Source organism: Paenibacillus sp. FSL M7-0134, from assembly GCF_038007865.1.
Taxonomy (GTDB): domain Bacteria; phylum Bacillota; class Bacilli; order Paenibacillales; family Paenibacillaceae; genus Paenibacillus; species Paenibacillus polymyxa_B.
Genome location: NZ_JBBOXV010000002.1, coordinates 2,421,028 through 2,478,698, shown reverse-complemented (window position 1 = coordinate 2,478,698; position 57,671 = coordinate 2,421,028). Strand labels below are relative to the sequence as shown.

The window sequence follows — 57,671 nt, the reverse complement described above, 5'->3', positions numbered from 1 at the left end:
ACTATATAACTCATTGGACGCAATAAGAAATTCTTACAATGATTGTGAAAGTCTCTTATTGACTGAACGACTAACAAGCACAATAGCTGTAATATTAGAAAAGTATAACGATGAATCTTTATTTGGATGCTCACATGGGGATGCACACCACTTAAATGCAATACAAACAACTCTTGGACAAACTGTGATAATCGATTTTGAAGATGTTGGTTGGCAGTGGAGAATATATGATCTAGCGACTGCAATCTGGGGCACTTTTGGGAGAGGGGGGACCCCTGAAATTTGGAAAGAGCTTATTTCAGGGTACTCCTCTATACGCTTTTTAAACCAGGAGGAGGAAGGCCTAATACGTTTCTTAATTTTTGCCCGTCATTTATGGTGGCTAGGCTTACATGCTAAGAACTGGAATATGTGGGCGCGACAATATTCAAAAAAACATTTTTTCGAGTCAGGGATTAATTTGTTAATAGCCATAAGCAAAGATGTTTGTGGACTTAAGGTGCTGGGTGGTCTCTAACAGTACATTCTCTTAGGTATTCGTTTGCAACGCGACATCATAAGGAAAATAATAATGTACCTAAACCAAGGAAGAGACCAGTTTAATTACTTGGAAGTATTTCGACCTACTGTGACCTCATTTGATAATTACGTAAAATATAATTTTGACGAATATTTATAACTGAAGTATAATAATTTACGGAGGTTATACATATATGGATAAACAAATGAAAATGCATTACATGAATCGAATCGATGAAAAATTGTCTGATCTTCCGTGGTTTATTACGGAATTTATTGATAGTAGAAAACGAAAACTTTCTCCCACAACGCTTCTGAACTATTGCCATGACTATATTATTTTTTTTGATTGGTTAGTTGCAGAAAATTTTACTGAAGATAGCCGTAAAAACATTAAATTAGCTACTTTGGAGAAACTAACGATTCGTGAAGTGGAAAATTTCCTATCTTTTTTGGAGTATCAACTAGGCAATGCCAAGCTAACCATCAACCGTAAATTGTCCTCACTAAAATCCTTATTTGATTACTTACAGAACAAAGCTGAAACAAATGACTTAAAACCATATATCCAGCGCAATGTTATGGCCAAAATGGATTTAAACGTGATTAAAGAAAGCCAAGAAACCATTGCCAATCGTATTGATGGGAAAATTCTTAGAGAAGACGATTTTGAGTCATTTAGGCAGTTTATAGCTCATGATTTCGGAGAAATCAATAAAGAGAATAAACGTATTTTCAATTTCCATCAATTTAACCGTGAACGAGATACAGCTATTGTTTCCCTCATTTTAGGTTCTGGTCTTAGGCTCTCTGAGGTAGCAGGTATTAACATTGAAGATTTAGATATGAACAAAGCTTTGGTGCGTGTTATACGAAAAGGCAATAAAGAACAATACGTGTATTTCAGCAAGCAAGCGTTACTAGATTTAGAAAATTATCTGCAGATTAGAGAATCCAGATATATCCCAGAAAAAAACGAAAGCTTTTTGTTTATTGCAGCTTCCATAGGTCGTAAAGGAAAAAGCCGACGTTTAACGCAGCGATCTATTGAAAAACTAATCGAAAAGTATGCTTCAGCTTTTGGAAAACCAGCATTAACCGTGCATTCTCTAAGACATTCATTTGCAACGCGCTATCATTTAGAGAACAATGATGTGCCTAGATTGAAAAACCAATTAGGACATTCCTCAATACAAACAACCATGATCTATACACATTTAACAGATGAGGAAATGAGGAAGGCAGTCAATAATATGGATAAGTAATGTAGAGCGCGTCAAGTAAGTGACACTAAATTGCCTACCTGACTGGGAGAATGACACAAAGTTACCTACTTGACTGGGTGAGTGACACAAAGTTACCTACTTAGCTTGATAAATAAAAAAAATTACCTCATTCGCTTGAAGAAAAAGAACTAAGTCACTCAAAAGTATGATTTAACTACTAAAGTAGGGAACTTTGTGTCATTTTAGTAGGGGATTTTGTGTCAATGTACATCACTGGACACGAGAGGAAAATCGTGCTGTTATGCGTTTCTCTATATACATATTCACAAAACTCGTATTTTGTACATATGTATATAAATCGGTTTTACCCCTTGTTTTTAAGGTTTTTGCCGTTCTTGTTGATTGACACAAATCTCCCCTCGTTTTTGACACCAAAGCAAGGCAATCGTTGTAGATAGAATACTGAATAAAGTTACCTTTCCTGTACCAAATCTATGCAATAATCTACTTGCAAATAAACTGGATACAACAGTACAAAACGAGACCGTTAACGATATATAACCTGCCATTTCTGTTGCGGCGCCGATATCAAATTTCATAATGGACCATGCACTGCCAAGTAAGGCATCTGGCAGTCCGAGACCTATAAATACGAGGTAAATAACTATAAGTAGTACCGTAACCATCTTCGTTCTCTCCTTAATTTGTGTGGAATCTTTAATTGTGCGTTTTCTGTGTCTTGCCGGAACAATATGTCCGGACCAGTTCGTATTCCTCTGTTAAGCCTCTATTTTATTCTTTCAAGAAAACTACAATATATTTGTTTGAACATTTCTTCCTCTTCATACTCAATTAATTTCAAAAGTCTGATAATTAGTAAATCCCTAAACCAACGATTCAAGATACGATCTTCTCCTTTTTAAACTTCTTATTTTATATTATCGCTACACTTAAATCGAAAAAGAATGAGTTGCCAAGAAAACAGGCTAATCACATATTTTTAGCAGAAAATTACATGCTATTCCTTCAACCCCTCCTCTCTTCGCTTAAACTGTTGTCTAAACTCCGACGGTGGGAGTCCAAACCGAAGTTTGAACACTTTGGAAAAGTGAGCAACGCTTTCGAACCCAGTAGTGAAACAGACATCGGTAGCAGACAGTGACGTCTCTAACAGTAACTTCTTAGCTTTATCCAACCTCCTATTGCGAATCCATTTCAACGGTGAGGTATGATATATTGCCTGAAACTCCCGTTTGAACGTTGACAGGCTTCTACCAGACAAATAAGCCAGATCATTGAGGGATACGGGATTTGTGAAATTTTCTTCCATAATCTTATCGATACTACTGTTCCTATCATGGTTAGATAGTTGCAACAGTTGATATTGAAAATGATCATTTGAGTCTACCAGGTGAAATAGAAGTTCCATTAACTTGATCCGAACGAGTGCATCTCTAACATCGTCTGGGTTGTCGAAATAGGGTTTTAAAGACTCAATGTAAGATAGAGTGAGGTCATTAACCTTAATAATGGATACAGGAACTTCACCGTTCACTGGATAAATCGGTTTTAAACCAGCGAATTGGACAAATTCCTCAACCAATTTCTCATTCAGGAAAAACATCATATAATCAAGCATGTATTCAGAACCGGGTTCCCCTGATTTCTCGTATTCAACCAGCATAGACTTGTTAATAAACACCATTTCATTGCTCCGGACGATATACTCTTGATCTCTAAAACGTACCGTGTAAATGCCCGATTTAACAAACAACAAAAGATGTTCCTTCAGGAAGCATGTTCCTATATCACCTTGTGTATGCAAATAAAATTTAATGACGGATAACCCGTTCTGCTTTAGACTTCCTTTTTTATCTGGTGCACTTTCCAGCTCTTGCGGAGCTTTGATCAACTTGCTAGTTCTCATGGACATTAGGAAGCCCCCTTTTTCTCCTACATCACCTTAAGGATAATTTCGTAATTAGTTAATAGAACTGGAATTGACTTCCCTGAGATTTAGTTGGATTTCCATCCGTAAGGTCTTGCGTTCTAACTTTACCTATAAGATAACAGGAAACAGTAATAGATACTTTACTCCTAGGCTCAGATCATTTGTTCATTTAGCTCAAAATTTAATAAGAGCGCAATACCTCATGTCGTAATCCTAACTCTCTAAATATGTTAGCTGAGCTATAAATGCATTCAAATCAAGTTCTGTTCTTCTCGGATGTCATATCATAATCCTCCTTGGTATGTATTAAAAAGCTATTAATTTCATCGGAACCCTGCTGTTCATTTTGTATTGTGAGATCAACATTTCATCTTTTAAGAATTTCAGTATAATGATTATTTTTTTCGAAAACTTGCATGATTATCCTCAAATGTATATCTAGTCTACATTTGTAGACGATGTGAAAAGGGAGAATACTTAATGAGTACCGCCGGTGTCGTTATTTCAAGCAGCAAGATCGATTTATACAAAATCAAAAGAACTCCGATATTGGTAGCATTAGTTATAGGTGCTTTTATAGCAATTCTTAGTGAAACTTTGTTAAGCAATGCATTGCCTGAACTGATGCAGGAATTTGGAGTGACAGCTTCAACCATTCAATGGCTTACTACCGCTTATATGCTTGTCGTCGGCGTACTAGTTCCAGTACAGCGGTGATGCAGCAATGGATATCAACCAAGCAGTTATTTACAGCAGCAATGGTTACGTTTCTTGCTGGAACCTTGATTGCGGCATTTGCTCCAACATTCAGTTTTCTACTCACAGGTAGGATTGTACAGGCATTTGGTACGGGGCTTATGATGCCTCTGATGATGAATACGATATTGATTATCTTCCCGCCGGAAAAACGCGGTGCTGCAATGGGCCTGATGGGTCTAGTGATCATGTCTGCCCCAGCACTTGGACCTACGCTTTCAGGTGTTATTATCGATTCATTAAACTGGCGCTGGTTATTCTACATCCTCATTCCCTTGGCTATGATTTCTATTTTTGTAGGAGTGAAATACCTGACCAATGTTATGGAAATCACCAAGCCCAAGATTGATATTCTATCCATCATTTTATCTACACTCGGCTTTGGTGGCATTGTTTATAGTTTCAGTAAATCCGGTGATCTTGGATGGTCAAATCCGGAAGTTTACTGGACGCTAAGTGTTGCTTGTTTGTCATTAGCGTGGTTTATCTTCAGACAACTAAGGATCAAAAATCCGATTCTTAATTTGCGCACCTTTAAGTACCCTATATTTGCCTTGATGGTTGTGCTGATGATCACCATGATGATGAGTATGTTCTCCACGATGGCACTACTGCCTATGTATTTGCAGGGAGTATTACTACTTACAGCCTTTAAATCAGGTATTATTATGCTTCCTGGTAGTATTATAAACAGTTTGATGGGACCTATTTCCGGAAAACTGTTTGATATTTTCGGGCCGCGGGTCGTCATTGTTCCATGAGTGGTCATCGTTGCATTTGCAATGTGGATGTTTACAGGAATTGATGCTTCGACTACCACAACGTATATTATCCTAATGCATTCTATATTCTTAGTGGGAGTATCCCTTGTGTTGATGCCAGTGTAAACCCCTGGACTGAACAGTTACCCAAAGAATTATATCCTCACTGTACGCCATTTGCTGCAAATGGCAGGGGCCTTAGGTACCGCTTTGCTTATCAGCAAAATGTTTTCGGCTCAAAGCAAGTGTTTGGCCGATTCTGCAGAGATAGTTGCTTTTTCGGTTGCATGCTTGTAAGGAGTCTATGCACTGGGACTCATACTTTCAGTAATATCCATTATAGTAGAACTCTTCATCATACGTTTTAGGAAGCAAAGTACAATTACTATTCAAGAGAAACTGCACCCCAGTTTCTCTTGAATAGTAATAATCACATAACTTAGTATCATAACCAATTTCACAATTTTGAGTTTAACTTAGTATTTTTTAAGCGCTTCAGAATTAATCTCGAAATTCATTTATTATTTTTGTGGTATATGTTTTAGGAACAGTAACGTCTTTCATTTTCTTTACCGTGTTGTGAAGTAAAGAATAATGGATTTAACTTTACCTTTATTCTAGGAACAATGTGACAATATTTTACCAGACAATATACAAATAAGAAGCTACTGATCTGGGAAATCAGTGGCTTCTTATTCATGTAATAGACTTATTCTGACTTAGCTTGTCGTTAGTTCCTTATACTAGCTCCTTTTTATGAGTATCTCTTATTACATGTGTACTGCTTAGCGTTACAATATGCTGTGGTTCCAGCCCTAGAAGCACTCTTCCGTACAGTTCCATGCAAGTAGAAGCTGTGGTAAACGCATGATTAGCCCCACCACGAATATCGCGGAATATTTGGGATAGTCGGTTCGAATCCAGTATTACACTTCCGCCGCTTTCGACCACTAACATTTCAACGGCTTCCCAACATAACATTGCCGCATATCCAATATCCGTTTGAACCCGCGCGAAGTTTTGTTGATCTAGGAGCTCACAGTTCTTTTCATAAGTCTCTAGAATTTCAACGGATCGATGGATATGAAGATGAGCAGATTCGATCTTCATGGCTGCCAGTCCTACCTTGTACTGGATATGTCCAATTTCTGCCTGGGATTTGTGGATTGTCATGGCTATTCCCTTATGGGGTGCCTTTTCAACAAAGTGTTCCAACGCTCCTCTTGCAAGTCCCAGAATTGTGCTAATTCCTGTTGTGAGACTGGTTATCAAAAATAAATAAGGTTTGAATCTGTCTTCGCCTTTTAGATGCTGCAGCATGCTTTCATCAACTTGCTCTGCATCCTCATAAGCGACAAACTCATCGGAAATAAAAACATCATTCATTTCCAAACTGTTACTTGCCGATCCTTTTAGGCTCATCGTGTGCCAATCATCAATAATTTTAATTTCATCCATGGGAACAACAGCAAGCTGCATTTTGGGATCTTGCTGCATTCCACTCGCATCCTTTAAATTTAACAATGCATGTGTTGCATGCTTAGACCCGGAACCAAAGGCCCAACGACCATACTCAACCAGATAACCTCCCTCAACTTTCCTCACCACTGTTTTGATGGCTTGAAGTACCGAGCAGAATCTCACTTCGTTGACTTGATTGAAGATTTTACTCACCACATTTGAGGGTAGTAGCTGGGATGCACTATAGTTATTTCCATTTAAATTTTGAATCACCCATCCAACAGAACCATTGCCTTTCGCAACTTCAGAGACAATTTCAATCATTGCCCTTATGCTAACTTCAAATCCACCATATTTCTTCGGTGTTCTGAGCTTAAAAAGTCCTGCACTTGAAAGCTTTTCGATAACTTCTTCCGGTATGTGCATGTTTTTATCAATTTCCGTACCATATTCCTTTAAGAATGGAACTAATTCCGTAGCATTCTGAAGAAGTTTTTGCTCTTCATTGGTAAGTGAAATTACTTTACTTAGGTTTGACATTCCAAACACTCTCCTCTTTACACGTATTAGATTTTAATATGGATCATGATATAAAAGACTCTTAAACTATTCTTATATCGATACAATTCAATTTCGGGTTATTCATCCTCGCGCTATATCTCATCATCATGTACCTCAATAAACTTCTAGTTATTTGGAAGACAGTACTTTAAAATAAAAAATATGACGACGAAGAGGATAATCTCGTTGCATTATTTTGATCATCCGTCCTTTAACCTCAACGATTTCAACAGAACCATCTTTGTGTTCCATGTAGAAATCAGGTGTATACACACGTTTTTTTATACTTCTTGCCACAGTGTTCCACAGCCTGCATGATCTCAAAGGTTTTATGAAGCTCTAGCTTATGAAGGTAACCTGCAATAATTAAAGGAACAACCCGCTTATTATAGAAGCGCTCCTCCGCTTGGCTATCAAATGTAAGACGTTGAGTAGGTAAAGGCTCCCGAGGCGGTTCTCGAATTTTCACATGAGGGTTCGATGTAAGGAATTCTATGAGATCGGCTTCAGACATATGCATAGACTCACCTCTTCTTCATTTGCGATGTTCACCCTCCAACAAATGAAATAGAAGAGCGAATAGATAATCGTAAATAATCTATTCGCTCTTACACCTTTTAATAAATCTGTGGTTGAATCAACAATGCTTCTTGAGAAGCATTATGACCAATCGGAGTCTCCTGACCACTTTTGGACTTTCACTCGTCTAACAAATACGCCAAGAACAAGGCCGGCAAGGGCAACAAACATCACGAAGAATAATGCGTTCTGCATACCAGCCGTCAAAGCCAATGTTGCATTAGCCGGGTTTGAAGGATCAGCAACATTGTTCATAAAGTCTCCTACTCCGCTTGTCATGACACTAACCGCCATAGCAATCCCGATCGCTCCTGCAATTTGCTGCAGCGTGTTCATAATAGCCGTACCATCCGGGTACATCTCAGCAGGTAGCTGATTCAGACCATTCGTCTGAGCAGGCATCCACACCATAATAATTCCAACCATCAGACAGGTATGCAAGACGACAATCAAAGCGATTGACGATGCAACCGTAATATCAGAATAGAACCATAGGGTGGCCGCAGTTAGAATTAGACCAGGAACTACCAAAAACTTAGGTCCGAATTTGTCAAAGAGCGACCCAACAACAGGAGAAAGCACAGCTGAAATGATGCTGCCTGGAAGAAGAGTCAATCCAGCTGTCAAAGCACTTAATTCAAGAACACGAATCAAAAACATAGGAAGAACAAACATCGCTGCAAGATCAACACTCATACAAATGAATACTAGCGCCGTACCGATGGCAAACATCGGGTTTTTAAGTGTTCTTACGTTCATAAGAGGTTCTTTCATGTTCAGTTGTCGAATGACAAATAGTATCAATGCAACAACACCGGCGATCAGAGATACAATGACTACAGGGTTACCCCAGCCATGATCTCCTTCTCCAGCAGTACTAATACCGTAAACCAATCCTCCAAAACCAATTGTCGACAAAACCAGAGAGTAAATATCAATACGTGGTTTAGTTATTGGTGCTACATTTTTTATAAATGTAACGCCTATCACCAAAGCAACCACCAGAGTCATTAACGATACCCAGAATATCCAGTGCCAGCTCAGATTATCAATCAATAGACCTGAGGTGGTTGGACCTAAAGCAGGTCCCGCTGTGAACACAAGAGTGACCAGCCCCATCGCTTTTCCGCGTTTCTCGGCTGGGAATATAATGAGAGCAGTATTAAACATCAAAGGAAAGAGCAGGGCTGCTCCAGCAGCTTGAAGTATCCTTCCTAATAGCAATATATCGAAACTTCCCGCCATAGCACCTATTGCTGACCCTACGATTGAAATAATGACTGATGTCAGGAAAAGTTGCCTCGTTGTAAACCACTGTATCAATAATCCTGAAAGGGGAACTAAAATTCCCAGTGTGAGTAAATAACCACTTGATAACCACTGGACCGTGGACTCCGTAATTGCAAACTGATTAATTAAATCGCTGATAGCGATATTAATTGCTGTTTCATTAAACGTACCTATGATACCTGCAAGCATTAATGCGAACATTATGGGTAAAACTTTAACATTTGGGACCTTTTGCTCTTCTGAAATAGTTCCTGATTGCAAAACCTTCACTCCTCTGTGTCTTTCTAATTTTCACTGCATAGCATAAACAAAGCATTACAGAATACCTTTACTTAGAAATAATGTTTACCAGAACCGCGATGACAGGTAGCGCATTGTGTTATGTGTATATGTAAACCTCCTCTTGCATACTTATCTCATTCTCTCTCCAAATCTGTAGAGGAGAACTTTCAACTTTTTGATAATAACACACGCATGTCAAGTCCCCCCTAAACCAAAGGAAAAGTCAACCCCCTTTTTTTTGAATCTCTAAAACAAAAAAAGCCGCGATCTATGCGACTTTCTAAGTGATAATCTATTTTATAGTTATCTACGTTTCCTTTCTCAAAGCCTCAACGATACTCGTTTGATTTAATCGATACATCGGCCAAACTGTAGCAACGAGCGTTGTTGCTATGGCACCTGCACAAGCAAGAACAATGCTGCCCCTAGAATCGTCCAACCTACATCGACAGCACCTTTGAAGAGACGATGTATACCATAGCTCAATACTGTTCCGAGTATACTACCGTATACCGCAGCGTATAGGCCGTAAAATACGCCTTCCAACAGAATCATTTTCTTTACATTACGTTGTGTCATGCCGAGGGCTTTAAGAACTGCAAATTCTTTGGTACGCAGAATGACATTGTGCTGACGGTGTTCAGTATATTCAGGAATGCAATCAGGACAATGACACCAATAAATCCATATAAAAAGATCCTGGCGGTTGTCGCGTCGTTCTTGGCTTGAGCAAGTTGCTCCACTTTATCTGTTTAACTGTACCCCTTCTATAATTTTATTCTAATACACGTTATTAATGGGGAAACGTTCCTACAATTGATTTTCTTTGTCACCTCTCCGTTTACCCGTGTTTCCAAAGTATAAGCTACAAGATAGAAACTTTGCTTAGATAATTATCTAATCCGCAATGACAAAATGTTCTTGTCCCGCGACAAATGTCTACATCACTTTGGGCACACTATTTTACGTAATTACATATGAGAATATAGTTACATTATTTTTGGATCAATCTACTAGTAAGGATTTTATATCATTAGTTATATCAGATGTTAGCAGCTCATAGCCGTACCGTCCCCCGCTGAATCACTACTGAAATATTTAAAGAACGATTTAACAGGCACCCCATATGATTAAAGGGTGCCTGTTTTAAATTCATTATTTTTAGCTGGCTTTGTGTTACACTTTTTAACCAACCGATCCTAGTTCTCACTCCGGAGAGCATCTACGATACTAACTTTATTCAACCTGTACATCGGCCCAATCGTTGCGACGATCGTCGTAATCATCGAACCTGCGAAAGCGATTCCGATACTGTACCACGGGAACACCCAATCTGCATCCAAAGCACTCGCAAAGAGAACTTGTATTCCATAATTCAGCGTCGTCCCTAGGATAATTCCGATCACGGCGGCAAATAGTCCATAAAATACGCCTTCTAAAATAATCATTTTTCTCACTTCCTTCTGGGTCATGCCGATGGCCTTGAGGGTTGCAAATTCTTTCGTACGAAGAATTAGATTCGTACTTACTGTATTTACAATGTTCAAGAAAGCAATTAGAACAATGACACCGATAAAACCGTAAAGCAAGATACTAAAAGTCTTTGCATCGTTTTTAGCTTGAGCGACCTCTGCCACTCGATCATGGTAGTTAAAACCAGCGTTTTTATCAGTTAATGATTTAAGATAGTCCGTTATAGGATGATTTGATATATCGGGATTAGCGAGGATAAATATTCTGGAATAAGTGTCGCTACCCATAATCTTGGAGTATACTTTCGGCGTCGTAATAAATGAAAGATCTTGACCTGTACTATATTTCTTCGATAACAAATCTTGATCGACAATTCCGACCACAGTCACGGTTTGATATTCATTATGATTTCCGTCAATTGTTCGGATTTTGATGTGATCTCCAACCTTAAATTGGGTTTGATCGAGAATTAGTCGTTTGCCTTCTTCTGTCATCATCATTATTTTTTGTAGGACGATAACGCCATTCTCTTGGTTCATTTTCTCTTTGTCAATCTTCCCGGCCGTGAGTTTGGATTGCAGAGCATCCAAGCCATTGTCTCCGTAGGACACAAGGAAATTATTATCTGTTCGATACCCTTCCCCTTCGGAAACGATGTATCGATCCTTATGAAATCCATAATATTTGGGATTGATCTTATCCTTAGGGATGATTGCATCTACTTGATTCCTGTAAAATTTGTAGGCTTGTTGAACAGCATCAAGCTTAGAAACATTCCGATACACAGTATCGTCTATTCGACTTGAAGGACCATCATAGGAAAGCGAATAAGAATACTGCGCACCCGAGAGCTGTGTTATTTGCTGCATGAAATCAACCAAACCACTAAAGACAATAAATAAAATAATACTAATAATCATGGAAAAGGCTGTAATCCGGAAACGTTTCTTGTTCCGTTGCAAGTTTCTGCTTGCGAATTGCCCTACGACGCCAAACAGCTTTTTAACAAACAGAGACTTTTTGACCTTTGTGATATTTTCAACCTTCGAGCTTCCCGCATTTTTCAGCGCTTCAAGAGGATATATGCGAGCTGCTTGTTTTGCTGGTCCAATAGCGGAAAGGTATACGCTCAGCAAGCCCAATAAACCGGCAGAGATTAGAATCGGTAGGGAAATGACCATTCTCATATCATTTAAGAAACCTAACGTTAACAAGCTGATATTGTAAAACAATACCTTCATAAAAAGGGTTCCTGTGAGAATCCCGATGGGTATGCCGATCAAGCTTATCAGGGTTGCTTCTTGCATCACAATTTTGCGAATTTGGGCTGGTGTAGCTCCAATGCATCTTAACATACCGAATTGTGAAATCCGCTCCAGTACAGAAATATGAAAAATATTATAAATCATTGCAATCGTACAAATCATTATAATCGCAATGACAGCAGCGAAAGTTAGGATTAAGCTGTTATTCACACCTTCATAAATGCTTTTGCCATACAATTTAAGCAGTTCATTATTGTACTCAATTCTTACATTTTCAATAAAGTTATCCCTATCCAGTTGCATAGCGGAACCTTGTTCGACATTACTCAGCTGTAAAGAGGACATCAAGGCTTCCGTCTTTTCTTTGATGTTCTTCAAAGATTTCATTTTGACGTAAATAAAGTAATTTTTGTAGTTATCGATACTCTTGTTATCATTGAAAGTAATTGCAGGAAAGATGTATCCGGAAGACCAATTCTCTTTGCTTGACGGCTTCATAAAGCCTACAACAGTATATTCTCTTTGGGATTGAGCTTGGAAGGCTTCGTCAAGATCCCAACCATAATCGCCAAGTCCGTTAATCTTTTTGTCTTCACCAGTTGACGCCACCTTCCGGATTCCAAGGTTTAGCGTAATTGTTTCGCCAAGCTTTGGTTTTTTTAAAAAATAACTCAGACTCGAAGATGAAAGGATAATTTCATTCGAATTTTCCGGGTACCTGCCCGAGTCTAGCTGTGACTGAAGCATGTTCATTGCATTCGCATTATATCCCTTGACATTCAAGTACCGGTAGGGTGCGGCAAACGGATCTTCCTTCTTTTCCTTCTCTTTTGTTTCCCTAAGGACAGCATATCCTTCTCTACTGATGACGCCGGCACTTTTTACGGCTGCATTGTTTTTGACTTTCGGGATTGCTTCTCCTGAAATACCATTGAAAGAGACGTGGTAATCTCCGAAGTCCTGCATGGTTTGTCTGACTGACTTATCCCAATAGCTCATCCCGATTGTTCCAATGGAAGTAAACAGTGTAACCGACAAGATTATACCTAAGATTGTAAGCATCGATCTTTTTTTCTGTCCCTTTAGATATTTTCCAGTAAGATCTGTGTAGCTTTTCAACTTTCACTCACCTCATTTGCCTGTAGAAGGACTCCGTCTTCGATTCTTACGACTCGATCTGCGATTTTAGCAATATTCAAATCGTGCGTGATCATGATTAACGTCTGATTATATTTTTTAACTGAAAACATAAGTAAGTCCATAATATCCCTGCTGTTTTTACTATCCAGATTTCCGGTAGGTTCATCCGCCAAGATAATCGACGGTTTATTAATTAACGCACGGCCAATCGCCGTTCTTTGCTGTTGTCCGCCTGACAATTCGGATGGAAGATGATGTCTCCGCTCGGTCAGACCTAATATACCCATTAATTCCTGAACATAATTTTCATCTACCCTTTTGTTCTCTAATAGCATCGGTAACTTGATATTTTCCTCTGTAGATAGGACCGGGATCAGATTGTATGATTGAAAAATAAATCCAATTTTCCGTCTTCGGAATACAGCGAGCTCCTCTTCACTTCTGGAGTAAAGATCCGTACCATCGATGATGACCTGTCCACTAGCCGGGCGGTCCACTCCACCTAGAAGATGCATTAAGGTACTTTTTCCTGATCCACTGGCTCCTACGATGGCAACAAATTCTCCATGTTGAACAGAGAAATTGACATTTTTTAAAGCTTCAACCTTTGCCTCTGCACTTCCATAGGTTTTACACAAATTAATAGTTTTTAGTATTTCCACCTGTTTACCTCCTGAGCTAATGTTTCACTTTGTATGTTTGTTATTATAAAGATCGAAGCTTACAATAAAGTGAAGAGGAAGCTTACGTTATTGTAAGCTTCCTCCACTATCCCATTTATTAAACGAAACTCTAAATTCTGTTCCTAGCCCTAACTGACTTACAACGGTGATCATACCGCCTTGCTCTTCAATAATGGACTTGGATAAAGACAAGCCAATGCCAAGACTTTGCGGCTTTGTCGTTCTTCTCCCTCTATAGAATCGTTCAAAAATGTGAGGCAAATCTTCTGGGGAAATGCCTTCTCCTTGATCTCGAATGATTACTGTCTGGAATAATGAATTTTTTTCTAAAATAACATCAATTCCTCCCTCTAGTGGCGTATGTTCCAGTGCATTTTTAATCAAGTTAATCAAGGCTTCTGTTAGCCATTCTTCATCCGCCCAAACATACATATCTTCTCCACCATGAATGTGAATCTTCTGCTTCCTTTGCTCGGATAACATTCGCAACGAATGTACAGCATGATCGATCATTTCTCTTACTCGAACGCGTTCTATCAGGAACGTTATTGCTCCGGCTTCGACCCGTGCCAGCTTCAGCAAACTGATAATCAGCCATTCCATTCGCTCTAGTTGTTGACGGCCTCGATCCAGAAATTTCGTTCTCATTTCTTCTTTCATATGAGGATCATTTAGCAAATTTTCATTAAAAACGATGAGGATTGCTAGTGGCGTTTTGAGCTGATGCGAAATATCGGAAAGCAAGTTGCGTAGAAACATTTTCTCTTGTTGGAGTTGCCGAAGACTGTTGTGTAACCTTTCGGCCATCGCGTTAAAGTTTCGTCCTAATGCGCCAAAGTCTCCTTCATCATTCTCCGGAAGCGGTTGATCAAACTGATGTTCAACAACTTGCTCCGCTGCAAAGGTTATGGTTCGAATCTTGTTAAATATTTTGCGGTATTCCCATCCCAATAACAGCAGTAATGGAATACTATAAAGCAAAACCTGAGCCGCCGTTTTCATGGGTAAGGCGTTATCCGAGAGTACAGGTTGATCGTTTACGGGCATATCTTCCTTATATGCATATTGAGCCAGGCTGCGTTTTCCCTCTACGATTTCATTTTCTTGTGCACCCTGAGTGATAAAGTGGATAATTTCATTTTCTAGTTGAGGAGCTTGCTTCAAAACATAACCAATCAATGCAGCATTTTGATTAACCACGGCCTTATTGATCTGACTGACTTGATAACTCATATAAAAGAATATGATTACCGCTAACATAACTTGTAATACGATCGCTTTAACAGTAATAGACTTCCACTCTGGATTACGGACGAATTCATTCATGGTTTATCTCCCTACAATATCTGCATTCCATTTATATCCGACTCCTCGAACGGTAATGATGTATCTCGGTACTGCAGGAACATCCTCGATCTTCTCTCTTAACCTTCTGATATGAACTGAAAGGGTGTTGTTATCAATGAATTCTCCTGACATATCCCACAGACTGTTAAGGATGATACTTCTGCTGCAAATTTGCTTGGGGTGAGTCATTAACATCAATAGCAATCGATATTCCAGCCCCGTCAATAAAAGTTCCTGATTGTTTTTAAGAACAATTCCTTCTAGAACTCGAACTTCAATATCGTCGGATATCCATCTATTCGGTTCATCCTTGGGCTTATGATTGCGCCTTAATACGGCTTTCATTCTAGAGAGAAGTTCTTTGGTACGGAGCGGTTTGGTCATATAATCATCTGCTCCCAAATCAAGACCAGCAACAACATTTGTCTCCTCATCCAAAGCTGTCAAAAAAATGATGGGAACCTGGGATAATGCACGGATTTCCCTACACAGGTCATACCCTGAACCATCAGGTAAATTTATATCCAACAAAATTAAATCGACGTCGTCTGTCTTTAATGCCTTTCTGGCTTCTTCCAAGCTACCCGCAAGAACAACGCCATATCCTTCACTTGTTAAAGTATATTCAATACCGAACACCAAATTATCATCATCTTCAACCAGTAAAATTCGATTCATTGAGCACCTCAGTTTAATTCAAGAAAGTTTTTAAAATGCTTACTTATTATCGTACATAATTCCATTTAATTCCACTTTTCAAATAAATGGCGGCGGTAAAACTACACCGTTTTTCCACTGTATCATGAAAGATATTTTTCACAAAGCTGTTTAGTGGAAAATTTATTAAAGATAACTCTGGTTCACCCATTAAACGTCACAAAAAATCATCAACCAATGTGGAATAATTTTTAAGTTGAGAAAGCCTATTTCTAAGCCACAAAAGACATGTAGGTGTCGGGCCATTTTCTTCACATTCTGTGCAATGGCCGTCATCAACGCCTGCCTTTTATAAGCTCAATGATTGTCATTGTATAATCAGCATAATTTCAAATAGGCATTCCCTGTTATTTAGGGTTTGCAATATAAAAAGTAATCTTGTATCATTTTCAGTGAATGAACGATCACTAACTTAAATAAAAGGAGAAATATCTTATGAATGAAATGGATACAAGCCGTACACTGCGTTTGTTATTCCCTCAATGGCAAGGAGGGAACAACCCTCCTTACGTTCTGGGAGCTCACTTGTTAAACTGGCTTGCTCCCAAGTCTAATGGTCCTTTTGAAGAAGTACCCGTCGATCTGAACCCTAATGTAGAAAAAGAACAAGGTATAATTGCCAAAAGTACCGTATTGCAACAAGCTAGATCAGCCAAAAGTCTAATTCATAAACATAACCCTGAACGTATCGTTGTCCTTGGAGGGGATTGCAGTGTAGAACTTGCTCCTTTTTCTTATTTGAATGAGAAATATGATGGAGATGTTGCTCTGTTATGGGTAGATGCTCACCCTGATGTCTCGATCCCTGAAGACTTTGAAAATCATCATGCTCATGTTCTTGCCAATTTGCTTGGGGTAGGTGATCAGGAATTTGTTGCAGAGGTGCCCCATCTTTTTAAACCTGAACAAATCCTATATGTAGGATTGAACGACATGATCGATGCTCTTCACTCAGAGCCCATGAAAAATATGAAATTAGATATTGTAGGTCCCGATGAAATTAAGCAGGATAGTTCTAAAGTGCTCCAATGGCTAGCTGAGAAAAAACCGTCCAAGATTATTATTCATTTTGATCTGGATGTTCTGGATATGAAAGAATTCCGTTCTCTTCTGGTTGCTTATCCGGGAACATACGAAGAATACACCAAGAGCTTCCCACAAGGATCAAGTATGGAAACCATTATCCGAGTTTTGCAAGATGTAGCCAAATCCTATGATGTAGTCGGTCTAGGGATCACTGAACATTTCCCTTGGGACTCTTATTTCTTGGCGAACATGTTGTCTCGTTTACCTCTGCTTGGAGATATAGATAATAAAGAGCGTCCAGTCTTTAATACACTTTAATCCAAATGCAGACTATGGTAATGTACATGGTATGATGGATGTACATTATTTCGCGAAACAAGGAGGTTGCAGGGATAAGAGCCAAGAAGGTATCCCTGTACATTTGAAGTACAATGAATAACTCTGAACCGCCTAAATCGAAACGAATGAAACAAAAAGACGATAGCAGACGCTTGCTCATCGAGGCTGCTGTTCGATGTTTTTCACGCAATGGATTTCACAAAACAGGCATTGTCGAAATTGCAAAAGAAGCAGGAATGAGTGCAGGGAATCTGTACCGCCACTTTCCAAGTAAAGATGCATTTATTATTGCACTGGTGGAAGAAGAACAGCGCCATGCCTTGGCCAAAATGGAATTTAAAGAAACCGAAAAAGATCCTCTCGGACAGATTCTGACGATTATAACTAGTTGTGTCAGTAATCCCGTATATCCTATGGACCAGAGATTATGGATCGAAATTTTGGCTGAAGCTTCACGCAATAAGGGCGTGCGACATGTCTTCAATCAAAGTGATATCATCATGCGTGAATCATTCAAAAATCTGCTTACAAGTGCTATTCATGAAAAACAAGTAGATCCAGAATATGATGTGGAGACCCTTTCTCTCTGGTTGTATGCGCTGATTGACGGCCTTATTGCACGTACAGCCACTGACGAACATTTCAGTTTTGATCACCATATGAGTCAATTCAATCAACTGATTCGCCAAGCATTAAAACCCAAAGAGCTCCAATAAAAGAAACAGCGGTAGCTATGGACGAGAAAATAAAGTCCTAGACTGCCGCTGTTTTACGATTACTTTAATGGCGCCTCCGTCAGCTGTTTTTTGGCGTACAATAACCATCCTCGCAAACATTGCCTGATTCTTGGTTTAGAGTCGTATCTAACGTCATCAGCGGATGTTCCTCGTCCCATACTTTTTGCAGCGCCTCCAGAAACACTTCACTTGATTGTGCGCCTGAAATCGCATATTTGCGGTTGATGACAAAGAAAGGTACACCTGTAGCTCCAAGGCTGCTTGCTTCACGCCCATCTGCACGAACTTCATCCACATATTGCGTGCTTTCCAGCACGTTGAGCGTTTTCTCGCGATCCATACCGGCTTCCGCCGCTATGTCAGCCAGTGTGCCCGCGTCGCCGATATGCTTGGAATCTGTGAAATATGCTTTATACAGAAGCTCCAACACTTCCGCACTCTTGCCATAGGTACCCGCAAACTTGATCAATCGATGCGCATCGAGCGAATGAGTAGGGATTATTCGGTCAAATTGAAAATCCACTCCATCACCCTTCGCTTGTTGGGCAAATTGTTTATGCATGGCCTTGGCTTCTTCTCTGCTGCCACCATGCTTTGAAACATACAAGTCGTGTACATCGTAAGCTGGGTATTTCTCGGCATAAGGATCTAGCTGGAAGCTCCGGTACTCCACATTCACTTTATCTTTGGATGCAAACAGCCCCAGCCCGTCCTCGAAACGCTGTTTTCCGATATAACAAAATGGGCAGCCAATATCCGACCAAATCTCTACTTTCATTTCGTTCCTCTCCCTTCACTTGATAAACAGATCGAATCCTTTCTCAACTGTTGTATACAATCGGCATTTGATGAATTAAGGATGGCTCGGAAGCTGCATGATACATAAATTTAGCGATATTTTCTCGGGATACCCCCATTTTGGCTGGCTGATCGCCTAGCGAGTAAGCATAATGAACGTTTTCCTTATGCCTTACATTTGGATTAATAATCCGAACTACTGTCCAGTCTAAAGAAGATCGCTTGATGATTTCCTCAAGCTTTTTCATTTCGTAATAACCATTCGGAAACATCACCTTGGCCATAATTCCCGGTACAATTGTGGCAATCGAATTCCGATCCTTATCAGATTTCAAGGTTGGAGTAGCAAGTGTAATGAGTCGTTTCTTATTTAACTTTCTCATCGCATTTACAATAACCTCATGACCATCCGCAACAGGGGTACCTTTTAATTTTCTGGACGTATCAAGTGCGGGTCCCAATGTGCTAATGATGACATCGGCATTCGACAGTGCTTGTTCCACCAAGTCTTGATTAGATAATTGACCCTCGACAACATTTAGCTTCTCATGTTTCTGTCCAATTTTCCCCGCATTTCTAGCATAAAGGGTAACGTTATCCCCGTTTTGAATTGCTACCTCAGTCAAAATTTTTCCAATTGCACCACTACCACCAAAAAGCGTTATGTTCATTAGTCGATCACCTCGATATTTTATTGTTAGATTGCTCTTTTGACCCAATGAACATTTAGGTTACAGCAAAACTTTATCGAACTTTTGTTGAATATATAACGTCCGTTGGTTATTATTATATGGATTATGTTGATTTCTTCAATCGCTAAAAAAGTGATTTTTGTTTTATATTCAACGGATTCGAATAATTTGTTAAATATCTTCTGGAGGCTATACATTATGGGAGTTAAAATCGATCGTAGAATCCTAAAAACAAAGGCAGCCATATTTAATGCATTTATAGGTTTGATCTCGGAGAAGGATTTTGAAGAAATAACTATTAATGAGATTGCGGATCGAGCGAATGTTAACAGGGGAACCATTTATTTTCACTACACCGATAAATACGATCTTCTTAACCAATGCATCGATGAGCATTTGAGCAGAATGATCTCCGTTTGCATCTCAACCGATCCAAATCAGGAAAAGGTTGATTTTATTCATTCTTTGTTACCTGTTTTTCAATACTTTGAGCAGAACCATACGTTTTTCGCTTCCATGCTTTCGAATAAAGGAATCCCTGCATTTCGGGAGCATATGTTAGAGATCGTGACGGGGAACATAAAAGACCAAGTCAATATGGAGGACCTTAATAAGGGGTATGACAAGCTATTGATCACACACTTTATGGCCTTTGCATTCATTGGGGTAATCGAATGGTGGATTATAAATAACATGCCACATTCACCGAAATACATGGCCGAACAGGTATGGGGATTGTTTAAAAGGAATCAGGTGTACCCTTCATAAGCGAGATAACCCGTTCTTTAACTTAAAGATTAGCGAAAACAAGTTATTTGAGAACATCATGTATTACACGATGTTCTCAACGAGTATGAAAAATGAGGTATCACAATTCTGCATAGTTACTAATCGTCCTTCTTCTTAATTAGACCCCCAAAGAATACTTTATTTTCCTTGAACACCTATATGCTTAATGAAATATGTTAGAGGACCCATGCCGAATCCTGAGCTTGGCGACCCTTTTCCTCAAATACTTTTTTGAAAATGGACTATCTTGATGCTTGGCGTTCATTTCTTATCTTTTGTCTATACATCCCTGGAGCCAAACCAAAATGTTTGCGGAATAGTTTAGATAGATGTGCTGTATCCTGATACCCCACATACTCAGCGATCCAGTTGATGGTGTGATCGCTATTTAGCAGCCAGTGTCGTACCTCCTGAAGTCTAATATGTGTAATGTATTCTTTAAACCCACAATCGGTCTTCTGCTTAAACCACTGACTGAAATAGACTGGATTCAAATGGACTTCAGAAGATACCTCCTCCAACGTTAATGATCTTCTAAAGTGACAGTTTATATAATGTAAAACGCGTTGCACCGCAGGTTCCCCAGCTGTATTGATAAGTCTATCCAAAAGATCAGGTATTTCTGTCATACTTAGAAGCCAATCCGTATCCCCATGCAACTGATTCACAGTAATGACTTTAGCTCCTGCGTAATTCTTTGTGATCAGCTCCTTCACTTCCATGAAATCATTCTCGTCTATTTGTATAAGAAGAACACTCATGAGCTCCTTCCCCCTTTTATGCTCGAAGTATACGAATAGATTTTATGGAATAAAACATACCGTGAAACAGTACACATTCCAAACAATACTTGATTTACACCATGAAAATCTAGATTAAGACACTATTAGGATGTTCATTTCCATTGCTATAATAACAATATGTTAAATAAACTAACTCGAGGAGGCTAAACCATAATGGAAAGTATAAAAGAGTTAAATGTATATCCTGAAAAAGGACATAGCATCATGTTTGTGTTCCGAAGAAAACCAGGGATGTCACTTGAAGAGTTTCGCTATCATTATGAATTCACTCATGGACCTCTTGCTACCAAGCTTCCGGGGCTTATTTCTTATCGGCAGCATCCTACTCGAAAACCGGGGAAGGGAGATGGAGCCTACGTCCCCGACGAAGCACCCTATGATGCTGTTTCGTTATACATCTTCGAAAATGCAGCCGTAGCAGAGGCAGCTTGGGTTTCGCCGCAAGGTTTGTTAGTGGATGAAGATACACTAAAATTTATAGATACTGAGACCATGATTAGTTTGCCTGTTATCCCTCGGCAAGTCCTCTAAATTCATGTTCATAACATTAAATTTGAAACAGCCGAAACACCTCCATTCGTTATGGAACATGTTTCGGCTGTTTTACCTCTACTCTGTAATGATTTTTCCATTGGTAGCGATGACTTCTTTGTACCAATTGAAACTCTTCTTTCGTGTTCTCTCAAAAGTTCCCGATAAATCATCGTGACGATCGACATAAATGAAGCCATAACGTTTACGCATCTCTCCGGTGGAGTTGCTTACGATGTCTATGCATCCCCAACTAGTGTATCCCATGACCTCGACTCCATCTTGAATCGCTTCTGCGACTTGCACAAGATGCTCGCGGATATAATCAATCCGATAGGAATCCTCAACAATCCCCTTCTCATTCGGGACATCTATTGCGCCTAGGCCATTCTCGACAATAAACAAAGGTTTTTCATATCTGTCATAGAACTGATTTAACGTGTAGCGCAATCCCTTTGGATCGATTGACCAACCCCACTCGGAAGCTGAAAGGTACGGATTTTTAACCGCGCTCATAATATTGCCTCTGGATTGCTCATTAAGTTCAGGATCTGTCGTTGCACAGTAACTCATGTAATAGCTAAAAGAAATGAAATCGACCGTGTGTTTAAGTGTCTTCAGATCCTCTTCTGTGATATCGAGATCAATATTGGATTCTCTGAAATAACGCAGTATATACCCAGGATATTTACCTTTGACTTGCACATCTGCAAAGAAGAAATTCTCCCTGTCTTTACGCATGGCTTCCAACACATCCTCTGGTTTAGGTGTAAGAGGATACATTGGGCCACCCGCTATCATGCACCCGATCTGAGCATCGGGAATAATTTCATGACAAGCCTTCACTGCTAAAGCACTTGCAACGAATTGGTGATGGATAGCCTGATAAGTTACTTGCTCAGTTGCCTGATCAGGATAAATTCCTCCTGCAATAAAAGGACCATGAAGCATCATATTAATTTCGTTGAATGTCAGCCAATACTTTACTTTGTCCCCATACCGATCGAAAACAACTCTCGAAAAACGTTCAAAAAGAGTAATCACTTCTCGATTAGACCAGCCACCGTACTTATGGACGAGTCCAAGAGGCATTTCATAATGAGAAAGTGTAACTAATGGTTGAATTCCGTATTTGAGCAGTTCATCAAATAACCGATCATAAAATTCCAGACCTGCTTCGTTAGGAATGGCTTCATCTCCATTCGGAAAAATCCGGGTCCACGCTATAGAAGTTCTTAGTGTTCGGAACCCCATTTCTGCGAACAATGCGATATCCTCGGGGTAACGATGGTAAAAATCAATGGCCTGGTGTTTGAGATATTCACCATCAGGCTTATCCAGGATCTGACCGAATATTCCGTCCGACAACACATCTGAGACAGATAATCCCTTACCATCCTCCAGATATGCACCTTCGATCTGATTCGCAGCCACGGCTCCGCCCCAGAGAAAGTCAGGGGGGAATAAATCCCCCGACGTTTTAATTTCATTCACCGATTTTTTTGTAAAATCCATTGTTTTTCACCCTCCAAATTTTCTTTATCCGATTACCTTCATTAAAGGATCTTTTTCATCAATACTTCCGATTGATTCTGCATTAACATCGACATAGTCATTATAATTAGCTACAATAATAGGAGTTACCGTGTCATAGCCAGCTTTTTTAATCTGTTCTATGTCGAACTCAACCAACAGATCGCCAGCCTCAACATGTTGACCTACTTCAACGTGAGTCTCAAAATGTTGACCATTCAGTTTAACGGTATCTATGCCAATATGAATCAATATTTCTGCTCCACTGTCAGCCACAACAACAATGGCGTGTTTCTTCTTGAAAACAGTCGCGACCGTACCTTTCACAGGTGACACCGCTCTTCCTGTAGTGGGTCTAATTGCAATTCCTTTGCCCATCATACCAGCTGCAAAGGCAGGATCACTGACTTGCGAGAGTTCTACCACTTCTCCATGAATAGGACTAAGAATAGGTTGAACACGATCTAGATTATTAAATTGTACCGTTACGGGTGCTCTAGGATCACTCTCTATCGTCCCTGTAATTGTATTATTCGAAGAGACGGCTACAGCTTCTTTTCTCTCTGGAATATCTTCGAATCCAATAATGAGTGTCAGAACAAAACCAACAACAAAACTAACTGCACAGCCGATCAAGAAATACAGGAATGTGGAACCGAAGAAAAATGGTAACCCTGCAATCGGCCCGGTACCAATTCCCGTGGCACCAACTTTAAACCATCCCATTACTGCACTGCCCAGGCCTCCAGCAATAGCAGCTGCGATCAACGGTTTTTTTAACTTAACGGTTACACCGTAAAGAGCAGGTTCGGTAATCCCGATAATGGCATTCAGTGCTGCTGTTCCAGCTACAGCCTTGAATTCTTTGTTTTTGGTTTTCAAATATACCGCAAGAGTCGCCCCTGCCTGACCCGAATTGGCTGCAACTGCAATCCCCATTATAAAGTCAACACCATACTTAGAAAGGGATTGGAACATGACTGGCAAGAACCCGTAATGCATACCTGTGATGACAATCAGCGGATAAAATCCTCCGAGAAGAAGCCCCGCTAGCCATCCATAGTTCATGTATAGTGAAATAAATCCGACGGCGATTCCATTTCCTATGAGTGTACCAGCAGGTCCAAGCGCAATAAGAATGATAGAAGAAACAATCAACAATGTAAGCAGTGGCAAAAAGATAGACTGAAGAACCTTAGGAATGATACGTTTTAAAATCTTTTCCACATAAGACATAAACCACACGCCCAGAATAATGGGTAATACAGACGATGCGTATATGACTGAAGTAATCGGGATGCCAAGTAGGGTGACAGGTGATTCACCGTTCAAAAGAGCACCTAAGTTAGGATGAATCAAAACACCCGCAATCGCCCCAGCGACATATTGGTTAGCATTAAACTTTTTCGCCGTACTAAAAGCAAGAAGGACAGGCAAGAAATAAAAAGCCGCATCAGCGAATACAGATAGCAACTTATATGTGCTACTTTCCAAAGATACGAGTTCAAAAGATGAGAGTAATGTGATAATCCCTTTAAGTAATCCCGCCCCGATGATTGCTGGAATGATTGGAGCAAAAATACTTGAGATGACATTAAAGAAGGAATTGAGAATCCCTTTGAAGCCTTTCGAACCTGATGCAGAACTACTATCATCCGCAACTTGACGGTTACCCAGTAATTTTATAAATTCGCTGTGAACATCGGATACCTTATCCCCAACAATAATTTGAAATTGCCCCCCATTGACTGTCGCTCCCATAACACCCTGTATAGCCTGAATACCAGCTTTGTCTGCTTTCTCATTGTCTTTAAGGGTAAGACGCAATCGAGTTACACAGTGAGTTACATCTTTTACGTTTTCTTCTCCACCTAATAAAGGCAGTATTTCTCGTGCAATTTTCTGATTGCTCATGCTGATCCTCCCGGGATTTTAATGAAAAACGGAAACAAAAAAAGACCCAAATTCAACCAACTTACGCCCCGCGGTAGTCGTAAGTTCGTTAGAATTTAGGTCTTGCCTGCTCGAAGCAGTTACAATCCTACTTATCCTAAAGAATTATTCAGTTTGTGAATATGAACATAATTTAGCACGTACTTTGGAATCTGTCAACGCTTACATCAGGTGTAAAGATCTCAACTCCTGTTGACCACTCTTTCAATATGGATCGTCAAATAGAGTAATTCGTCCTTGTTTAAGAGATAATCATAGCTTAGCTTGATGTATTCTTTGATTTTCCAGGCACATTCATAAGATGGCTTATACTTTTCTTTCACAATATTTAGCAATTCCTCATCTTTACTTTCCGTCATAATTTTATTAAACATCCGCTGGGAAAAAAATTTGAGATGAGTTACGAATCTGAAATAGTTAAGCGATTCTTCATCCAAATCAATTCTGAATGTATATTGAACAATGTTTAGGATTTCCTTAATTAATCTTGTGATATTTGCCGCTTCAGGTACATTTTCGTTCATTTGAGCATTAACGATATGGAGGGCAATAAAGCCAGCCTCATCTTCAGGGAGTTCCACACCAAGACGCTCTTTAATTATGGACAGAGCTTCCATGCCGATTCCAAATTCCAATCTATAGAATCGTTTTATTTCCCAAAGGAGTGCATTATGAATATCTATCCCTTGTTGATGACGTTCGATTGTAAAATTAATATGATCGGGAAGCGAAATATATATGCTTTCATTCAGTTTTCGATTCGTTTTCTGCATAGCATAGTTAATAATATCTTCTGTAAGCGACATAACCTCCAACGATATTTTGTTTAATAACGTCTTTAGTCTATCGGTAAGTTCCTTATTCTCAAGGCTAAATACTTTTTCAATTTTGGACTTATCAACGGTGTCGCCTTTTTTCTTTTGAAAAGCAATCCCTAAACCCATAATCACCAATTCCTTGTTGTCTTCATTCATCGCCGTGATCACATTATTGTTGATCACTCTTGAAATCAACATGAATATCCCCCCAATGTTCAAAAAGCATCAAAAAAAGACAAGTCTCCATTGATCACTACGCTTGTCTGAATTGTATGTGATTCTAACATTTTGCTCAAATGAACGTCAATTATCAAATTCAATGTAAGGCTGTGTAGCCATCAACATTTTTGTTGTGCTGCACTTACTACGGACATGATTTTTTTAGCTAAAATAAGACTTCTCAGACAAGTAAGAGACAATTAATAGGCGTCCTACAAACCATATGAACCATATGTTGCAACTTTCCATGCCACCTGGCGAGGATTACGCCAACGCCAGATTTTTCTACTAACCTTTACCACTCTTAATATCATCCTCTGAAAGTCATAGTTAGTTCGAGCGAGGCATCACGAGTATGGCCAGGGATGCTTTCCCACAGCCCTTACTTGGCGGTACTTCCACTCAGAGAAATTTTATATATAGCGAATCAGTGTGATTAATCTACAACACCTCCAAGATTATTCCCGATCTCTCTCATAAATAGGGTATTATCTTGAAGGTGTTTAAATTTTTCCAACACTATGCAATTGTCTGTTACTTTCTGTTAGTTTCCCCAAGTTTAACTCTTCTTTATAGATAGACTATAAAAAACATAGCTATAAGCCCTTTTTTATTTCAAGCTTAGTCCGATTTATAGTAAAAGCCAATTGCAAAATAAAAAATACGTTCCTAAATACCCTATATAATGTGTTTATATATATTTTGTATACTGTATATAGTATATAGTATATAGTATATAAATTTAAAATAAGTCTAATCTGTCTGGATGTTTCTTGACCATTATTTAATTGCGTACAGCATCTCTTCCCAAGCTGTTATCCCCCTTGAAAAGTCACTTTTAAATTAGAAAACCTATTAATTTATCTCCTTCAAATCACCAATACTGCTCTTAGAAAATCTAAACATAAAAACATGCTCTACTAACACTACTTAGAAATTAATATCTCTTATTTAGGTGATACTACCTAATAGAGGTAATAGATATGGAATAACACATATTGGAGCACAATTTGCCTGAGCTAGGTCATACGGAAGGGTTAATTATCTGTATTAACTGCTAAGCCATTTCCTAAGCAGCCTTATGGATGAGATGCATTTTCAACTTGCAGTAATGGGGATTTTAAACGTGGCGAATTATTCTAACTTGGGAGACTGTATTGCCACCCCATATCCTATAAACATATAACCTTATAAAATCATGTTTTATTAATTTCCATGTTTGATCTTCATTTGATACACTCGAAATCACTTCTAAATATCGTTCTTTTTCTTTCCCGTTCTATCAGCTAGAGTATATTCAAGAAATGAAAACTTGATTTCTAACATATCGTATCTCTTATTAAGTTCAAAGAACTCAAGACCATCAATTATAATCTTCTCTCTCTTATGGAAATTATAATTGAGGATAATTGACCAGGGCATGCACGGACAGATTCTTACGCCTTTCACCACTGCAGAGCAATCGCCCTTATTCACTTTTAATGAGATTGCTCCGTGGTCGTCTTTCGAGTTCTGCTAACTTTCCAAGGATATGAAAACACCCGATACGGTTGTGAGCCGACCGGGTGTTACGTGTCCAGGCAGAAAAATGTTACTTTAATTGGTTTTGAGGACCAAGTTTCAGATACGGATGCACGCAACCGGGCTGTAACCACTTCGTCGAATCAAGCCAATGCTTAACGAGTTCCGTCGTGAGATAATTAAAATTTGAATAATATCAATAGTTAACGTCTAGACATTCTCATTTCCCCAAATGCTTACTAGATCATTGATTTGAAGCGATACGACCTTTAGTTCTCCGCCAATGGCATAGAGTTCCAGCCCCCTGCTTTCCAAGTCCGGGAAAATCATGTCTGAAATGATTGTTTCTCCATGATTTCCGAAGACCTCGACACTTGACCAATCCACGTAAATACTCAGTTGTACCCGTCCATGCTCTGGCTTCATAGGGGCCTTGTGTATTGCTGTGAAATCGGAATGAAAATCAATGGCGCTCGACTTCGTCCGATCGACGAACAAGTCCCCATTCGAGATATTATATCCAATGATCGTCTCCTGATTAGAAGACTTCCGCACTTTAAACCCGAATTCCACGGCAGTGCTGATTTCAAATTCTGCAATAATTTCTGCCTTTGCAGCAGAGAAATCAGACAACACGTTCATACCTGGCTTAATCGTCAAGTCTTGCAGAGACAAAATTGGTTTTCTTAGCTGACTTAATTCACTTATGGGTGCTTGGATTAAGTGAAGTCCCTCCGGATAAGTCCTAAGCTGTAGCTCACGGGGAATTGACATCTTGCCACGCCATTCCTCTGAAGGTAGCGTGGTACCATAACGCCAATTGTTCATCCAGCCGACCCAAATCTTTCGACCGTCCTCGTTTGGAATCCCATTCCAGGTCACGGCCGCGTAAAAGTCTGATCCGTAGTCTACCCATTTAATAGTATCGAAAGATTCCAACGTTCCATCCAGAGCAAATGCCTTACCGTCAAAGTTGCCTATGAAATACATCATGCCAGAACCACCTGCCGGTGGTTCCGGATCATCTGGATTCACACCATTTCTATCCCCGACACTTAGCATCAGAATCCACTTCGTGGTATTAGGATCCTCATCCACTTGGATTTGAAATATATCAGGACATTCAAATATCCCTCGGTGGATATGCGGAATGTCAGAACCGAATTCGCTTGCAAAAGACCATTCTTTCAGGTTTGGAGATGTGTAAAATTCTACACGTTCTCTTACGGCAAGGACCATTATCCACATCGACGATTCATCATGCCAAAACACCTTCGGATCACGAAAGTCTAGCGTTTCCATTGGGAATAAAACCGGGTTACCTTCATATTTTGTCCAGGTTCGACCTTTATCCCTGCTGTAAGCAATGCTTTGCACCTGCGGCTTGCCGGGCTGAGCCCTGTTGCCCTCATTCGTATAAATTGCAACCAATCCTGATCCTTCTTCGTTGAAAAATCCGCTTGTATTGTTCTTATCCACCACCGCACTTCCCGAGAAGATCGCTCCGTCCTCTCCAGGCGGAATTGCCGGTGAGAGTTCGTCCCAATGTATTAGATCCTTGCTTACCGCATGCCCCCAATGCATGCGGCCAAAGTCAGGCTGCGTATCATGGGGCGTATGCTGGTAGAACAGGTGGTACTCTCCTTCATAGTAAACCAAGCCGTTTGGATCGTTCATCCAATTTTTCTCAGGTGAATAGTGGAATTGAGGCCTGTATGTCTCCCTATAATAACTGTTTCGTGATCCTTTTCTGCTGCTACTGTCGCCCGTTAGGAACATGTCTTTAATGGTATCCACTCTCCTATTGATTGTTGATAAGGTGTTTAACAGCCCAACCACCTTTTATATATTTCAGCCTTGATCTTTAAGATATCGGTCGTAGCCTTTCTGCTTGATTTCCAGCCATTTGTCTAGTCCCAGTCTGGACAGCTCGGCCTTATATTCCGCCCATTCTTCTTCCACTTTGCCTGTTTTGATCCATTCTGCCCGTTTGCGGTTAACGTAAGCAAACAAATCGGTTTCCAGTGTGGAGATCTGCTTCTGATCCTCCAGCGAGAAGAAGACTTTCGGGAAATTATGGTCAGCCTTCATATAAGGAACGAGTCTTTTCTTTATGAGCTCGAGCCTCCCCACTGCATCGTCGGGCTTGGTCGTTACTTTTCCGTAATATTCGTCAAGAATTGCCAATGGACCACCGATATTCGTTTTTTGACGCAGCTCGACTGGCGCAGTTCCCTTAAGCGGAAGATGCTTCAGCATATGACTCGCTTCATCGTATTCAAAAATGTTCTGCTGAGTTTTGTCGCCGTAGGTGCCCCAGTTGTCCTGTACGGACTGGATGGGTTCATACAGTTGGTCAATCCATTTTGCTGTAAGCTCAAGATTTTTGTTGTCACTGGTAATCACCATTCTCCCCCGGTCAAAGCCGAGATTGTTCGTGCGGGTCACATTGACTTCACCGCTTGGCCCCGCGAGCGGATTCATCAATTCATATTTATCGTTGTCTCCTGAAATGTTCGCCTTATCCCATTGAAAATAGAGACCATATTTTTCATTCTGTCCTTTGGCCAGATACGTATTGTAATCCTGCTCGAATGACTCTTCGTCAATCAGGTTCAGCTTATACAGCTCATTAAGGTATTTGATTCCCTCTTTATAACCGTCCTGATCGGCAGTGAAGACCACTTTCCCCTCATTGGTCACTACAGTATGATCGCCGTTGTCCCCAAGACCGAATGATCCAAACAGAAAATTCAGGTCCTCATTGCCGTTATTGAGTATAAAGGACAGCGGGATTTCATCCGCCTGGCCATTTCCGTTAGGGTCGTCATTTTTAAATGCGAGCAGAACTTTTTTTAAATCCTCGGTGGTTTTTGGCATTTTAAGTCCCAGCTTTTTCAGCCACTCCACATTGATCCATGGCATGTCGTTTACAGAATGAATGCTCTCCTTCCCGGCCCCCAGCTCTTCAATCCAAGGAAAAGCATAAATATGCCCGTCCTGTGCAGTTATCATGGATTTGTACTCAGGTGCTTCCTTCAATACCTTCTGTAGATTCGGCATGTATTTATTAATCAAATCCTCCAGAGGGATAATGGTTCCATCCTGTCCGAGGTTCAACAAATCATAGTCGGAATAGCCGGCATCCAGTATGGCATCTGGAAGATCTCCACTGGCAACAGCCAGGTTTCTTTTTTCAATGAAGGAATCGGAGGTGAAGTTGGTAAAATCGATATGCACCCTTGTTTTTTCTTCCAGTCTTTTATAAATCAACTTTTCATTTGGATCGGAAGGTGCCAGCGGCGAGCTTTGAGTCATAAAATGCAAAGTAACTTTCTCTTTAAGCGGCAGAGTAACATTTTCCAGCTTGTAATCTTCGGATGCCGCGGAATTATTGCCTGAACCGCCACATCCGGCAAGCAGTGAAGTAGAAAGTACCAACACAGACAATGTTAGTAATGTTTTTTTCATCTCTATACCCCCGGTTTTTTATTTGATCGAACCTACCATGACACCCTTTTCGAAATACTTCTGGAAGAATGGATACATGACAATCAAAGGCAAACTTGATATGACAATGGCAGAGTACTTAATCATTTCAGACAATTTCTTAAGCTCCGCTTGTGCCATCGCATCGGCAATCATGCCGGGCTGAACCTGATTCTGTATCAAAATGGAGCGCAGTACCAGTTGAAGCGGAAACAGCTTCGGATCATCCAAATAAATCATGGCGTCGAAATAAGAATTCCACTGTCCGACAAAAGCGTATAAAGCTAGAACAAAAATAATAGGCTTGGAAAGCGGCAGAACGATTTTAAAGAAAATACTGAGCTCGGAAGCTCCGTCTATACTCGCCGCCTGGAACAGCTCTTTCGGAAGTCCCTGGAAATAAGTCTTTGCCAGAATAATATTGAATACGCTGATCGAGCCGGGCAGAATAATGGCCCAGACCGTATTCAACATGCCTAAATCCTTAATCACCAGATAGGTAGGAATCAGACCCCCACCGAAAAACATCGTTATCAGGAAAAAGATCATAATGGACCGTTTCCCTACCAACTCTTCAATCGCAAGCGGATAAGCCGCGAAGACGGAAAATAATACGGTTGCGAACGCAAAGGCTGCTGAATAAAAAATAGCATTAAAAAAACCGCGGATCATGGCACTGTTGCTTAGGATTTTGGCATATCCCGTGAGTGTCCAGTCTGATGATGTAATGGCAAACCCTTTGGTAATCAGGGTATTTGGAGTTAAAAAGGACGAAAGCACCACATAGACCAGCGGTAACAGAATAGCGAGAACAAACAAACCAAGTAGAATATAATTGATGATGAGCAGAATCCGGTCCTTCCCGGTGTAATGAATATCCATAAATACCTCCTTCTTTAATACAGCCCTTCTCCTTCGTTCAGCTTCTTGACGACGGTATTTACGAAAATCAACAGGAATACATTAATTACGGAATTGAACAACCCGATTGCCGTAGAATAAGCATAATCGCCGGATTGCAACCCCACCTTGTATACGTAAGTTGCGATGATTTCCGAGGTTGGTGTGTTCAGAGCCGTCTGCATCAGGTAAGCCTTTTCATAGCCGATCGACATAATACCTCCTGCAGCGAGAATGAACAGGACGGCCATGACGGGTTTAAGAGCTGGCAGATCAATGTGGAAGATTCTCTTCATCAATGAAGCGCCATCAATTGTTGCAGCGTCATGCAACTGCGGGTCCACATTGGCTAAGGTGGCCACATAAATGATAGAGGACCAGCCCGCTGTTTGCCATATACCGGACAAAATATATACCGTTCGGAAATAGGCGGGATCAGTCATAAAAGAAATCGGCTTGCCGGTGAAGGTTGTTACCAAAGCGTTCACTATTCCAGCTGGCGATAGAAAAACAAACAGCATACCGGCAACAACAACAACCGAGATGAAGTTAGGTGCGTATACAATAAGCTGAATATTCTTCTTGAGCTTCGCTCCTCTGATCAGATTTAGCATTAAGGCCAGAATAATCGGTACTGGGAAACCGAGAATAAGACCGTAAGCGCTTAATTTAAGCGTATTCATTAAAATGTCATAAAAATTTGGTGATGAAAGAAAGCGCTGAAAATGTTCAAATCCAACCCATTCGCTGCCCATGATTCCTTTTCTTGGGCTGAAATTTTTAAACGCAATGATCGAGCCGTACATGGGAATATACTTGAAAATGACGGTAAGAATTATGGACGGAAGCAGAAACAAATACAATATATAATTTCGAACCATGTAGCTTAACCAATGGTTTCTTTTTTTTGTTTCTGAAGCCTTTAGTCCCCTTTTTTGAACGATCGAATTCCCCAATGTTTTCCCTCCTACTGTTCACGGCTTGTTATACGACACAAAATATAAGCCATGTTATGTCACCTCTCTGACATAATTCACCAAGATGTTTTCAAATACTTGCTTGTAATATCCACACCTCCAACAGAACTATAATTTTACACATCCCCAAAATGAATGGGTTTACAATTTACATTTGAACACTTTTTACTCTTACAATTTAGCAGATGTATATTTAATTAGTCAATATATTTCGGGTGGATAAATTCATTCAAAAAGCATATTTCAAGATAATTATAATGTTTTTAGCAAAAATACATCAAAAACACACGATATAAATAAACAAATGTAAATTTTTATTGTTCATTTGAATAAATTCATTGTTAAAAACATGAAAATACTATATATTTAGAAATATGGAGAATCTTAATTCGGAGAATAAGGTGAACAAAATGACGAGAAAGTCAAAGGTTACGATACAAGATATCGCTGATGCCTTGGGGATTTCTAGAAACACTGCATCCAAGGCGCTTAATGGAGTAGAGAATATTCCTGCCGTAACGAGGGACAAGGTGATCAAAAAGGCAGTGGAGCTTAAATACAAACAATTTTCTTATATGGAAACAGCCTCTGAAAAACAGGGCAATATCGCACTTTTGACCTGTAATCTTCCCAATAGTTCACACTTTGGATCGCTACTGATCAGCGGGCTGGAGAAGGAAATCAGCAACCAGGGCTATACATTATCCATTTACTTTGTCCGTGAGAACGATATCAATTCGATGACCCTGCCCGGCAATTTCGAACCTTCGAATGTGGCTGGCATCTTCTGCATCGAAATGTTCAGCAAGGAATACAGCAAGATGATCACAGATCTTTGCATCCCAACCATTTTTATTGATTGCGCTGCGGATATGATGTATCCAGAATTGAAGGCGGATCTGGTATTAATGGAAAATGAACGCAGCACATACTGTGTTACCCGGAAATTAATTAATCATGGCTATGAAAGCTTCGGTTTTGTAGGCGATTACAATCACTGCAAAAGCTTCAATGAACGCTGGACCGGATTTAATAAGGCCTTAGCTGAAGCAGGAATCGCCGTAGATCCTGCTCATAGCATTGTAGCGCCTGACCGCAACTTCTTTATAGAGGAGAACTGGATGGAACAGCAGTTGGATGCCCTGAGGGAGTGTCCCTCCGTCTTTATTTGTGCCAATGATTTCATTGCCATCAGCGTGATCAAATCTTTGAAAAACAAAGGGATTAAAGTTCCGGAAGATGTTGCTGTCTGCGGGTTCGATGATGCTTCGGAATCCCGGGTTGTCGAGCCTCATCTTACAACCGTGCATATTTATAGTAGTCAGATGGGTATTATTTCAGCCGAAATGTTATTGTCCAGAATCAAAGACAATACCATGCCATACCGAGTGACTCATGTTGCAACGGATATCGTATACCGGGACTCGACCCCTGTTCTAAACTAAATCTACCAAGAGGTGAATCAAAGTGAAAAATGACAGAACGGTTCTTTGTGTGGGCGAGCTGCTCATTGATTTTTTCTGCACGGATATTGATGTTAATCTTGCCAAGGGTCAGTATTTCTCCAAGCAGGCCGGCGGCGCTCCCGCAAATGTAAGCGCAGCCGTAGCCAAACTCGGAGGAAAAGCGTCATTCTTGGGGAAAGTCGGGGCTGATCCCTTTGGCATGTACCTGAAGCAAACTCTGGATGAGCAGCATGTGGATACGTCCATGCTCCTTTTTGATCCGGCAACGCCGACTACACTGGCCTTTGTTTCCCTTGCGGCTAACGGCGAACGGGATTTCGTGTTCAACCGCGGAGCTGACCGTCAACTGTCTCTGCAGGACATTGATAGAGAATGGACCCGGCAGGCTGCCATTCTGCATTTTGGCTCGGCAACGGCCTTGCTCGCCGATCCTTTCCGAGAAGCGTATTTGTCTTTATTAGATGGAGCGAAGGCCAATGGGCAATTCACCTCCTTTGATCCCAATTACCGGGGGGACCTCTGGAAAGACAGGCAGGAGGAATTTATCACACTGTCCAGAAGAGGAATACACAATGCGGATTTGGTAAAGGTAAGCGAAGAGGAATTAAACATCATTACAGGGCTGGCTGACCGCGATGCTTCATTGGAACTTTTGCATGGGTTGGGAGCCAAGACGGTGGCAGTTACCTTGGGGAAAGAAGGAACCCTCATCTCAAGTGGTGCCTCCCGTTCGTTAGTCGGCAGCATTGCTGTCAAATTGATCGACTCTACTGGTGCCGGAGATGCCTTTGTCGGAGCAATGCTGTATCAAATCAGCCAGTTGAGTCAGCCTAAGGCATTTACCTCTAACGCGAAGCAGCAGCAGGAATTTGTGACACTTGCCAATCAAGTTGGCGCCATCGTGTGCACTAAAGTTGGAGCGATTGCAGCCTTGCCGTCGTTGGAAGAAGTTAATCGTTTCGTAGCGCAAGGTTGAATCTAGGAACGTAAGAACTGCAAAAGGTGTCCGACGATCTCTAAGGTCGCTGGACACCTTTTTATGTAGAGATCCGTCGTTCATTGGAAAGATGCTGCTGATCAGGGCACCTTCCAATGAATGACGAAAAGCTTGGTCGATGAAAATGAAAACTTTTATATCGCAAATGAAAGAAAAAATTATTCGCGAAGTACCAAAAATTGTGCAACCAAGCCTATACAAATAGAGTGGTTGCATTAAGTCAATTTACACTTAGCCTGATTATTTTCTGATTTTGCTGATGAAAAACGGATATTCAGGGAACACTTCAATCTCCAGTTCCGATACCAACATTACATACTTGGATTTCATCAAAAATATCGAATGTCTTCTTATGTATTCTTCAACCCATATATAGAAGGTATCGTCTTCAATCATAACCGCTTCTGTAAATTCCCTGCTTAAGCTTGGATTTTATAAGGGTAGTTTTGATTGGAAACTTTGTGTCGATGTAAAAAAAGTTTGTGTCGCTGCTGCGCGGCGACACAAACTAAACTCATAGAGATACAAATGTCATTATTTAACCAACTTTAATCATTCATCTTTATGTTTTAGTTTCACTTTAACTTCATTAAAAAAAGCCGTTGTATCCCATACATTGAGACCAAAGTTTCCTTCTTTATAAGTTTGATCTTTTGTGTCGATAACTAATTTATTGTTCAAATAAACCTTAGTGATGTCGCCTTGCGCTTCTACTTTGAGATGATAATCTGTATTTGGCTGTAAATCCAGTTTTCCATCATTGTTATATGTCGCAATTTCATATCCGGTTCCATCAACAAATTTAATTAATTTTACAATATTATTTTTTATATCAACATTTGCTGCATACGAATTCTTTGCAGTTAAGTCAGAACGAAAAACCAATGAACCTGCTCCAATGGAGTTATCTATCAAATCTTTTTCAGAATTACCGGGGTGGGAATCTGTATCTGGCACGTTTATATTGGCTTCATATACAAAATTCCTGCCGGTCACTTTTGATACTATGAAAGCATCTCCCTTACTCTGTCCCTGTTTTCCATGAATGGTGTCCGCCCAGTTCCCGTTAACGATGGTCCAACCTGATAAGTTTGATTTAAAAGAAGAGTTCTTTTCTTTCCATACACTCTTTAGAGGATATAGGTCCAAAGATTTCAGCTTCACATTTCCGCCCTTACTATAAATTTTTAATCCTTTGCTTGCAGAATCCGCGAATATCTGATCGGTAATCACGGTCGTACCATCATTACCGAACACCTCTACAGCTGATCTATCAACAATTACCTGCAATTTAACCGTGCCGTTTTTTGCCTGTAATGGTCCCTCATGCTTGCCAACTACACTACTTCCGTAATCGAAATCTCCTGAATGAGTCCGGTCTACAAATAATTGTTCGTTGTAGACATCGTAACCGACAGTAGTATATTGCTCACCTCCTTCACGGATCTTGAAGCCAAATTCTGTTGCCTTAGTATCCGATACATCAAACAAAGCGATCAGTTCAAATGTATCTTCTGATAAATTAGAAAGAAGATGGCTGTTACCCGATATCATTTTATTGGTATACGATATACGATCCCCTCTGTCACGAATGCTTTTTAGCGAAATAGGGGTTTGTTTTAAACGTAGACCCTTTGTGGTTTGAGTGAGCTCCATCTTCCGCGGCAGTGTTGTTGAACTTCTCCACGTTGAGGTGGGTGTATCGTTGGCATACTTCCAATTACTCATCCAGCCGAGCCAATATTTCTCACCCTTCTTCCCTTCTACTCCACTCCAATCCACAGCAGCATAAAAATCAGCGCCATAGTCAGTCCATAACACTTTATCGGAAGTATTTTCATTTTTAAACGTTTTACCGTCAAAGCTGCCTACAAAATACTGCATGCCCGATCCGCCTGCCGGAGCACCATCATTTATACTTACCTGTAGGACCCACTTTCTTTTTGAAGGATCGCCATCAACCGGCAATTCGACTAACGTAGGACATTCCCATACTCCTCCGATGCTGCCGTTTGTGGAAGGAATCCACTGTCCAGAAACAGCGGACCAATCTGTGAGGAGACCGCTTTGTTTCATATCTGTTTTCTCCGGCTCTTTTGCAACCTGGTCAACTTTATCCGATATGGTCCCTTCATTATAAACATTAACATCATCAACATTTATATGACCGTAACCATCTTTGGCATGGTCTACTACCTTGATATATAATACTTCACCAATATATTTGGACGCGTCCCATACGTATTTTGAATATTTTTCTTCATTAAATTTTATATTGGCCTGGCGGATCAATTCTTGATCGTCGGCTGCTCTGACCAATGATACATAGGTATTGTCGCCATCATCGCCTGCTCCTAGTAACAGATTGATTTCTCCGGATCCGCTTAATTTAAAATAGGAGGAATGCAGTTCACCCGTTGCTTCATCTCCCTCGTGAAGCTTGGAATATCCCCACAAGTGATAATTCCCCTCATGTCCGAAGGGTCCACCCCAATAAGTCGCTTCACTGGATACATGATCATTCGAAAAAGTATCACCCTGGGTCACCGTCCATCCGGTTAAATCGCCTGTTTCAAAATCATGATTGATGATTTCTTTCTCATCGGTCATGATATTTCTACCCAGTTGAACATCCTGAAATATCGCAGAAGAGTGCAAAAGATGTAATCCAAAATGGCCGGACAGGAAGGTTGCATCATCGATATCATGAATGAGATTTCCGTCCAGATACATCTTTATATTTGTTCCAAATGTGCTCACTTTTAAATCATGGCTTTGATAAGTATCCAGCGTTACTGTGGTTTCAGCCAGAACCGTTTTATTCCCGTCTTCCATTTTCACAATTTTCACTTTATCGTTTAAAGCATCGATACTCGCCATATATCCATTTTTCGCATCAGCATCCGTCCGGAAAACAAGTGATCCTGTTTCATCTCCTCCCTCTGACAAATCTATAATCGCATTATATATAAAGTTGTCCCCAGTCTTACCACTTATGATAAAAGCATCATCTGCAGATGTACCGCTTTTCCCCTCCATGGTATCTTCCCACCGGCCGGTTACAGCTGTCCAATTAGATAGATTGGTTGCATAGTTAGAGGTGTTCTTGAAATTCACATTTCGGAAGGAAGCTGTTGAATTCCAGGCGGTCAGACCGTAATAACCATAATCAAATTCAGTATCCGTTTCTTTAATTACAGACTGATTATCTATAAACACCTGAATGTCATGACCATATACGTCTACCTGCACGTTGTAAGTTGATGAGGTTCCCAGGGTTAAAGACTTGCTAGCAATTTCTGTATTCGATCCATCGACATTCTTATTTAAAGTAACGACATCATTTTTGGCATCCAGGCTGACGACATAACCGTTTTTCGCATTCTTGTCAGCACGAAAAACCAGACCTCCTGAGCCTTCCCTGCCATTCTTTTTATTAAGGGTAATATCTCCCTCATAGGTGAATGAACCGCCTTCCTGTGAAGACATAGCGTACGAAGTGGTATCCACACTGTTGGCCTGTATTCCGTTATCTTCACCAAATTCGCTTGCATAGGTCCACTGTTTTAAATTGGGGGAAGTATACAACATTACTTTATTCGCTGCGGCCAAAGACATCACCCATTGTCTGGAGTCTTCATGCCAGAATACTTTAGGGTCTCGCCAATCCGATATCGGGGGATCCGGCATTACCGGATTTCCTTCATACTTGGTCCAGGTTCTGCCTCTATCTAAGCTGTACGCAATACTTTGAACCTGGCCGTTATCCCCGGAATGAGTGAAGATCGCAACCATCGCTTCTTTTCCGAACCCTGCTGTATTGTTCCAATCGATCACAGCACTTCCCGAGAAAATCTGACCGTTTTCATCTGGATACAACGCAATCGGTAAATGTTTCCAATGAATAAGGTCTTTGCTCACCGCATGCCCCCAATGCATCGGTCCCCATTTCGTCCCATAAGGATGATACTGGTAAAAAAGATGATATTCACCCTTATAATAAACCATTCCATTCGGGTCGTTCATCCAGTTAGCCTCAGGCGAAAAATGAATCTGATTACGGTAAGGTTCATCGTAATAACCAAGATCCGCTGCAAAGGCGGGAGTTAATGGTAAACTAAATACCATAAAGCAAATAAGCAACATACTTAACTTCCTCTTCACCATCTTTCACATCCTCTTTTAATATTTTGAACACCTAGTGTTATTCTTAACATCACAAATAAAGCGTTTACATTTATCTCTATAACTCAATTTCTTATGTTTACGCTGTTTTGGTCACAAAAATCCGACAAAGTCCGGCCAAGGATGACTCCCTGACCGGCACGTTTTAAGCCAAAACCCCAAATGCGTACCCAATAATGCCTACTGCGAATAAAGCAAAAATCAGAGCGATTGCGTTCACTTTCTTTTTCAGTAGCCTCATACATAAAAAGGTCAATAATAGTGGTAAAAGTCCGGGCATCAATTGATCCAAAATCATCTGAACGGTCGTAATAACCTCTTTTCCATCCGTTCCCACATATCTTGATACCACCAGCGGCACATTCAGGGTGGTCCATTTGGAAACAAGTGCGCCCATAACGAAAAGCCCCAGTATGGAGGCTGACTCCGTGAGTTTTTGCAACCGGTTTCCAGACATATCGGAGACAATCTCCGTACCTTTGTGATAACCGTATTTCAGACCGTACCATTTCGTTGCCAAGCGTGCGGTGTTAAAGAGAAGGAAGAAAAGAACCGGTCCGACAAGGCTACCGGATAAGGCGATTGAGGCTCCGAGTGCAGCCAGAACCGGGCGTAAAGTCCCCCAGTAAATGGGGTCACCCACTCCCGCAAGGGGTCCCATTAAACCGACTTTGACTCCACTTATGGTGGCATTGTCAATCGGCTGGCCGCTTGCTTTCTGCTCTTCCATCGCAGCCGTTACACCCATAATAGGCGCTGAGATAAACGGTTGAGTGTTGAAAAATTCCAGATGTCTTTTCAATGCCTCTTTTTGATCTTCTTTCTTGCTGTACAGCCGCTTAATCGCAGGGATCAAGGTGACACAGAAACCGATCGACTGCATTCGCTCAAAATTGAACGAGCCTAACAGGAAGCATGAACGGACAAACATCTTATTTAAATCACTTTTAGTCAGCTTCTTTTCTTTCATAGTGCTCTCCTCTCCCTTCAGGTAGTTACTATAACTCTTCAATTTCTTCCATCTTCTCATTACGCTGGTTGTATTTTGGGCTCAGCTGGATGTAAAGCAGAGCCAGAACCGCGCCAATGACCCCAAAACCAACCAGATTAATGCTGGTAAAAGCTGCAATGACAAAGCCCAGAAAGAAGAATGGCATCAGGTATTTGGCTGCCATCATATTAATGACCATCGCATACCCTACGACTACGATAAAGCCACCCGCAATTTGTAGTCCTCTTGTGATTACCTCCGGAATTGCGTTAAGCATAGCAGTCACCAGGCCCGTTTCTGCGGCAACTGCCACCAAAACAGCGGGCAAAGCAACGCGCAGACCTTGCAAAAGTAAGGCAATAAAGTGACATAGCTCAATTCCTTTGAAATTTGCAGATTCCGCATACTTATCAGCTAAATGCTGGAAGAAGACAGTAATCGTCCTGACAAAAATGGTAAGCACTTGTCCGGCGGCTGCAATTGGAATCGCAACGGCAATTCCGGCGCCGATCGATTGATGGCCGACGATGACCAAAATGGTTGAAACCACACTGGCTAGAGCAGCGTCTGGTGCCATGGATGCTCCTACATTCATCCATCCCAAAGCCATTAATTCCAGAGTACCGCCAAGTATAATGCCAGTTTTGAGATCGCCAAGGACAAGGCCAATCAACGTACACGCAATCAGAGGACGATGGGTTTGCCCTTCATCTAGAACGCTACCCATGCCACATATGGCCGCTACCAGTGTTACCATCACAATTTGAAAAACAGTCATTTCTATAACTCCTCTCTAGTTGCCGCCTGGTATTTACGATCACAAATCCTGCAGTTTGGTAATCAAGTTGATTTTCGGATCACTGGCTACTTTTCTGATTTCCAGCTCAATGCCTCTTTCATGCAGCTTACGAAATGCATCTACATCCTGTTGGTTTACGGATACCGCCCCGGTAATCTGTGTCTTTCCTTCCTTAAAACACATTCCTCCAACATTCACCGAGCGGATGGGTACTCCCCCTTCTACAACCCGCAGTACATCCGTAGGGTTGGTAAAGAGGAACAATGTTTTAAAATCACTGTATTTGGGGTTATTATAAGCCTCTATCGCTTTGTTAATCGTTACGACATACGCCTTAATTCCAGGCGGCGACACCTGAAGCAATAAGGTTTTGCGTAATGTATCCGCTGCGACTTCATCGCTAACCGCGATGATCTTGTTGCACTTCGCTTCTTTCACCCAAACGGTCGCCACCTGACCGTGAATCAGACGGTCATCAATACGAACTAATGCAATTTCCATTCTATAATTCCTCCTCTAATTGACTGTTTCGAATGGCACGAAAAGACATCATGGAATCGTGCCCCGCATGTATCGCTAGATTTACCAAATTCTCTACTTGTTCAATCCCTCTGTTTGCAAGAAGGTCAACGATCATTGGCAGGTTTACTCCTGTCACAATATCCATTTTTTCATGGTTAACTGCAATTCGGCTGGCAGCATTATAAGGACTGCCGCCGAATAGATCAACAAGGAAGATAACACCGTCCGTCCAATCCAGCGATGCCAACGCAGCCTTATATTTCTCTACAAGTCCGCTGACACTTTCACCTGGTTCAAACGTAACACCTGCCACATTATCCAATTGGCCGAAAACCATTTCTGTTGACCTCAGTATTTCTTCAGAAAATTTCCCGTGTGTCCCAACAATTACACCGATCATCTGTCTCACCCCCTTTGTTTCTCTCCACATATATCTATGATGCAAGTTCTGTGCCAAACTTCTGTATAGATCAGAGGGAATTTTGTAAACAACAAAAAAACCCCCGTTGCGTCGGAGGTTTTTTCCAGTCTGAACAGATCATTATTTATCAATCTCCACTGCTTTCATACACATATGAAAGCGTTTTATACTCTTTGGCCATTACTGTGGAATAAAGTTATATACTTCGCTCAACATTTCGCAAATATAATATTTTTCGTCATCAGAAAGAGTAAGATTCATACCAGAAACAAATATGCTGCATGAACGGTTTACCACCTCGAATATGTGCTGGTCGAGCTGTTTCACTTCCCCCTGATAAACAAGTCCATCGCGAATAACCATACGTTCCAGCGCATAAGCTGTGTGAGTAGAAATTTGGACTTTTGTTGCATAATCAAATTTGACTTCTAATCCAAGTTCCAGCTCTTGCACAAATCTCATCACCATTCCCAGAATTTTGTGGGGATTCAAATAAGTCATAAATTCTTTCAGACTTTCCTCGCATAACTCCCTGACGACTACACTTTGATCCACAGCAGGGATCTGTTTGTTATTCAGCAGTAGCTCTCTCAATGTCTGCTCACCGCTTGCTTCAATCAGCTTTTCCAAAGGAATAAACGGGATTTCCGGCTCGCTTGGCCGTTTTACTCCAATCACAGCAAGAATTGTTCGCTTAGACCGCATATCCTGGACCACTTTATCCAACTCCCTTACGTTTGCCGGGACAACAAGTATTTCCTCATCCGTCAAATCGCAGACAATTTTCTCTACAAACTCTTTCAATTTGACCGCTGCACCTTTGCCGGAGGAGCAAACCGTCACAATTGCCTTATGAACTACTTTCACTGCGGCGCTGCTATTGTTATATCCCCTGAAATCCTTTAGCGATTGGTATATTTCCTCTATCCCCATGTCAAAAACACTGGCCTTTCGGACAGCCTCCAGCGTGAGCGGAGTTGAAACCATATCAATAGTCTTTACATTGATTCCAACACGTTCCATAATAGTTTCTTCAAGATTGAGCAAAGAGCCCATATCAACCAGCAGCAACACGCCTCTACCACGGTCAATGCTCTTTACTTTATCGATAATAAGCTCCAAAATTTCCCTAGGACTGACATCGAGAGGCATATCAACAGCACAAAGATTAGAACTGCCCAGCAAGCTGTCTACGACGCCGACGATGCTGCTCGCTGTACTGGTACCGTGTGCTGCCACAATAATTCCCACACTACCCTGTCGTTCTTCCTCAACAGATTTCAGAAGAATCGCCATATAAGTTATTTCGGCCTCCGGTACATGTACACCAAACTTAGACTCGATCAAACTTTTGATAGTCTGGGCCAGTCTGTACTCTTCATCATGTTCATTCATCGGTTCATAGATTCGTGCATCACCGTATTTTTTCTCTCTGGTGCGCTTGAAAAAGGCGCTTAAATGAAGACTGAAAGCATACACGAATCTCTCGCTGTAAATTCGGTTTAGTTCCTTTTTGGCCATTTCCTTAATCTGCTCGGAGAATTCAAGGATGTCTTTGTCCACAATTTTCAGAATTCGTTCCCTGCTCCCCTTGGTGTTATAAAAACGGTTATAAAAGCTTTTAATATGGATATTGACATCCGTAGCAATAAATCTGTGGATGTAGGCGTCGTCTAGCCCTTCTTCCTTCAACATGCTAATCTTGTCTTCAATTAGTTTGTAAAGGTTAAACGGCAGCTCGGAAACAACCTCTTCATCCAAAGCTTTTCTTCCTTCAGGAGTAATGTATAGGCACGAGGAAATACATCCGATTTCCTTCATCTTATATTGCGTTTTATCAATATTAAACAAACCATCTCGGATATTTCCCGGCAGGTTTTTAAAATCAAGTCCTATTTCTTCTTTGTTTTCATGTATGCTGTTTAAAAAACCTTTAGCGCATACCAGTTGGATGTTCGACTTTAACTGGCCGATATTGCCGTAGGTGACGCTGCCGATCAGTGCTCTTACTACCTCTGGTTCAATCCTAATCGGCTTGTTTACCCTATTGGCCTCGTTAGCAAACAAATGCTTCAAAATCAGCATTTGCTCCTCAATAGCACGTTCCTGAAGGGAAGGGATATTGATTGTGATGGGTATGCGCCTAATGAAGGTTTTTAGCATGGATGATCCGGGATCCTCCGTCGTAGCTCCAATCAATAACACACTCGCATCTCTTTTTCGATCCGTTTCGCCCAATTTGTTATAGGTGTGAGTATCCATGAAATAGAAAATCATTTCCTGGCCTTCCGGGGGTAAACGGTGAATCTCATCCAAAAACAGGATGCCTCCGTCAGCTTTCTCCACCAGCCCTGCCTTTTCATGATCAGCGCCTGTAAACGCCCCTTTAACGTGACCAAAGATGTGGGAAAGTAGCAAGTGGGGGTTATTGAAATAATCAGCGCAGTTAAAAACGATAAATGGCGCATGCTCTGAAAACCGCTTCATATACTTGCCATAATGGTACATCAACCTGGCAAACATAGTTTTTCCAACACCCGTCTGCCCGACTATCAGGGTATGCAGACCTCTAGGAGGATACAGAATCGCTGCCTTCCCCTGCTCAACCTGGTTACGCATGCTGCCCCTGAAACCGATCAAGGCATGGAACGGATCGACCTGTTCGTCAGGCAGCAATACCTCTTTGATGCTTTTGACCTCAATTTGTTTCTCTTTCAGCCGAACCCGAAAGGTGTCCTCGATAATCTGCTTGTGCAAAAATCTGACCGGTCTTCCTTTGATTTTAAGGATTAGATCGTCACGCAGCAGATTATTCAACTCTTTGCTCACATTGTTTCTCAACATCTTTTGATCATCAGCAATTTCCGCAGCCGTAATCCCTTCCCCCGCAAATAAAGCCTCTTTGGAAATTTTCTTGGTGCTCTCGGCAATATACTCTAAAATCTTATCTATTCTTTTCACCTGTATTCCTCCAGCCTGAATCAGTCATTGGAAATTGATTTCAACCTGCTTATTTAGGGAACAGAATATGGTTTTTCAGCGCATGAGCAACTCCATCCTCGTCATTCGAGAGAGTAACGGTGTTGGCAGCAGCTTTGACCTCAAAGGGAGCATTTTCCATGGCAATGCCAAGTTCCGCAAAGGCCAGCATGTCGATATCATTGTAGTTGTCACCAATAGCCAGACAATCGCTTTGTTTCAGTTGGTACTCTTTTAGCAGAATTTGAATGGCTGCGGTTTTGGAAGCCTTTTTTGACATGATTTCCAGATAAGTAGGCTTGGATAAGTAGAGATTTACTTCCTCGCCGTATACGGGTCGCAATACTTGAAGGACGCGTCTGATCTCTTCGGGATCACCCATGCACAAAATTTTACTGGTTCCATCAGTCTCTTCCCTCCAACCATTGGTAAGCTTAGAAAAACTATAAATGCGAGGCTCGATATTGGTGATGTCACGTTCTTGAAGCGCCCATGCATCCAATTGCTCAATATACCACTCATCATCCTTATACAGGCTTACGTGAAGATCATAGGCAGCCAGGCTGTCAAGCAAACGCTGTGTCATTTGCTTATCTATATAACGGGTGTTCAGCTTGTTCCCGTGTTTATCTATAACAAGTGCCCCACTGTAGCATATGAGAGGCTCCGAAATACCAAGATGCTTCTGCAATGGAATAATTGCTTTTGGCATTCGCGCAGAGACAAGAACCACTGGAATCTGCTTATCATTTATAACCTGGAGAATGGTTTCTTTGGTTGCTTCCGTGATTTGATGCGCCGAGTTAAGCAGCGTCCCGTCAATATCAATGCAGACAATTTTATAAGTTTCCATAAATGATTCCTCCAGCTCCAGTGTATTTTGTTATTCAATGAATGAGTATACAAGAAAGATAGTGTATATAACCAAAAATACAACACACATAATAACTGTTACTTATTACGACAAGCTTTGGCTTGTTTTGAATCGTTTCTATCAGATAAAATTACTCGGTAACGTTAACATCTAGGCAGGAGAATTGCATAGGCATAGAGAAGTAGATCTTTCATAAATGACTGACTGTGAATTTGTTCCGGAAATGTATGGAAAAGGAGTTTGAATAAGTCAATGATACGATATGGATTACAACAGGAACAAGGATTCAAGCTGGTTATGACGCCCGAATTGCGACAAGCAATCACGATCTTGCAATATTCTTCGGCTGATTTAATATCCTTTCTGCATGAACAGGCGAACAATAATCCAGTCATTGATTTGCCGGAGTTTAATATGTCCATTGGCGGTATCAAAGAAGAAGCAGAGCAGTTTTCACAGAAAGATCAAGGAGAGCTGATTGAACATTATCGTGGCGGAGAAAAATATCCATCGGTCCAGCGAGCAACCCCCGTTACATTTCTGGACTTTGTCCCCAATCCGAATGATACCCTGTTTGAACACCTGAACAGGCAGCTTGGACTGGTATGTGGGCTTACAAATTCACAGCGTATGGTGGCACGGTACCTCATTGGCAATTTGAACGAAATGGGATATTTAGAACTTGATGTTCCAACAGTCGCCTCACTAGTGGACGTTTCCATAGCCGAAATTGAGGATATGCTCTTGGTGATACAGAGTTTTGATCCACCGGGGATCGCCTCTTACAGCTTGGAAGAGTGTCTTCTTCTCCAGCTCCAGCTTGCTGGCATGGATGATGAATGCATAGTCAGAATGGTAAGCAACCATCTGGCTGATCTGGCAAACAATCGGATACAAAAAATTGCGGATGCTCTTGAAATCGGTAGGCGAGAGGTTATACAGATGGCCGATCGAATTCGCAAGCTAAATCCATGCCCGGGCGCAGCATTTGCTCATAAAGAGCAGCAATACATCATAGCAGATATCACGGTCGAAAAAGCCAACGGCGAATATCTTGTCCTGATTAATGACATTAGTGCGCCGCGGGTTGAGATCAACCCTTTTTACCAGCAAATGATGCGGGATCTACCGAATAGTGAAACCAAACTTTTTATCCATGAGAAGATGAATACGGCAAAATGGCTGATCAATAGCCTGAAGCAACGTCGGCTGACCCTTCTACGGGTTGCCAAGGCCATTGTGGAAAAGCAACAGGATTTTTTTGAGCATGGCGTGTATTTCCTCAAACCAATCACCCAAAAGGAGATTGCCGAAAAGACGGGCTTACACGAATCCACGGTCAGCAGGGCGGTCAGTAATAAATTTATACAGACGCCTCGCGGATTGTTCGAACTCAAATTCTTCTTTACTTCCTCCTTGACGTCAGCGGACGGAGATGCTGCTTCATCGGAGAGTGCAAAAAAGCGTATCAAAAATTTGATAGATGATGAGGACAAGCAAAAACCGTTATCGGATCAGGCTATTACTACCCTGCTGGGAAAGGAAGGTTTGCATTTATCACGCAGAACCGTGGCGAAATATCGGGAAGAACTAAGATATCTTTCTTCTGCCAAAAGAAAAAAGTTTGAAGTTTGAATGGTTAAAGATAGTGGCGATGCAGCAAGACAGGCAACGTCTCAGGAAAGCTTGATCCGACTCGCTAGTTCTTGAATTCACCATTACACCCCTTTCTTGAACTAGGATGTTTTCACTTTTGAAACGTTTCCAATTTGCTGTAAGAAAAACGTCAGTTAGTAGATCCACACTATGAATCGAAAGAATGAGGCTAATATTTTTCAATAAAATCATGTAGTTTCGCCTTGCTTGAAGACAACGGGGAGACGATACACTTGCTGATCTAAAGTTTCACCTTCGATTTTCTTATAAAGCAATCTGATTGTCATACGTGCCATCTCCTCCACTGGCTGCCTGATTGTAGACAATATCGGATGAAAATAAGGATGATCCTGAATCCCGTCGTAGCCGATAACCTTTACATCCTCTGGAACGCGAATGCCCTCCCTGCGTGCTCTTTCTATATAGCTGGCGGCTAACATATCGGTAATAGCAAAAATGCCGTCCACATCGCGGTGCTCATTTAGGAACTCGTTAAAATAGGCATCGTCGTCCACTATAGGGTCGGGCTTCTCGTAGATTACATAATCGACTCCCAATGTTTGCGCTTCATGAATGAAACCTTTTCTCCGATTCATGGTTTCACTGAAAACGGAAGTAACGCTTCCCATAAAAGCCGGTTTCTGGGCTCCCGCTTTAACAAGCTCCCTCAAAGCCAGACGCCCTCCCTCATAATTATCGGAGGTCACACAGGTAATTTTTTTGTTGAAGTGCCTATCAATACTTACAATCGGAATGTCATTGCTTACGCTATTCTCTATATCATTGTAAGTAATGCCGACAATACCAGCCACTTTGTTTTGCCGTAGCATATCCAGATAATATAGTTCCTTTTCGGGCTTGCCGCCGCTATTACATAACATGAGCTTAAAGCCTTCCCTATCCAACTCATCCTCAATGTAATAAGCCAGTTCAGAAAAAAAAGGATGCCAGATACTTGGAAGCAGCAAGGCTACCATCTTGGATTTCCTCATCTTGAAATTTCGAGCGACTTCATTAGGAAAATAATTCAGTTCTTGTATAGCTTTCTCCACTTTCCTGCGTGTTTCTGGTTTTACAGAGCCCGAGTTGTTAATAACGCGGGACACCGTTCCCACAGCTACGCCAGCTATGTTAGCTACATCTTTAATACTTGGCATCTCCCTCCCCCTATCTCTCTTTATGAAAATTATAATAACACTAAGATGGAAACGTTTCAATTATGTTTGAAACGCTTTTTTTGCTGACTGTTTTCATGCTTCCTAAAGAATGTCTTCGCTTTAATGAAGCTCTATTGTCAGTTGTATGCGGATCTAAAAAAACAAGGCTTGTGATGAAAATTATCATTAGAGAGAACGGTTAAAATCTGTATCAATTTTTGTTCCGGAAATATGCCTACGCTTGCTCAAGCGTTCTCTCCAGTACATCCGTCAGAAAAATGATTTGCTCCTCGAGCTTGCCCTTTTTATGACTACAAATGCCCACGGCCTTTATAAAAGCTTTTTATCTTCCCTGCCGGGCTGAAGCGCCAGTGTGGATTCCATTAGATATACGTCCTTGTCCTCTACATCTGTTCATATTCATCTCTATCCTTCTTGTTTTAGTGGTTAATCCTAAATTTCCTCCGAAAGACACGAATAGCGTTATTAAAAGTTACGTGCCCACCGTTTCTTTAGTCCCATTTGCCAATTTATCGAAGAGATCACGTTAAATTTGTAAAGGCAGCCGACAATCGGCTGCCTTTACGTTTAAATAGTGTTTGCAAAATTATATTTCTTATCTTCTAGAATAGGCTTGCAGATTTGCGTATATAGGCCTTACAAGAGCACATTTCTCAAGTGCTTGCCGTATCAACATTTGCCCAATAGAGCCGCTGGTGCCAAACAGGTAAAGCCTTCCTGGAAAGTGTCTTAGAACGTTGATGCTACTTTGGCCACTTCTTGAAGTCCTTCTTTTACAATCACTTCTGCACGATCCTTGTACTGATTATGTCCTTCAATAATAACATCGGTAGTTTGAATTCCGAAAAGGCCAAGATTCATCTTCACTGGTTTAACCGCTGATTCGAAGGATGCCATCGGCTCTATCGAGTACATTCCTCCACGTGCGCTTAGCAATGCGATTTTTTTATCACCGGCAAGACCAACAGGACCTTCAGCAGTAAATTTAAATGTTTTGCCAACCTGGGAGATATGAGCGATGTAGTTGACCAACGGTGCAGGTGCCATGGTATTCCAGAGTGGAAAGGCAATGACTACTTTATCTGCGGCAAGGAATTGATCCAGATAACGATTGGACGTTGTTGTGACTTCCAACTCTTCTGCCGTAAGTTCATAACCTTGACTTAATTTATAGATGCCTGTGATCACAGTATTCCCATAAGTAGGAAGGTTCTCTACGAACAAATCAAGTTCAGTAATTACATCAGACGAATGGGTATCTTTATAAGTCTTGAGAAAAGTCTCATACATCTGAACACTTACTGCTTGATCTGCTGGACGATCATTCGCTTTAATAAAAAGTACATTGGACATAGTAATTTCTCCCTTATAGTAAGATATTTATCTCAGTTCATTTCATATTGTGCCTTTTTTAAGCACATTTAAAACTTTTAAATGCAACTGCGATGAGCACATTATAATTCATTTATTCCTTAATCTCAAGTTCTATTTCTGTACGAATGTTAGGTTACATAATATGCTTTATAACGTTGTAGTACAGGAGTGACACCTGATTGTTTGGTCAGTAGGAGCAATGGCGTTTTGAGGGGGAGCCCTTTCACAGTATTCGTAACCATATATATCTATCATCTGAATACATCTATAGATGACTAACCGTGATCGATGAGAAGGTATACTTTTAAACATTTTTCTTACAACTAGGGTTTTAAATAACTTACTTTCGTCTATTGATTGAACTTACCATCAAAATTTATATGACTATCTAAAAGATATTGGGAACGGGTCTATTCTGGTAGTATCCTTTAATACTTTAACCGGTATTACCATACCAGTGCTGTTCTCTATATACAATAGTTACAAGTATGCGCAATTGGGGGAAGAGCGATCAGTGTAAAATAAAAAGTCGCCAATATGGCGACATCCTTTGAATCAGCACATTATAAATTTCGGCTTAGTCTTTCTCAACTTTTACTAATTAAAGTAAATCTATACGGTTAGCGACATCATCGATTGTAAACTGACTCAAATATTTTATAGTGTGCTGTTCAGTTTCATACAGAATTTTTTCCAATTCAAGATCAAGCTGTTTAGCGGCATCTCCACAATCGATATCAAAATCAGATTCTGATATATCCGTATTTACTGCATAATAAATATCACCTAAAGTAATTAGACTGGGAGCTTTTCGTAAAATGTAGCCCCCCTCACGTCCACCTTTTGACTCCACGATACCTGCAATGGTTAAAGACTGCATGACTCTTCTCATGAATGTAGCATGCGATTTAACTTGACTCGCAATCATTGCACTAGATAAAACGCTGTTACTTTTTGCTAGCCATACGACAGAATGAACGGCTATTTTAAAACGGGGAGGACCAATGTGGATTCCGCGATTTGCTGTACTCATATGAACACACCTTTTCTCTGTTTAGTTATTATTGGTTATTTAAACTGAATTGGAACTGATAATAAGCTTTAAATATTCTCAATTCGTTCTGCTAAAGAATATATACCTTTTTCTTTCCCGTATATTCAATAATAATCTGCACCGACTCCTTAAACCGCAGCGCATGCACAATCTCCCGCTCCCGCAGAAACTTGAGGCTGTCTTACAGATCCACATCATCCGTCTTGTCAATCAGCCACTGGTATGTAGCTTGGGCCTTTTCTTCGGCGGCTATTTACTCATACAAATCTGCCAGTGGATCACCTCTAGCCGCGTGTAGGTCGTGATGAACGGAACCCCTGTTGCACTGTTGTAGAACAAGACTACTAGACTGCCGCTGCTTTATTAACTAACGTACCCAGTTAGCATAATGACCTGTTTGTTGACTATATGTCCCTAGATTAAGTTCCCCTTTAATAAAGACTGTTCGGCATAAGAAGATCTCTCTTAGAGAGAGCGTTACTTTGTCTGATTGAACAACTAACGACACCTTCCTCAATAAAAAATTTCAGCCCTTGAGAAAGATAAGGTATCACCAATTGGATATATTCTTCAGCTGGCCTTGTATCGTTATATTGCCAGTTAACGGCCGCCCCGTAAATGCTCCAGCTTAACATTACAGATGCAATTCGAACGGATTCCTCACGGACTCCTGCATTCTGATTCATCATCATCTCGAAAAATACTTGCTCAAGTTCTTTCTTAATTATCGCTTCTATTACAGAAGTAAATGATTCGAAGCTTTTTCGACATTGGGAAGCCAGCGAAGATTGAAATTGAGTAACCGACATAAATACACTGGCAAGCGTCGTTTCATTGAGCTGGTCATGTATTGAAATTTCTCTCATTACGTTCGTCATTAGATGTTCTTCCAGTGTTTTTTCGAGCAGATCGTATTTATCCATAAAATGATAGTAAAAGGTGGCACGGTTGATCGTTGCTTCTGATGTAATGTCTTTAATACTGATATTCTTAAAATCCTTTTTCGTTGAGAGGAGAAGAAATGCATCCATAATTAATCTGCGTGTACGTACAAAACGTGGATCGAGCCTGTTTTCCGTCATCTCATCTCACCTCCACTTTTTAGACATTTCACTGCATATGTCGTATATCCGATAAAAACGTAATTTTATCGGTTGAACAGTAGCTACCAGTACTTACAATATAACTATACAACAAGTGTTGTAGAAATAATAGATGTATGAAAGACGAGGCTACGTTATGATAATTACAATTTTTGGCGCCAGCGGCGCTATAGGAAAGTTGGTCGTAAAAGAAGCTTTAACACACGGCGACCAGGTAGTGGCTTATGTAAGAAGAGCGGATGCTCTGCCTGAAAATCACCCGAATTTACAAGTGGTTGTCGGTAGCCTGGATGACCACCGCAAAATGAAAGATGCGTTTACAAATTCAGACGCCGTGATCAGCGCGCTTGGACCGGCGCAGGATAAATCCAGAAAAGTGAAGGATTTGTCGATCCCCGGGCTCATGAAACCATCATTCAAACCATGCAGGCTTTAAATAAAAAACGTTTTGTCACACTGGGGAGGCCTACCGTGAAAGCAAAAGAAGACCGTTCACAAATCAAACATAGAATGGACTGTCGTACGCATTATCAATCCGAATATCAAACAAGACGGCAAGAGCTATGGAATTTCGTTCGGTGATACGAAGTCAGGCATGAATGTATCTCGGGAAAACGTTGCGAAATGCTTGTACGATTTTGTTTGTAAATCGGCCTATATACAAAAAAATGCCGATTGTTTTTAATAAATAAGGAGAAAAAATGACAATTACAATATGGATTATACAAGGATTATTGGCAGCCATGTTTCTGTAGCATGACTCATATTCGGGTAAAAGACGGCCTTAGAAACGACGACGATTATTATTCTCGGTATCCTGCCTTTCGTACCGCTGTTCCTGCTCTATTAATTAACTAAAAGAAAGGCTGCCCAAAATGTCAAATATGGATGGAAAACATTTATTCGCTGGGCGAATTGATTGCGGAACACACAAGCGAAGGATCGAAGCGGCTGAGCGGGTTACAGCTATTTTGCAAATGGCCAAAATGCCGGATGAAGCGGGACTCGATTATTATTTAGAAGGTCACAACAACTTTGCCTTGGGAGTGACCCGTCGACACTTTAATCAACGCTTTGTTAATGTCCCCAAACGTATAAGTTGAATCTATAGAGGGCTTGATATTTTCTTTTTCAACAAGTTTAGTGGTATCTTGTAATTGACTTCCATTGGATTGCACAAATAAAAAGCGATATTCATTTTGATTCTTACGTGCTAAAGAATTGTACATTGACAACAAGTTTATCCCCTATTTCACTCAATGACAGCTGGTACTAAGTCGCTATAGAGAAGCTTTGTGTCATTACATGACTAAGCTTTATTACTTATCCATATTATTAACTGCTTTCCTCATTTCTTCATCAGTTAAATGAGTATAAATCATAGTCGTTTGTATTGAGGAATGTCCTAATTGGTTTTTCAATCTAGGCACATCATTGTTCTCCAAGTGATAACGGATTGCAAATGAATGTCTCAGAAAATGCACGGTTAAAGCCAGCTTTCCAAAAGCTATAGTGTATTTTTCAATCAGTTTTTCAATGGATCTCTGCGTTAAACGTCGGCTTTTTCCTTTGCGACCAACAGGAGCTGCTATAAACAAAAAGCTTTCGTTTCTTTCTGGAATATATCTGGATTCTCTGATCTGAAGATAATTTTCTAAATCCAGTAAAGCTTGCTTGCTGAAATACACATATTGTTCTTTATTACCTTTACGGATAACACTTACTAAAGCTTTATTCATATCCAGATCTTCAAGGTTAATGCCTGCAACCTCAGAGAGCCTAAGACCGGATCCTAAAATGAGGGAAACAATGGCTGTATCTCGTTCACGATTAAATTGATGGAAATTGAAAATATGTTTATCCTCTTTATTAATCTTTCCGTAATCATGGGCTACAAATAACCTAAACGACTCAAAATCGTCTTCTCTGAGAATTTTCCCATCAATACGATTGGCAATCGTCTCTTGGCTTTCTTTAACTACATTTAAATCCATTTTGGCCATAACATTGCGCTGGATATATGGCTCTAGGTCACTTATTTCAGCTTTATTCTGTAAGTAATCAAATAAGGATTTTAGTGAGGACAATTTACGGTTAATGGTTAGCTTAGTATTGTCGAGTTGATACTCCAAAAAAGATAAAAAATTCTCCACTTCACGAATGGTTAGTTTCTCTAAAGTAGCTAAATTCTACCCTGGAACGATTAGAGATTTCGCTTGAATATTTGCTCTCTGGTATAACAGGCATTATTCATTACTGGGTTCAAAAACAGGACCGTTTATCCATAGAAAAAATATCGAGCGTTCTTAGCGATATTCACTTCAAGAACGTTCAAGACTTATTTGCCGACGAACAAAACAGGGCTTAAATCGTCCAAGAACGATTTAAGCCCTACCCCATATCTAATTTACACCGATGACTGGCAGCTTGCCATCTCTCAACGATGCCAATGCTAAACTCGATTCTTGACAGGTAAGTGTATGTTCTCTTAATCTTACGGCTGGGCCTTCATCCAGCGGCTACTCAAGGCAACAAACAAGGCAACGCAGAGAGAAACGCTGGCAGAAATCCAGAAGATGGCTCTGTAACCGGCGGAGTCTGCCACCAGGCCTAGAACGAGACTACCAATCACGGTTCCAAAATCGGACATGGAGATAAATAACCCCATCCATACTTTTCGACGTTCTTTTCCGAGTGTGATGCTCAGGTAAGCGGCAAGCACAGGATACACATTAGCTATGCCATAGCCGATCATCGCACCGCCCCCGTACAGCATCCATGCATTACCTGTTACTGGGGCAAAAGCTACAAGTGCCAGACCTATCGTGAGCGAAACCAACAGCATGCCGACATATACGGAATGCCAGTTCCCGTCCGAAGGCAGATTCTTACGGAAAGCAAATCTTGCTGTCACGATCACGCCCGATTGAATAGCAAAAAACACCCCCGCATTGCCGATTCCGGTCTGTATCACATACAAGGCAAGAAACGCCGTTACCGCGCCAAACCCAATCGTTGCGCTCATCATCACGAGGCTGCTTAGCATGAAGTGACGGTTCCAGAGCGTGGATCGTGCGCTTCTATCTATTTCATGCTTGGTTGTCGTTTGCTCCGCGGGACGCTTTGCCGCTTTGATGTGCTGCGTGGCTCTTCCTGTTCCATAGCCCGAGATGAGCGTCAATGCGCCCAAAACCAAAAGTCCTGCGTAAAATCCGTTCAGTCCAGCTTTTTCCCAGGCGATCCATCCCAGTGCAGGCATCATAACCGAGGGTAGCAAACCAAACAACAAGTATAGAGATAATCCCTGAGCACGGTCACGCTCGGGCAACAGGTCCATAACAGCCATTTGCACGGTCAACGAAAAGAATGCGGCGACAGCGCCTTGCAAACCCCGGATAATAATGTAAGAAACGTTGCCTTGCCATACAAACAATAGCAAAACTAACAGATGCCCCGCCAGAATAAAACGCAGAATGCGGGCAATCCCGAATCGTTCAACGACGATTCCCGCCCATGGTCGCAGCAGCATGCTAACTAGCAAATACATCCCCACGATCATACCGATCTTGTCGTTTCCATAGCCAATGCTTTGCGTATAGAGAGGCAATATCATCTGAACGAAGGCGTTAGCACTATAAAACAAAAAAGTGAGGGTATATAGGCGTAGCAACACGGGGGAAAATGCACCGTTGCGAGCGTATGGCAAATCTTTGCTTCGATTCATGCCCAGGCGCCTTTACGCTGCCCTGCGTCAACATAGAAAGGCCTATCCTTCCGAATTGTACCCAACTCCGGATGTCCGGATAATGAGGCGTCTAACAACTGCTTAACTGCTGGTTCCCTGGATACCTTCATCTCGGCTATCGTCGAGAAGCTACCGCATAAGCTACCCTGATCTAATACAGTCCATCGGTCACATAGTGCAAAAGCAGCCTTCAGGTTGTGCGTGATGAATACGTAGGACATATCCCGTTGTTTCTTTAAATCGCGTAAAACATCGATAATATGTACCTGGTTGGCAATATCCAAGCTGCTGACAGCTTCATCGAGCACGATAAAGCTGGGTCTGGAGATCATGGCGCGTGCAATGTTAATGCGCTGTAGTTGTCCACCGCTTAATTGTCTTGGCAGCTTGTTCATGGCACTTGCAGGTAGTCCGACGATGTCCAAAGCTTCGCCGATGCGGTAATCCTTTTCCCCATTCGTTAGTCGCTCGAAATTGTCCAGGGGCTCCCCGATGATTTGTGCTGCCGTCATCTTGAGATTTACCGAAGAATAACAATCCTGAAATACGGCCTGTACATGCTTCCGTAACTGTTTCTTCGTTCGATTGTCGCAAGCATACATATCCTTACCATCAACAAGTACTGAGCCCCGTTGAGGGCGCTGCAAGCCAAGCATGATTTTGCCGAGTGTACTCTTGCCTGCACCGCTCCCCCCCAACAAACCGATGCATTGTCCTGCCTCCAGCGTCATGGAGATATCCTTCACGACAGCTCCCTGCAACTTCTGTTTCGATTTCCACCAAGAGTTGTTCGCAGAATCATACGTGTGAGTGACGCCAGAAAGTTCTAGCAGTGCCATTATTCTTCCCTCCGTTCATTCATTCAACCGACTGCGTAGCAATTCTTGTGTATAGGAATGTTGTGGTCGATTGAATATGGATAATACGTCGTTATGTTCCACGATCCGTCCTTCATGCATCACGATGACCTCGTCTGCCATCTCTGCGATGACGTCAAGATCATGCGTAATAAGCAGGATGGCAACGTCCTGGTTCATCCGCAGTCTCTCTAGTTCCTCCAATACATGGTATTGATTAATGGTATCGAGGGCTGTGGTGGGCTCGTCCGCAATGACGATGGAGGGTGACAGACACATCGTTAGCGCAATCAACACGCGTTGCAGCATGCCTCCGCTAAGCTCGAACGGATAT

At 41.1% G+C, this 57,671-nt stretch carries 46 protein-coding genes and 3 pseudogenes (2 of these 49 only partly in view); 12 read left to right on the top strand and 37 right to left on the bottom strand.

Going from position 1 to position 57,671, the window contains the following annotated elements; genetic code table 11:
- Positions 1–517, top strand: partial view of a phosphotransferase enzyme family protein gene (locus tag NSQ58_RS26535; protein ID WP_341058520.1) — the 3' portion only. 434 nt of this gene lie to the left of the window's left edge; 517 of the gene's 951 nt are visible here — the last part of the coding sequence; its start codon lies off the left edge, out of view; it ends in the stop codon at positions 515–517.
- Positions 518–713: 196 nt separating this feature from the next.
- Positions 714–1,784: a tyrosine recombinase XerS gene (gene xerS, locus NSQ58_RS26530; protein WP_023988768.1), complete on the top strand. Its 1,071-nt coding sequence runs from the start codon at positions 714–716 to the stop codon at positions 1,782–1,784.
- 338 nt (positions 1,785–2,122) lie between these two features.
- Here xerS (NSQ58_RS26530) and NSQ58_RS26525 read toward each other — a convergent pair whose 3' ends face one another.
- Positions 2,123–2,431 (bottom strand): hypothetical protein, encoded by a 309-nt coding sequence (locus NSQ58_RS26525; RefSeq protein WP_068938394.1) that lies wholly within the window; start codon positions 2,429–2,431, stop codon positions 2,123–2,125.
- Positions 2,432–2,763: 332 nt separating this feature from the next.
- Positions 2,764–3,678 (bottom strand): helix-turn-helix domain-containing protein, encoded by a 915-nt coding sequence (locus NSQ58_RS26520; RefSeq protein ID WP_053325483.1) that lies wholly within the window; start codon positions 3,676–3,678, stop codon positions 2,764–2,766.
- A gap of 498 nt (positions 3,679–4,176) precedes the next feature.
- Here NSQ58_RS26520 and NSQ58_RS26515 point away from each other — a divergent pair.
- Positions 4,177–5,633 (top strand): annotated as a pseudogene (locus NSQ58_RS26515) (DHA2 family efflux MFS transporter permease subunit).
- A 318-nt stretch (positions 5,634–5,951) separates the two neighbouring features.
- Here NSQ58_RS26515 and NSQ58_RS26510 read toward each other — a convergent pair.
- From NSQ58_RS26510 to NSQ58_RS26475, 8 genes are all read right to left on the bottom strand, one after another.
- Positions 5,952–7,214 carry an acyl-CoA dehydrogenase family protein gene (locus NSQ58_RS26510; RefSeq protein WP_023988695.1) on the bottom strand — a complete coding sequence of 421 codons (1,263 nt, stop codon included), beginning with the start codon at positions 7,212–7,214 and terminating at the stop codon, positions 5,952–5,954.
- A 280-nt stretch (positions 7,215–7,494) separates the two neighbouring features.
- Positions 7,495–7,755: a hypothetical protein gene (locus NSQ58_RS26505; protein ID WP_023988693.1), complete on the bottom strand. Its 261-nt coding sequence runs from the start codon at positions 7,753–7,755 to the stop codon at positions 7,495–7,497.
- A 140-nt stretch (positions 7,756–7,895) separates the two neighbouring features.
- Complete coding sequence (locus tag NSQ58_RS26500; RefSeq protein ID WP_081326325.1) at positions 7,896–9,305, bottom strand: DHA2 family efflux MFS transporter permease subunit; 1,410 nt, start codon at positions 9,303–9,305, stop codon at positions 7,896–7,898.
- A 471-nt stretch (positions 9,306–9,776) separates the two neighbouring features.
- Positions 9,777–10,004, bottom strand: coding sequence for an FtsX-like permease family protein (locus NSQ58_RS26495; protein ID WP_226887817.1), 228 nt, complete (start codon positions 10,002–10,004; stop codon positions 9,777–9,779).
- A 581-nt stretch (positions 10,005–10,585) separates the two neighbouring features.
- Positions 10,586–13,243, bottom strand: a complete 2,658-nt coding sequence (locus NSQ58_RS26490; protein ID WP_341058519.1) for an FtsX-like permease family protein — start codon at positions 13,241–13,243, stop codon at positions 10,586–10,588.
- Complete coding sequence (locus NSQ58_RS26485) at positions 13,240–13,926, bottom strand: ABC transporter ATP-binding protein (protein WP_028541247.1); 687 nt, start codon at positions 13,924–13,926, stop codon at positions 13,240–13,242. Before NSQ58_RS26485 ends, NSQ58_RS26490 begins: the two co-directional genes overlap by 4 nt.
- Before the next feature lie 87 nt (positions 13,927–14,013).
- Positions 14,014–15,273, bottom strand: coding sequence for a HAMP domain-containing sensor histidine kinase (locus NSQ58_RS26480; protein ID WP_023988688.1), 1,260 nt, complete (start codon positions 15,271–15,273; stop codon positions 14,014–14,016).
- A 3-nt stretch (positions 15,274–15,276) separates the two neighbouring features.
- Positions 15,277–15,972 (bottom strand): response regulator transcription factor, encoded by a 696-nt coding sequence (locus NSQ58_RS26475; RefSeq protein WP_023988687.1) that lies wholly within the window; start codon positions 15,970–15,972, stop codon positions 15,277–15,279.
- Positions 15,973–16,446: 474 nt separating this feature from the next.
- On the opposite strand from NSQ58_RS26475, the gene NSQ58_RS26470 reads away from it, so the two are divergent.
- Both NSQ58_RS26470 and NSQ58_RS26465 read left to right on the top strand, forming a co-directional pair.
- Positions 16,447–17,355 (top strand): arginase family protein, encoded by a 909-nt coding sequence (locus NSQ58_RS26470; protein ID WP_034095032.1) that lies wholly within the window; start codon positions 16,447–16,449, stop codon positions 17,353–17,355.
- 113 nt (positions 17,356–17,468) lie between these two features.
- On the top strand, positions 17,469–18,092 hold the full coding sequence (locus tag NSQ58_RS26465) for a TetR/AcrR family transcriptional regulator (protein ID WP_023988685.1): 624 nt from the start codon (positions 17,469–17,471) through the stop codon (positions 18,090–18,092).
- A 79-nt stretch (positions 18,093–18,171) separates the two neighbouring features.
- Here NSQ58_RS26465 and NSQ58_RS26460 read toward each other — a convergent pair whose 3' ends face one another.
- Positions 18,172–18,891 (bottom strand): DsbA family oxidoreductase, encoded by a 720-nt coding sequence (locus NSQ58_RS26460; RefSeq protein ID WP_053325478.1) that lies wholly within the window; start codon positions 18,889–18,891, stop codon positions 18,172–18,174.
- Positions 18,892–18,934: 43 nt separating this feature from the next.
- Entirely contained in the window at positions 18,935–19,582 is a 648-nt protein-coding gene (locus NSQ58_RS26455; RefSeq protein ID WP_023988683.1) for an NAD(P)-dependent oxidoreductase, read from the bottom strand.
- A gap of 219 nt (positions 19,583–19,801) precedes the next feature.
- On the opposite strand from NSQ58_RS26455, the gene NSQ58_RS26450 reads away from it, so the two are divergent.
- Complete coding sequence (locus tag NSQ58_RS26450) at positions 19,802–20,371, top strand: TetR/AcrR family transcriptional regulator (RefSeq protein WP_175405202.1); 570 nt, start codon at positions 19,802–19,804, stop codon at positions 20,369–20,371.
- Between the two features lie 263 nt (positions 20,372–20,634).
- On the opposite strand, the gene NSQ58_RS26445 is transcribed toward NSQ58_RS26450, so the two are convergent.
- Complete coding sequence (locus tag NSQ58_RS26445; RefSeq protein ID WP_053325477.1) at positions 20,635–21,153, bottom strand: helix-turn-helix domain-containing protein; 519 nt, start codon at positions 21,151–21,153, stop codon at positions 20,635–20,637.
- A gap of 195 nt (positions 21,154–21,348) precedes the next feature.
- Here NSQ58_RS26445 and NSQ58_RS26440 point away from each other — a divergent pair, with 195 nt between their 5' ends.
- Positions 21,349–21,726 carry an EthD domain-containing protein gene (locus NSQ58_RS26440; RefSeq protein ID WP_025684497.1) on the top strand — a complete coding sequence of 126 codons (378 nt, stop codon included), beginning with the start codon at positions 21,349–21,351 and terminating at the stop codon, positions 21,724–21,726.
- A 78-nt stretch (positions 21,727–21,804) separates the two neighbouring features.
- Here NSQ58_RS26440 and NSQ58_RS26435 read toward each other — a convergent pair whose 3' ends face one another.
- The 7 genes from NSQ58_RS26435 to NSQ58_RS26405 form a co-directional block, all read right to left on the bottom strand.
- The gene (locus NSQ58_RS26435) at positions 21,805–23,241 is read right to left on the bottom strand and encodes a glycoside hydrolase family 1 protein (RefSeq protein ID WP_048481502.1); all 1,437 of its coding nucleotides are present in this window, start codon (positions 23,239–23,241) and stop codon (positions 21,805–21,807) included.
- A 24-nt stretch (positions 23,242–23,265) separates the two neighbouring features.
- Positions 23,266–25,173: a beta-glucoside-specific PTS transporter subunit IIABC gene (locus NSQ58_RS26430; RefSeq protein ID WP_341058516.1), complete on the bottom strand. Its 1,908-nt coding sequence runs from the start codon at positions 25,171–25,173 to the stop codon at positions 23,266–23,268.
- A gap of 221 nt (positions 25,174–25,394) precedes the next feature.
- Entirely contained in the window at positions 25,395–26,228 is an 834-nt protein-coding gene (licT, locus tag NSQ58_RS26425) for a BglG family transcription antiterminator LicT (RefSeq protein ID WP_023988677.1), read from the bottom strand.
- 1,752 nt (positions 26,229–27,980) lie between these two features.
- A complete protein-coding gene (locus NSQ58_RS26420; protein ID WP_226887818.1) occupies positions 27,981–29,549 on the bottom strand; it encodes a glycoside hydrolase family 32 protein in 1,569 nt (522 codons plus the stop codon).
- Positions 29,550–29,621: 72 nt separating this feature from the next.
- A complete protein-coding gene (locus NSQ58_RS26415; protein ID WP_341058514.1) occupies positions 29,622–31,241 on the bottom strand; it encodes an ABC transporter substrate-binding protein in 1,620 nt (539 codons plus the stop codon).
- 18 nt (positions 31,242–31,259) lie between these two features.
- The gene (locus tag NSQ58_RS26410) at positions 31,260–32,141 is read right to left on the bottom strand and encodes a carbohydrate ABC transporter permease (RefSeq protein WP_013309484.1); all 882 of its coding nucleotides are present in this window, start codon (positions 32,139–32,141) and stop codon (positions 31,260–31,262) included.
- A 14-nt stretch (positions 32,142–32,155) separates the two neighbouring features.
- On the bottom strand, positions 32,156–33,040 hold the full coding sequence (locus NSQ58_RS26405; protein WP_245248700.1) for an ABC transporter permease: 885 nt from the start codon (positions 33,038–33,040) through the stop codon (positions 32,156–32,158).
- Between the two features lie 506 nt (positions 33,041–33,546).
- Here NSQ58_RS26405 and NSQ58_RS26400 point away from each other — a divergent pair.
- Positions 33,547–34,581: a LacI family DNA-binding transcriptional regulator gene (locus NSQ58_RS26400; RefSeq protein ID WP_053325474.1), complete on the top strand. Its 1,035-nt coding sequence runs from the start codon at positions 33,547–33,549 to the stop codon at positions 34,579–34,581.
- A gap of 22 nt (positions 34,582–34,603) precedes the next feature.
- Entirely contained in the window at positions 34,604–35,578 is a 975-nt protein-coding gene (locus NSQ58_RS26395) for a carbohydrate kinase family protein (RefSeq protein ID WP_341058513.1), read from the top strand.
- 573 nt (positions 35,579–36,151) lie between these two features.
- Here the strand turns inward: NSQ58_RS26395 and NSQ58_RS26390 are convergent.
- From NSQ58_RS26390 to NSQ58_RS26360, 7 genes are all read right to left on the bottom strand, one after another.
- Positions 36,152–39,766, bottom strand: a complete 3,615-nt coding sequence (locus tag NSQ58_RS26390) for a GH32 C-terminal domain-containing protein (protein WP_445671683.1) — start codon at positions 39,764–39,766, stop codon at positions 36,152–36,154.
- 163 nt (positions 39,767–39,929) lie between these two features.
- A complete protein-coding gene (manZ, locus tag NSQ58_RS26385; protein ID WP_013309479.1) occupies positions 39,930–40,754 on the bottom strand; it encodes a PTS mannose transporter subunit IID in 825 nt (274 codons plus the stop codon).
- A 28-nt stretch (positions 40,755–40,782) separates the two neighbouring features.
- Positions 40,783–41,553 carry a PTS mannose/fructose/sorbose transporter subunit IIC gene (locus tag NSQ58_RS26380; protein ID WP_023988666.1) on the bottom strand — a complete coding sequence of 257 codons (771 nt, stop codon included), beginning with the start codon at positions 41,551–41,553 and terminating at the stop codon, positions 40,783–40,785.
- A gap of 39 nt (positions 41,554–41,592) precedes the next feature.
- Positions 41,593–42,075, bottom strand: coding sequence for a mannose/fructose/sorbose PTS transporter subunit IIB (locus tag NSQ58_RS26375; protein ID WP_023988665.1), 483 nt, complete (start codon positions 42,073–42,075; stop codon positions 41,593–41,595).
- Position 42,076: 1 nt separating this feature from the next.
- Positions 42,077–42,496: a PTS sugar transporter subunit IIA gene (locus tag NSQ58_RS26370; protein WP_013309476.1), complete on the bottom strand. Its 420-nt coding sequence runs from the start codon at positions 42,494–42,496 to the stop codon at positions 42,077–42,079.
- A 201-nt stretch (positions 42,497–42,697) separates the two neighbouring features.
- Positions 42,698–45,478 (bottom strand): sigma-54-dependent transcriptional regulator, encoded by a 2,781-nt coding sequence (locus NSQ58_RS26365; RefSeq protein WP_254349222.1) that lies wholly within the window; start codon positions 45,476–45,478, stop codon positions 42,698–42,700.
- 49 nt (positions 45,479–45,527) lie between these two features.
- Positions 45,528–46,349, bottom strand: a complete 822-nt coding sequence (locus NSQ58_RS26360) for a Cof-type HAD-IIB family hydrolase (RefSeq protein ID WP_341058512.1) — start codon at positions 46,347–46,349, stop codon at positions 45,528–45,530.
- A gap of 273 nt (positions 46,350–46,622) precedes the next feature.
- Between NSQ58_RS26360 and rpoN the strand changes: the two genes are divergently transcribed.
- Positions 46,623–48,005: an RNA polymerase factor sigma-54 gene (gene rpoN, locus NSQ58_RS26355; RefSeq protein WP_034095031.1), complete on the top strand. Its 1,383-nt coding sequence runs from the start codon at positions 46,623–46,625 to the stop codon at positions 48,003–48,005.
- A gap of 209 nt (positions 48,006–48,214) precedes the next feature.
- Here the strand turns inward: rpoN and NSQ58_RS26350 are convergent, their stop codons facing one another.
- The 5 genes and pseudogenes from NSQ58_RS26350 to NSQ58_RS26330 all read right to left on the bottom strand — a co-directional run bounded on the left by NSQ58_RS26350 (position 48,215) and on the right by NSQ58_RS26330 (position 52,714).
- Positions 48,215–49,183 carry a LacI family DNA-binding transcriptional regulator gene (locus tag NSQ58_RS26350; RefSeq protein ID WP_023988661.1) on the bottom strand — a complete coding sequence of 323 codons (969 nt, stop codon included), beginning with the start codon at positions 49,181–49,183 and terminating at the stop codon, positions 48,215–48,217.
- 750 nt (positions 49,184–49,933) lie between these two features.
- Positions 49,934–50,584 carry an FMN-dependent NADH-azoreductase gene (locus NSQ58_RS26345; RefSeq protein ID WP_308457638.1) on the bottom strand — a complete coding sequence of 217 codons (651 nt, stop codon included), beginning with the start codon at positions 50,582–50,584 and terminating at the stop codon, positions 49,934–49,936.
- 595 nt (positions 50,585–51,179) lie between these two features.
- Positions 51,180–51,611 (bottom strand): RrF2 family transcriptional regulator, encoded by a 432-nt coding sequence (locus tag NSQ58_RS26340; RefSeq protein ID WP_023988659.1) that lies wholly within the window; start codon positions 51,609–51,611, stop codon positions 51,180–51,182.
- Between the two features lie 91 nt (positions 51,612–51,702).
- Positions 51,703–51,971 (bottom strand): annotated as a pseudogene (locus NSQ58_RS26335) (manganese catalase family protein); the annotation flags it as partial.
- Between the two features lie 92 nt (positions 51,972–52,063).
- Complete coding sequence (locus NSQ58_RS26330; RefSeq protein WP_341058511.1) at positions 52,064–52,714, bottom strand: TetR/AcrR family transcriptional regulator; 651 nt, start codon at positions 52,712–52,714, stop codon at positions 52,064–52,066.
- Positions 52,715–52,871: 157 nt separating this feature from the next.
- Here NSQ58_RS26330 and NSQ58_RS26325 point away from each other — a divergent pair, with 157 nt between their 5' ends.
- Positions 52,872–53,171 carry an NAD(P)-dependent oxidoreductase gene (locus NSQ58_RS26325; RefSeq protein WP_179085403.1) on the top strand — a complete coding sequence of 100 codons (300 nt, stop codon included), beginning with the start codon at positions 52,872–52,874 and terminating at the stop codon, positions 53,169–53,171.
- 439 nt (positions 53,172–53,610) lie between these two features.
- The gene (locus tag NSQ58_RS26320) at positions 53,611–53,838 is read left to right on the top strand and encodes a hypothetical protein (protein ID WP_341058580.1); all 228 of its coding nucleotides are present in this window, start codon (positions 53,611–53,613) and stop codon (positions 53,836–53,838) included.
- Here NSQ58_RS26320 and NSQ58_RS26315 read toward each other — a convergent pair.
- The 5 genes and pseudogenes from NSQ58_RS26315 to NSQ58_RS26295 all read right to left on the bottom strand — a co-directional run.
- Positions 53,752–53,964, bottom strand: a complete 213-nt coding sequence (locus tag NSQ58_RS26315) for a zinc-binding dehydrogenase (protein ID WP_023988655.1) — start codon at positions 53,962–53,964, stop codon at positions 53,752–53,754. The genes NSQ58_RS26320 and NSQ58_RS26315 overlap by 87 nt on opposite strands.
- A gap of 90 nt (positions 53,965–54,054) precedes the next feature.
- A pseudogene (gene xerS, locus NSQ58_RS26310) lies at positions 54,055–54,921 on the bottom strand (tyrosine recombinase XerS); the annotation flags it as partial.
- A 308-nt stretch (positions 54,922–55,229) separates the two neighbouring features.
- Positions 55,230–56,459: a staphylopine family metallophore export MFS transporter CntE gene (gene cntE / locus NSQ58_RS26305; RefSeq protein ID WP_264453758.1), complete on the bottom strand. Its 1,230-nt coding sequence runs from the start codon at positions 56,457–56,459 to the stop codon at positions 55,230–55,232.
- Positions 56,456–57,319, bottom strand: coding sequence for an ATP-binding cassette domain-containing protein (locus tag NSQ58_RS26300; protein WP_341058509.1), 864 nt, complete (start codon positions 57,317–57,319; stop codon positions 56,456–56,458). Before NSQ58_RS26300 ends, cntE begins: the two co-directional genes overlap by 4 nt.
- Before the next feature lie 15 nt (positions 57,320–57,334).
- Positions 57,335–57,671 carry the final stretch of an ABC transporter ATP-binding protein gene (locus NSQ58_RS26295; protein WP_048481501.1) on the bottom strand. The gene runs 479 nt beyond the window's last position, so the window shows 337 of its 816 coding nt (coding positions 480–816); its start codon lies beyond the right edge, outside the window; the stop codon is at positions 57,335–57,337.

What these genes read in the sequence shown, in the direction of transcription:
- xerS (WP_023988768.1), top strand. Translation starts at nt 714, where the DNA reads ATGGATAAACAAATGAAAATGCATTACATGAATCGAATCGATGAAAAA.
- NSQ58_RS26525 (WP_068938394.1), bottom strand. Translation starts at nt 2,431, where the DNA reads ATGGTTACGGTACTACTTATAGTTATTTACCTCGTATTTATAGGTCTC.
- NSQ58_RS26520 (WP_053325483.1), bottom strand. Translation starts at nt 3,678, where the DNA reads ATGTCCATGAGAACTAGCAAGTTGATCAAAGCTCCGCAAGAGCTGGAA.
- NSQ58_RS26510 (WP_023988695.1), bottom strand. Translation starts at nt 7,214, where the DNA reads ATGTCAAACCTAAGTAAAGTAATTTCACTTACCAATGAAGAGCAAAAA.
- NSQ58_RS26505 (WP_023988693.1), bottom strand. Translation starts at nt 7,755, where the DNA reads ATGCATATGTCTGAAGCCGATCTCATAGAATTCCTTACATCGAACCCT.
- NSQ58_RS26500 (WP_081326325.1), bottom strand. Translation starts at nt 9,305, where the DNA reads ATGTTCGCATTAATGCTTGCAGGTATCATAGGTACGTTTAATGAAACA.
- NSQ58_RS26480 (WP_023988688.1), bottom strand. Translation starts at nt 15,273, where the DNA reads ATGAATGAATTCGTCCGTAATCCAGAGTGGAAGTCTATTACTGTTAAA.
- NSQ58_RS26475 (WP_023988687.1), bottom strand. Translation starts at nt 15,972, where the DNA reads ATGAATCGAATTTTACTGGTTGAAGATGATGATAATTTGGTGTTCGGT.
- NSQ58_RS26470 (WP_034095032.1), top strand. Translation starts at nt 16,447, where the DNA reads ATGAATGAAATGGATACAAGCCGTACACTGCGTTTGTTATTCCCTCAA.
- NSQ58_RS26465 (WP_023988685.1), top strand. Translation starts at nt 17,469, where the DNA reads ATGAATAACTCTGAACCGCCTAAATCGAAACGAATGAAACAAAAAGAC.
- NSQ58_RS26460 (WP_053325478.1), bottom strand. Translation starts at nt 18,891, where the DNA reads ATGAAAGTAGAGATTTGGTCGGATATTGGCTGCCCATTTTGTTATATC.
- NSQ58_RS26455 (WP_023988683.1), bottom strand. Translation starts at nt 19,582, where the DNA reads ATGAACATAACGCTTTTTGGTGGTAGTGGTGCAATTGGAAAAATTTTG.
- NSQ58_RS26450 (WP_175405202.1), top strand. Translation starts at nt 19,802, where the DNA reads ATGGGAGTTAAAATCGATCGTAGAATCCTAAAAACAAAGGCAGCCATA.
- NSQ58_RS26445 (WP_053325477.1), bottom strand. Translation starts at nt 21,153, where the DNA reads ATGAGTGTTCTTCTTATACAAATAGACGAGAATGATTTCATGGAAGTG.
- NSQ58_RS26440 (WP_025684497.1), top strand. Translation starts at nt 21,349, where the DNA reads ATGGAAAGTATAAAAGAGTTAAATGTATATCCTGAAAAAGGACATAGC.
- NSQ58_RS26435 (WP_048481502.1), bottom strand. Translation starts at nt 23,241, where the DNA reads ATGGATTTTACAAAAAAATCGGTGAATGAAATTAAAACGTCGGGGGAT.
- NSQ58_RS26430 (WP_341058516.1), bottom strand. Translation starts at nt 25,173, where the DNA reads ATGAGCAATCAGAAAATTGCACGAGAAATACTGCCTTTATTAGGTGGA.
- licT (WP_023988677.1), bottom strand. Translation starts at nt 26,228, where the DNA reads ATGTTGATTTCAAGAGTGATCAACAATAATGTGATCACGGCGATGAAT.
- NSQ58_RS26420 (WP_226887818.1), bottom strand. Translation starts at nt 29,549, where the DNA reads ATGTTCCTAACGGGCGACAGTAGCAGCAGAAAAGGATCACGAAACAGT.
- NSQ58_RS26415 (WP_341058514.1), bottom strand. Translation starts at nt 31,241, where the DNA reads ATGAAAAAAACATTACTAACATTGTCTGTGTTGGTACTTTCTACTTCA.
- NSQ58_RS26410 (WP_013309484.1), bottom strand. Translation starts at nt 32,141, where the DNA reads ATGGATATTCATTACACCGGGAAGGACCGGATTCTGCTCATCATCAAT.
- NSQ58_RS26405 (WP_245248700.1), bottom strand. Translation starts at nt 33,040, where the DNA reads ATGGTTCGAAATTATATATTGTATTTGTTTCTGCTTCCGTCCATAATT.
- NSQ58_RS26400 (WP_053325474.1), top strand. Translation starts at nt 33,547, where the DNA reads ATGACGAGAAAGTCAAAGGTTACGATACAAGATATCGCTGATGCCTTG.
- NSQ58_RS26390 (WP_445671683.1), bottom strand. Translation starts at nt 39,766, where the DNA reads ATGGTGAAGAGGAAGTTAAGTATGTTGCTTATTTGCTTTATGGTATTT.
- manZ (WP_013309479.1), bottom strand. Translation starts at nt 40,754, where the DNA reads ATGAAAGAAAAGAAGCTGACTAAAAGTGATTTAAATAAGATGTTTGTC.
- NSQ58_RS26380 (WP_023988666.1), bottom strand. Translation starts at nt 41,553, where the DNA reads ATGACTGTTTTTCAAATTGTGATGGTAACACTGGTAGCGGCCATATGT.
- NSQ58_RS26375 (WP_023988665.1), bottom strand. Translation starts at nt 42,075, where the DNA reads ATGGAAATTGCATTAGTTCGTATTGATGACCGTCTGATTCACGGTCAG.
- NSQ58_RS26370 (WP_013309476.1), bottom strand. Translation starts at nt 42,496, where the DNA reads ATGATCGGTGTAATTGTTGGGACACACGGGAAATTTTCTGAAGAAATA.
- NSQ58_RS26360 (WP_341058512.1), bottom strand. Translation starts at nt 46,349, where the DNA reads ATGGAAACTTATAAAATTGTCTGCATTGATATTGACGGGACGCTGCTT.
- rpoN (WP_034095031.1), top strand. Translation starts at nt 46,623, where the DNA reads ATGATACGATATGGATTACAACAGGAACAAGGATTCAAGCTGGTTATG.
- NSQ58_RS26350 (WP_023988661.1), bottom strand. Translation starts at nt 49,183, where the DNA reads ATGCCAAGTATTAAAGATGTAGCTAACATAGCTGGCGTAGCTGTGGGA.
- NSQ58_RS26340 (WP_023988659.1), bottom strand. Translation starts at nt 51,611, where the DNA reads ATGAGTACAGCAAATCGCGGAATCCACATTGGTCCTCCCCGTTTTAAA.
- NSQ58_RS26330 (WP_341058511.1), bottom strand. Translation starts at nt 52,714, where the DNA reads ATGACGGAAAACAGGCTCGATCCACGTTTTGTACGTACACGCAGATTA.
- NSQ58_RS26325 (WP_179085403.1), top strand. Translation starts at nt 52,872, where the DNA reads ATGATAATTACAATTTTTGGCGCCAGCGGCGCTATAGGAAAGTTGGTC.
- NSQ58_RS26320 (WP_341058580.1), top strand. Translation starts at nt 53,611, where the DNA reads ATGTCAAATATGGATGGAAAACATTTATTCGCTGGGCGAATTGATTGC.
- NSQ58_RS26315 (WP_023988655.1), bottom strand. Translation starts at nt 53,964, where the DNA reads ATGTACAATTCTTTAGCACGTAAGAATCAAAATGAATATCGCTTTTTA.
- cntE (WP_264453758.1), bottom strand. Translation starts at nt 56,459, where the DNA reads ATGAATCGAAGCAAAGATTTGCCATACGCTCGCAACGGTGCATTTTCC.
- NSQ58_RS26300 (WP_341058509.1), bottom strand. Translation starts at nt 57,319, where the DNA reads ATGGCACTGCTAGAACTTTCTGGCGTCACTCACACGTATGATTCTGCG.